Here is a 56,249-nt window from a genome sequence, read left to right on the forward strand (position 1 = left end):
CTTCACCCCCAAAGGCTCGTCCTGGATCAACCAGGTCGAGACCTGGTTCGGTATCATCACGCGCCAGTCGATCCGGCGTGGCACGTTCAGCTCCGTAAAAGTCCTTATCAAGCAGATCCAGGACTACATCGCCTACTGGAACGCCGACGCGGAGCCGTTCGTCTGGACCGCGACCGCCGACGAGATCCTCGCCAAGGTCAAACTCGTCCAGACCAACATCAAGAAGTTGGTCGACAACAATGGTAAATAAAGGAAGCGGAATCACGAGGCACTAGGACGATGCAAGGCCCGCGCCGCCGCCCGAGAACGGACTACCCCCGACGCGGGCATCCCAGATCTTCTCGTACAACCATCGAGTTCAAGGAAGGCTGGACCTATGGAAACACAGACATACCTCGAGCCAATGCCCTACGGCTGGCCAAAAGTAGCGGTGACTGTCGCCGACGTCGACGCCGCCCACGACGAGCTCATCCAACGGGCGTTCCCTGCCTTCGGACCGCCTAGCACCACGGGCAAATCGACGATAACTATCGGCCTTGATCCTCACGGAACGCCGATCCGGCTCCACCATTTATTCGGGGGACAGGGACGCGTCGCGGACCTCTTTGATGACGCCGAAGGAGTCGTGGCATGAGGTCGCCAGTCAGGCGTCGATTAGTGAGAGCGGCGGCGCTCGCGATGAGCGCTGGCGGTCTGGCCGCCTCACTGGTCGCCTGCGGTGAGCGACCGGGTGCGGAGGGGGCGGGTGGGGCGTGTTCGGCGACGGTGCCTGGCATCACGCCCACCGAGGTCAAGGCCGGGATGGTCTGGAGTGACACCGGGCCGGCGGCGGTAACCATGCGGTCCTTCCGGGCCGGTGCGGACGCCCGCTTCCATGCCGCCAACGAGGAGGATGGCGGCGTCTACGGGCGCAAGGTCGTCTACGCCTGGCGGGACGACCAGGGGGACCAGCAGCTCAACCTGAGCGCGGTCCAGGAGCTCCTCGACCAGGAGAAGATCTTCGGGCTCATCTACTCGCCGGGCGCCGGCACCCAGTCGGCCAAGCTCCTGCAGCAGCGCAACATCCCCGTCACGGGCCTGGGGAGCGACCCGGTCTGGCTGGGGATGAACAACATGTTCTCGTGGGTGTACCTCGGGGACGGTTCCAGCACGACCTGGGGTAAGTACGTCCACGACCAGGGCGGCACCCGCGCGGGCGTCTTCGCGATCGACGCGAACGCCACGAACGGGGACTTCACCCAGCAGATCGTGGCGAGCCTGAAGGCGAACGACGTCCAGGTCGTGAAGACCTTCTACATCGGTGAGATCACCAGCTGGCACACCGTCGCCCAGCAGATCAAGGCCAACAACATCGACGCCCTCGCGGGCGTCCTGCTCCCGGACGCGGCCGCGAAGCTGCTCCCCGAGCTCGCCAAGATCGGCGTCACCGTCGGTGGCAGCCTCAAGGTCGCCCTGATGCCTCTAGGCTACGACAGTAGCAATCTCACCCAGTTCGGCCCTGCGCTCGCCGGTGCCTCCATCTTCACCTCCATCCAGCCCTTCGAGCTGAACACCCCCGGCCAGCAGAAGTTCAAGCAGGCGATGAGCGACTACGCCCCAGAGATCCAGCCACCGACCCAGGACCTCGCCGTCGACGGCTGGATCTCCGCCGACCTGTTCATCCGCGGCCTCGAAGTCGCTGGAAAATGCCCGACCCGGGAGTCCTTCATCTCCGGACTGCGTGCCGTCAAGGACTACGACGGCGCCGGCATGACCCCCGACACCAGCATCGACCTGTCCACGAACTTCCGCCAGACCTCGACCTGCAACTACGCCATCAAGATCAGCCTCGACGGATCCAGGTTCCAGCCGACCAGTAACACGGCGATATGCGGCGACGTCATCAGCCCGGAGCAGATGGCTGCCCTGAACCAGCAGCCCTGACGGGCTCGCGACGATGCGTCTGACGCCATGCGAAATTCAGACGGTTGCGTCGTCGCTGCATGCGGGCGTCGAAGGTCCTCGCGAATATCGCAGTACGCGATCGGGACCTGATCGCTCACTGGTGGGTGGGGTGCACCCGACGTTTGATGATCGGCTCCGGGTAACTCGTGAGGTTTACGCCGGGTTCTGCGAGAGCCGGGGGTGTGACCGCCCCCGGCTACTCATCTGGGTCGTCCACGGCCCGTTCGGGTGATTGGTGACTCCGAGCAAGTGGACGTCGCGGGTACCGACCTCCAGAGCGAAGAAGCAGTACAGGCGCCGCAGGGTCACGGCCCGGTCGTCAGGTAGTGGGGCGCATTGCTGCTGGTAGCAGATCCTGGCCCGAGTACGTGAACGCGACCGCGTCTCTGGCAGCCGGGATCCGACTCCCGAGGCGGGCATCCTCGATAGTCAGAGCGTGCACGCCACCGATCGGAGCGGGTCGACCTGCAGGCATACCTGCGCTGGCGCAACACCCACGCCCGCCACCCCGGTGTCCTGGCCGCTCAACGACGCGAACGCGCCCGGGTCCGCAGCGAACACCACCAACGCTTCGGGCCACCCCCGACCACACGCCGCCTGACACCACCGGGTCGTCCATATCGCTCCACGTCGACCTGCCAGGGTAAGCGCGCGCCAGGCGCACGCTTACCCTGGCACCTCAAACCCAGCCGCACGCGCCGGGCGGCGACGATTTCCAGATCACGTCGTGAAAGTGGGTGAACCAGCCACCAGCGTCCATCCGCGAACTCGCGTAACAGCAAGATCATATCGGTGTTGCACCGACTACTCCGCCCACCAAAGATCCAACAAGTCGAACCGTCGAGCCAACGTTCGTCCATGTCTGTTCTCTTCAGCGCTCGCGGAGGAACCGGCTGGTCACACCGTCGAGGAAGATGGCCATGCCGTCGGTGAAGACGTCGTCCCCGGACGCGGCCATGAAGGTCGTCCCGGCCGCGCGAAGCGCCGCGAACTCGTCGGCGGGGAGGCTGTCGAGAAGCTGGCTGAATCCGGCGGTCCCTGCCGCTCCGATCGAGCTTCGGCCGGCGTTGCTGCGTTGGATGCTGGTGGCGCCCACCACGAAATCGATCATCGCGGTGGTCGCCGAGGTCGCTTGCTTGTCGGTGAGTCCGGCATCGAGGAACAGCGCGAGCGCGGAGTCGATAACGCGGAGCATGTTCGGTCCGAGGGCCGGCTTGCCTCGCGTCACTGACGAGGGCAGCGGCTGGTCGAGCATGACCCGCCGCATCTCGCGCATCAGCGCCTCGATGTCGGTGCGCCAGCCCCGGCCGGTGCGATCAAGCCGGACATCGCCCATGGTGTGGTCGACGATGAGCACGATCAGCTCATCGAGGCTGGCGATGTGCCGATAGAGGGATGCGCCGCCGGTACCGAGCCGGTCGGCGACGGCGCGCACTGTCAGAGCCTCGAGTCCGCGCTCCTGTACGACCTCCACCGCAGCGGCGACGATACGTTCGACCGACAAGCCGCCCGTGCGCGGCCTGCGCCTGCCGGTTGCCGCGGCGCGCTCCGCCCACCAGTAAGCCGACCCGGGCGCGGGCGGCGCCGTCTCGCGCTCATGCGCCGGGGTCTCGGAACCGTCGGTCTCCGCGGTCACTTGCCGTTCCACCAGCTCATAAAACACCACCTTGACAGTAGGCGAACGAGGTTCGCATACTGTGCCGACCGAGATGCGAACGACGTTCGCGTGGAAGGTAGGCGCATGCGGCCGCGACTCCTGAGCCGATTACCGGTCGTCGTGCGCGTCAGTGCGGTCCTCGCCGCCGGCCCGGGCATCTGGTCCGACATCAGCGGCGGATGTCTGCGCCCCGCGCGCAACCATCCCCACCAGGTGGCCGCCCGGTTGGGCCTCGACCTGACCGACGTGACCTGTGGCGGCGCCACGACAGCCAACCTGCTCTGCACACCGCAAGGTGACCATCCACCGCAGCCAGATGCCGACACCGCCGACACCCGGCTCATAACGATTGAGGCGGGCAGCGGCGACCTCGGCTACGGCGTCGCCACGCTGCTCAGCATGAACGCGGCCCGGACGGGCCAGCCACGCACAGGGCTGCCCAGTACCGGGCAGACAGCCCAGGCAGCGGCATCCCTGCGCGCCGATCGTGTCCGGGCTCCTCGGGACCGTCGGCCCCGCCGAACGCGCTGGTGCACCTTGTCGGCTACCCACGCCTGCGCCCGGACCCGCCAGCCTCCTGCGCCGGCAACGTCAACAGCATCCACGACAGCGAGCAGCTCGCCGCGGTGGGGACCGCGATCGAGGAGACCTTCAGCCTGGCGCCGAATGCCCGTTGCCGCTCGTCGATGTCGATACCTCAAGCGCCGGACACGACGTGTGCGCCGCCCCGGCGGTCCGCTGGGTGGACGGCTCCGACGCAAACCGGGCATCGGCCACCAGCCGAACACGAACGCCATGACAGCAGTCGCCGCGCTGGTGCTGGGCATTGGCTGGCCGCGACCGCGAGACAACGCGGCCGGCCAGGCAGGTCGTGAACCAGCACATTTCGGCAGCGGCGAGACAGGGATGGAGTGCGCAAAGGGCGGCGTCGAAACCCCACAAGACCGGTCTGGCTCACGGCGTACCCGGTGGCGGTAGGCGCCGAAAAGACGTCGCCCGCGAGATGGATTGCTTCTCCGGTGAGAAGGGGTGAGTCCTGTGATTAAAGCCTGAGGTAAACGTTCCTGGTGGAATCTTATCGATGTCTGCCGCGGTTCCGTTCCTTGTCGCTGTGGGGAGCGCTAGTTGTCGTGGTCGAATTGGAGAGTCGGGAGAGGTGTGGGGAATGGGTATGAAATGCGGATGGACGAGACGGGCCCCGCGAGGTCTGATAGTGGTTACGGCAACCGCCCTACTATTACTCGGGGCGGCCTCTACGGTCGCCGCGCAGGCTAGTGCCAGCGCCCCGGCTTCGGCGAGTCCCGTAGTGGCGAGCCCAACTGTCACCGGACCGGTGACAGGCGGAAACGGCGCCACGGTGCTGCGGGGAACGACGATCGACCTGGCGAGCGTGGGATACACGCAATCGGAATTCTTCCTGTCCGGGAACGCGACATCCTATGCGCCGACGGCAGCGCTCGGCTCCGACGGGCGCTGGCAGGTGGCGCCGGCGAGTGCAGCTCCATACACCACCCGGATCGTGGTGTATCGGCCAGCCAACCCGGCCCGATTTAACGGGTCCGTCATCGTGGAATGGCTGAACGTCACCGGCGGGTCGGACGTGGCTGTGGACTGGACCTACACTCACAACGAGCTGATCCGCGATGGCTTCGCCTGGGTCGGCGTCTCCGCCCAGGCTGTGGGAGTGGCCGCCAACAAGACCACGGACCCGGTTCGCTACGCAGCCTTGTCCCATCCTGGCGACAGCTACTCATACGACATCTTCTCTCAGGCTGGCCAGGCCATATTGGACTCCGCGCCCACGATCCTCGGCCAGCGTCGCCCTCGCGCCATGCTCGCCGAAGGGGAGTCGCAGTCCGCGTCCCGCCTCACCGCCTACGTCAATGCGATTCAACCCCTCGCGCATGTGTACAACGGTTTCCTTCTGCACAGCCGGGCAGGCGGCAGCGCGGCACTTTCGCAGGCACCCCAGCCCGACGTCCAGGCCCCTCAGGTCGTCCACCTCCGCCCGGACCTAGGCGTGCCGGTGCTTACCGTGCAGACGGAGACTGACCTGATGCTGCTCGGTTACCTGGCGGCCAGACAGCCTGACTCCCCGGGGATCCGACTCTGGGAGATGGCCGGCACGTCGCACGGCGACAACTACACCCTTACCGTCGGCCCTGGCGACAACGGCAGCGGAGCGGCCGGCTTGCAGCAGCTAAACTCCATGCTCAACCCACCAACCGGCACAACCGGCTTCACCTGCGACACACCGATCAACACCGGCCCGATGCACTACGTCATGGACGGCGCCCAGTACGCACTGAACCGCTGGGTAACCGCAGGAGTCGCTCCCGCCGTGGCGCCCCGCCTGCAGGTGACCACATCTGGTTCCGCACCCGCCTTCGTCCTCGACGCCAATGGCAACGTCAAGGGTGGCGTCCGCACGCCCGCCGTCGACGTGCCGGTCGCGACCCTGTCCGGGCTCGGCCAGCCCGGGGCGAGCTTCTGCCGCCTGTTCGGCACGACCGTCCCCTTCGACGCCGTGAAGCTGGAAGCCCTGTATCCCACCCACGTGCATTTCGTCGAGCGCTGGGCGGCCGCTACCGGATCTGCTGTTTTCGCGGGCTTTATCCGCCCGGCCGACGCGGCTGAGCTTGTCACAGCAGCCGCCAGATCCAGCATCGGCGGCTAACCTCGGCTATTCGTGTGCCCAGCAGACAGCGGGAGGTGACGCCGTGTGAGCGGCCGAGTCTTGTTGATCTAGCTGAACGGTGGGAACCGGGAACGGGAAAGTGCCTCTGGCCTGGGACGATTCGGGTGTCTGAAGCCCGGGCGTCTACAGATCAGAGGCACTTTCCAGGTGAGGTCTACGGGCTGGTCGAAAGGGCTGTCGGTCGAGGTCGGCGGCCGTGATGTTGTCTCGCACGTCGGGACTGTGGGTGAGTCGCCGAGGGGAGTCTCACCCCTCGGCGCTCGTAGATCCGGACGTGAGGTAGGGTAGGCTGCCGGCGAGGTACCAGTTGACCTGGCCCTTTTCCGACGGCCCCCCTCCGAACCAGCCGTGCCCGCTTTCCGTAGCAGCTGGCTCTCCAGTGCTTATCGCGGTCTGCGTGTGGGACGTCCGGCGTGGATGTCCTCGTGGCAGCTGCGGCAGACGACGAGGGTCTTGCGGTGGCGGGAGGCCATCCGCGTAACCCATTCGGGTTGCTGTTTCCGCCCCTTGGGGTTTGAGGTCTTTGAGCGCCTGATGTGGTGCACTTCGACCTGTTCCGTGGAGCCGCATAGTTCGCAGACCTCGGCCAGGAGCCGTTGAACAAGCTCCGACCGGTTTCCGTTCCAGATGCGTGGCGGATTGTCGTCGAGGGGCCGTGGCGTGGTGTCCCGTGCCAGGCTGATGCCGCCCCATTGCGCCACCAGCAGCGGTCGTCCGCCATCGAGGCCCACGGTGACCTGAAGGCCACGACGTGGACCGTGCTCGGTGTCGAGTACGGCTCGGTAACGGCGGTAGACCTTCGGGACCGTGATCCGGTACTTGCGGGCCAGGGTCTTGGTCAGCGACCGTTCCGTGACGTACCTCAGGTAGCCGAGCCGATGACGGTTGAACGCCAACAGGTAGTACTCCGCGACACCCCGGAACTCGGCCTGGAACTGTGCGACGATACTGAAATCAGTATTGACGGTACGATCGCTCGGCTGGGTGGGCGGGGCCGTTCCAGGGGTGTCGGGGCGCCCGCTTCGCCTTCAGCCCGGGGATCGTGGCCGGCCCTCGCTCCCGTTCGCCGGCCGACGCACCCGCGTGGGTGTGTTGGGCCTGACCGACTCTCGAAAGCGCCCGTTCGGGACGGTCACCGGCGCGTGCGGGCGAGGACGCGAGTGAGCCAGCGTTCACGTGCCGTGAAGGCGTCGGTGGCGAGCGCGGAGTCGGGTGCCATGTCCTCGAAGCCGTGGAAGCCACCGGGCCAGATGTGCAGTTCGGCGTCGCCACCGCTGGCCCAGATGGTGGAGGCGAAGGCGACGTCCTCGTCGCGGAAGAGGTCGACGGAGCCGACGTCGATGAAGGTCGGGGGGAGGCCGGACAGGTCGGTCGCGCGGCCGGGAGCGGCGTAGCTGGAGACGCCGTCGGCGCCGACGCGATCTCCGAGCAGCATGCGCCAGCCGGTCTGGTTGCTGGTCCGGCTCCATAGAAGGTCGCCCGTGAGGTGGGACGACGGGGTCTGCATGCGGTCATCGAGCATCGGGCTCAGCAGCAGGAGCCCGGCGAGGCCAGGCCCACCCTGGTCGCGGACGCGTAGGGCCGTCGCGGCGGCCAGGCCGCCACCTGCGCTGCTGCCAGCGAGGATCAACGCGCCTGGGTCGATCCCCAACTGGTCGGCCTGCTCGGCGGCCCAGAGCAACGCGGCGTAGCAGTCGTCGACGGGCGCGGGGTAGGGGTGCTCGGGAGCGAGTCGGTACTCGACGGAGACGACAGTCGCGCCGGCGGCCGTGGCGAGCCGGAGTGCGGGCAGCGCGCTGAAGCGGTCCCCGTAGGCCATCCCACCACCGTGTATCCAGAAGATTCCTGGGCCCACGCCGGCATGATCTGGGGGTGTGAAGACGGACAGAACGATTTGTGATTCGGGGCCGGTGATCGCGCGTTCCTGTTCGGTGAACGGGAACAGTTTGAGAAGATAGTCCCGGCCCGGGACGTTGAAGGCGCGAGAAATCGGAAGGGTCTCTTCGGTCAGCTCCGACGGGACCCCGCCGAAATAGCGGTCGAGGATGTCGCGCCATACGGCTGCGCAGTCGGCGTCCATGGGTGGCGCCGGGTAGCCTGCCGTGCTCATTCGAACCTCACAGTCCTGTACGTGGCGAGCGAGATGCCGGCCGTGGGGCTGGATCGGTTGGCCGCACGACGGCAGTACGTTCCGATGAGGGCGTCGGCGGCTACGGCCGGGATGAGGCGACGGCATTGCGTGCCGGCGGCGTCACGACCTCGGACGCCGGACGAGGGTCGGGGCCGGTGAGGTCGCGGCTGGTGTCCCGTTCGAGCAGGCGGTCGGCGAGCAGGGCTAGGTCGTAGGACTGGCGGGCCAGCCAGAACCGCAGGAAGCCGGTCAGCGAGTAGCGCAGGAAGATCCCGGAGCCGATGACGGCGGAGGTCACCCCGGCCAGGCCGAGGGTGATCGCATCCCGTTGGACCAGCGGATCCCGGGTGCCGTGCGAGAGCGCGTAGGCCGACACGGCCAGAACCGCCCCGGCCAGCATCAGCAGGAAGCCGAGGCGCAGCCACAGGCGAGGGCGCCCGGCGGCGGGGTCGGCGATCTTTCGACTGGCGGGTCCGAGGGTTCAGACGGCGATGGGTAGCTTCTCGTAGCCGCGCACGGTGCTGGTGTGAAGGCGCACGGCGTCGTCGTGGTTGACCTCCCAGGTCGGGAAGCGCTTGAGGGTTTCCTCGATCGCTATACGGCTTTCCAGGCGGGCGAGGCCGGCGCCGAGGCAGAAGTGGATGCCGTGGCCGAATGCGACGTGGCTGTCGAAGCCGCGGTGGATGTCGTAGGCGTCGGGGTCGGCGTATTTACGGTCGTCGCGGCCGGCGGAGGCGGTCAGCAGGAGGACCTTGGACTTGGCCGGGATCGTGATCCCGTGCAGTTCGACGTCGCGGGTGGTGACCCGGCCCTGGACGGGTGAGGGCGCCTCGTAGCGCAGGGTCTCCTCGACGGCGTTCCGGACGAGGGACGGGTCGGCGGCCAGCTCGGCCCGCTGGTCGGGGTGGGCGGCGAGGATGTCGGCGGCCCAGCCGAGGAGGCGGGCGACGGTCTCGGTGCCGGCGGCGGTGAGCAGGGTGGTGAAGTCGGTGGCTTCCCGCGTCGAGAGCCGGCGGGTGCCGCCGTCGGCGGCGCGGACCTCGGCCTGGACGAGGGCGGTCATCAGGTCGTCGCGAGGTGCGGCGCGGCGGGCCTCGATCTGCTCGGTGAAGTACTCGTGCAGCTTCCTGGTGGCGGCGAGGGCGATCTCGTTGGCCATCCCGGCGGTCTCGTCGTGGTAGAAGGTTCCGTCGATCATGTGACGGACCTCTTCGCGGTCCTGCGGGTCGACGCCGATGAGCCGGGAGATGATGAGGGAGGGCAGCTGCGCGGCGAAGTCCTGCACGTAGTCGAACCCGTCGCCGCCGACGTGCGGGTCGAGCAGCTGCGCGCAGGTCTCGCGGATGGCACCTTCCAGGCCGCCGACTCGGCGCGGGGTGAAGGCCCGGGAGACCAGTACCCGCAGGGTCGTGTGGGTCGGCGGATCCATGAAGATCATCTGCCCGGTGTCCCAGGGCTCCGGGGTCATCATCTCCAGCACCGTGCCGTAGCGGGAGCTGTAGGTGACGGGGTCGAGGTGGGCCTCGTCCACGTCGGCGAACCGCGACAACGCGTAGAAGTCGAACTTCTCGTTCCGGTAGACGGGCTTTTCGTCTCTCATCCGCCGCCACAGCGGGTGTGGATCGAGGTCGATCTGCTTGTCGTACGGATCCCAGTACAGATCCTCGGTCACGCTGGCCTTCCTTCGCTTGCCGCGCTCAAGGCACGGACGGGATGGAGATGATTCGGTAGGACGCCAGGGCGTGCGAGTGCGGCCCGAGCGCGGCTTCGGCCGTGGCGGACCGTGGCTCAGACGGGCTGACGCTCGGCGTAGCGCCGAGCCCATTCGCGCCGGGAGGTGACGGCGGTATCGACGTCGGCTGCCTGGGCCCGCAGGGCGCCGACCGTTGCTTTCTCCTTCGGGACTACGGCGAACGGGTCCCAGTTGAAGAAGCGGCTGGCGTTCTCCCAGGTGATCTTGTTGATATCGGCGTCGTCGGCGCCGACGTTGTTCAGCTCACCTAGGACGAATTCGGGGGCGTTGGGCCAGATCGAGTCGGCGTGCGGGTAGTCGCACTCCCAGGCGATGATGTCGATTCCGATCTCATGGCGGAGCCTTAGCGACGTGGGGTCGGTGACGTAGCAGGCCAGCGAGTGGTCGCGGAAGACCTCGGACGGCAGCTTGCCGCCGAAGTCGCGGCGCAGCCAGCGCTGGTTGGTGTAGTGCCGGTCGCAGCGGTCCAGGTAGAACGGGATCCAGCCGACCCCACCCTCGGAGTAGGCGAGCTTCAGGTCGGGATAGCTGCGCATCGCCGGGCCCCAGAGCAGGTCCTGCACCGCGATCGAGGAGATCTGGCAGGCCAGGATGATCAGGTTGTCGATCGGGGCGTCCGGGGCGCCCTTGATGGCGCCGAAGCCCGTGCCGATGTGCAGGCACATCACGACACCGGTCTCCGAGAGCGCTTCGAACACCGGGCCCCAGTAGATCAGGTCGTGGTAGCTGGGCAGCCCCTCGAGGTGGGGTAGCTCCGGCATGGTGACAGCTCGGGCGCCCTTGGCCGCGACGCGGTGGATCTCGTCGACCATCAGCTGCGGGTCCCAGGTCGGCAGCAGCGCGAGTGGGATGAACCGGCCTGGGTAGGTGCCGGCCCATTCGTCGATGTGCCAGTCGTTGTACGCCCGGATCATGATGACGGTGAGGTCGGTCTTGTGGTGGTTGAGGTGACCGGCGCTGAATCCGGCGAACGTCGGGAAGCACATCGAGGCGAGGATCCCGTTGCGGTCCATGTCCCGAACGCGCTCGTGGATGTCGTACACGCCCGGGCGCATCTCGGCGAAGCCGGCCGGGTCGCGGCCCCATTCCTCGGCCGGCCAGGAGACCACCGCGTTCAGCCCACTGACCCCGACCGTCTTTCCCTGATAGACCCACCGGTCCACACCGCCGGAGTCGGTGACCACGTGCGGCGCCTCGTCGGCCCACTTCGCCGGAACGGTGTTCCTGAACATGTCCGGCGGTTCGACCACGTGATCGTCGATACTGACCAGGACCATCTCGTCGACGTTCATGTCCCTCCTCGGCTTTTGTGAGATCATTTCCCGCGCGGCTGGCCGCATTGCCTCGGTCTCGCCTACCAGGCGAAACCGCTGGTCACATCTTCCGGAAGTCCCAGCTGGTGATTTTCTCTGGCACTAGGCGCAACCAGCCGTGGCGACCGTCGTAATGTTTCTCATCGCGGCCGGTGTACTTGCGGGCGTGCAGCAGCTCCACGGTCTCGAGCGCGGGCTCCGGGATACCCGTCCGAGGAATCTCGCCCACGCTCTCGAAGCGGCCGCGCAGTTCCACGCCGTGCAGTTCTCTGAACTCGTGGCCGCCGTCCACCAGAACGGCGGCCTGTGGGTCCCGCTCGATGTCGGTCCATCGCTGGCTCTTCACGAGCGAGCTGACCCACAGAGCCGTGCCGTCCCAGACGAACCACAGCGGCGTCAGGTGCGGACCTGTCGGGGAAGACGTCGCGACCCGGCACGTTCTTTCTGCCGTGAGAAAGGCATCGACCTCCTCCGGGCTCATCGCGATCTTCCTGCCCCGCCGCTGCTCCTTTGTCATGTTCCCCTCCGGAAAATCCGCCCATCCCGCCACACCCGCGGGCGGTACAGGACCGTGGCGCCCTTCGCCACAGGGCTCACCCACTCGACGTACCTGATCTCGATGGCATCGGCGCCTCGGTCCACTGGGAGCGCGAGAACCACAGGGACGAAGGCGCGCTCGGCGACCTCTGGCGCACCACGTCCGCCCGTCGCCGCAGTCACAGGCCTCCTTCCGCCTCGTCGCGGATGATGATCACCGATGGGCGTGCCCGACATCCACGACCTGGGCGGACCGGCGCGACCGACAGCCACCAGTCTGGGCCCCTCGACCCGACAGGGATGCGATCGACGATCGCGTTCCGCCGCTGGAGTATGCGACCACCGGTCGCATACTGTCAAGATGGTGCTCGAAGGCGCAGTTGCGTTGGTCGGCGCCGGGGTTGGATCTGCCTGTCAGGCATGATCGCGTGGTCCACCGTCGGCGTGACCGCCTCGCGCTTCCGGTTTCCACCAGAGGTGATCACGCTGGCCGTATGGTGGTATCTGCGCTGTGACCTGTCCTGGCGGGACGTCGAGGAACTGCTGGCCGAACGCGGCCTCGAAGTCGACCATGTCACGATCTTCAGATGGGTGCAGCGGTTCACTCCCCTGCTGATCGACACCGCCCGGCCGTGCCGCCACAGCCCTGGCGACAAGTGGTTCACGGATGAGACGTGCGTCAAGATCGCGGGCCGGTGGTGCCACCTGTACCGGGCGATCGACCAGTTCGGCCAGGTCATCGACGTGCTCGCCTCCGAGAAGCGGGACCTGGCAGCGGCGCGCCGCTTCCTCACCACGGCTCTGTCGCACGGCCGCCGGCCGACCGAGGTGACCACCGACCGGGCCGCGGCCTACCCACGGGTCCTCGACGAGCAGCTGCCCGCCGCCCACCACGTCGACGCCCGATACGCCAACAACCCGATCGAGGCCGATCATGGCCGATTGAAAGCGCGACTGCGGCCGATGCGCGGCCTCAAACAGCTGCGCGCCGCCCAGGTGATCGGAGCCGGGCACGCCTTGGTCCAAAACATCCGCCGCGGCCACTACGAACTCGGCGTCGACGCCCAGCCCCACCAGCGGCTCACGGCAGCCTTCACCGAACTCGCCCAGGCCGTCTGACCAGGCAAACCACCGGTCCTTGCCACGCCCCACGCCGGCTCAACGCAACACCGCCGTTCGCTGGCGCCCGCGGTTCGCGCTGTCATGGTTTTCCGCCCTGATGACCTGGAGGAGCCGACGCTCGACGACGTGCTGCCTGCCTTCACCTATTTCCAGGCCATGCCGATTCCCTATGTGGAGCCGGAGGACGTCGCGAATCTCGCGCTCTTCCTGGCCAGCGAGGAGGCCCGCTACATCACCGGGCAGCAGATCCGCGTGGACGCCGGTGCTCTGATCAAATTCCCCAACGGCCCCACCGGCTGACACGGCGGCTTCCAGCCGCCGCGCAGGAAGAGAGACCGGCAGGCCCGCGCCCCGTCGAGCGGCCTCGGGGGGCCGCTTGGCCGGCGCCAGCCCGCCGCTTCACAGGGCTGGTCAGCACCGGCGGCCTGGCGCTTCTCTCCAGGCCGCGGCAACGGAAAGCCGGAGCGCACGAGCGGGCACCATCCGAGCATGGTCTGTGCGCTCCGCTTCGACGCCCTCCCGGGGGCTCCACCTGTGCCCACGCGGGTATCGCAGCGCCGCACGGACATTCCGCAGGCACCGGTGCCCGGCGTCGGCAGCGTTGCCACGAGACGGTTCAGCCGCTCGTGTCAGGACGAGACGGTCACGTCTGACAGGTTGGGCGGGTGCGGCGGGAGGCGGCGTGGCGGGCGGCGCTGTTGGTTGGTCACGGTGAGCGCGGTGGGCGGTTGGGAAGCCGGCCGACGGGGCGAGATCAACCTCGACAGCGTTCCGCGCCGCCTCGCGCGCTTCCCGTCGACCTGCTCCACGCCGAGCTGTCGCTCCAGCCGACACCGGTTCCTCTCGACTTGATCGCCAAGATCGTCGACGAGGTCCTCGTTCCGCTGGCGTTCCGGCGAGCCCCGCCACACCGGGGAGTCTCGGGTCGGCTCCCTACCTCTCGTCCCCGGCCATCGAGCCCACGGCACGCCGGCCGCGGCGGCGTCCTGCCCCGTGTCCGGGCAACTTCAGGATTCGTCGCGGACTCCACGTCATCCAAGCGTCGGCCACGACCGGTTTCGGCACTCCGGACGAAGCGGCCGCGGTCACCGGTTGGTCGTCGCAACCCGCGACGACCAACCGGTGGCCGCCTCTGGTCCACCGCACCGCCATGACGGGCTCCGCGGAGCCCCTCGAACCTGTCGAGAACAGCCGGTCGGCGGCTAGACGACCGACCCGGCCGTCAGGCCGGCGCGCTCCATCGAGACCCGCAAGGTGCCCAGCAGCACCCGTACCTCGGTCATCGCCTGCGCCGCGGGAGCGCCTGGTCCAGGTACGGGGACCGGAGCGACCGCGAGACCGAGCGCCTGGGCAGCGTCGGGCAGACCAGCGCCGGCCCGGCCGGGCCCGAACTCGGGCAGCGGCCGGCAGCTGGCCGCCAGGACGTCGAACAGCCGCTGCACCCGGTCTGCCGGGCTCGCGAACTGCCGCCGGAAGTCCGCCCGGTGGGCCAAGACGAGCGCGGCGAGGCCGGTGACATGCGCGGCGGCCACCGACGTTCCGTCCAGGGATGCGTAGTCCCCGCCGGGCACGGACGACACAATCGCGACGCCGGGGGCGACGGCGTCGATGTCCGGCCCGACGCTGGCGAACTTCGCGGTGAAGTAGCCGTCCTGGGTGGGCTGGCCGAGAACCTGCCGGGCATGGTTGCTTTCGGCTGGGAAGGTGTCGACCCGGCCCATCGCGGACACCGTGAAAACCGTCGGCAGCGAACCCGGGAACCGGACCGGCTGGTCTGCGGCGTTGCCCGCGGCCACGATGCACGCGGCCCCGGCCTGCCTGGCCTCCTCGATCTTGCGGGATACGAAGATCGATCCAGCGTCGGCACCTAGGCTGATGTTCACGACGTCGACCTTCTGGGCGATGCAGTAGTCGAGCGCCTCGATGAGATCACTGAACCGACCGCCCGGGAAGATCTTGCAGACGTGGACCTCCGCGCCCGGCGCGATGCCGACGATGCCGCGTCCAGTGTCGGCCCCGGCGATGATGCCCGCGCAGTGCGAGCCGTGCCCGACTTCGTCGCTGCCCCACCCCTTGCCCTCCCGGTCGACCAGGTCGAGCCCGCTGGTGATCCGGCCGCTCAGGTCGGGGTGGCCGACGTCGACGCCCGAGTCGATGATGGCGATCCTCACGCCGTCGCCGCGGTAGGTCGGCGGGATGCGGTCAATCCCGAGGGCCCGCTGGCCCCAGCTGAACTGCTGCTGGGCCGGGAAGTCGGGCAGCAGCCGGCTCAGCGGCTCCAAGACGATCAGGTTGTCCCCGCTGGACGACAGCCGCGGACGGTCGATCGAGCGCTCCCAGTAGCCCGACGCCGGTCGGACGTAGACGTTCTGAACGGTGTCGGGAGTATCGGCGATCAGTGTCACCGAGACCTTGCCGTCCTGGCCAGTGATCCCCTGGACCAGGAGGTTCCGGCCCTGGACCAGCACGCTCGCGCCGGGTGCACTCTTGCCGTCCCGGCCCTGGACCTTGAACGACAGTTTCGTCTCCGCGCCGAGGGAGACGACTGTCCCCGGGTCAGGCAGGATGCGAGTCGCCGTCGCGGCGGTGTCGCAGAGGTTCAGCCTCCGGTCTGGTTCGATCAGCACTTCGGGGGCCTGACAGAGCGCAGCGGCCCGTTCCACAGGCATCTCGAAGATCGCGATCTTGGATGGCTGGGTGACACCGGTCGCGAACGTGCCGACGGGGAGGTTGGCGGATATTTTCAGCTCCCGGTGGAACGTGACGCCCGGCAGCGCCCCAATCCGCTCGAAGAGCACGTTGGGATCGGCCACGCTCACCGCCGCCGGCAGCAGTTCCTGGGGCGCCGCGCCAACGAGGTATCGGCCGTTGCGACGCCCGACTTCGTGCGGCGACCTCGGGGCCGATGCTTCTTCTTTCGGGTTTTTCTTCTCCATCTGTGCTGTCAGCGCTCCTACCGAGAGGCTCAGAAAGTCGGGGGAATCGTTGCGCGATGGCCCGATCTGTCGCGATTGCGGGCTCGTGCCGGTCACGCGGTAGTGAGGAGTGAATGGCGCGGGACGTGCGGCCGCCGCGGTCGATGATGGCCTCAAACCGAGCGGCCGCAGGACCGGACGGGAAATCGCGTCCTCGTCGTCAGGAAAGTCGTCCGGACAGTGGGAGACCCAAGGTTCTGAGCCGCCCGCTCGCTACGCGGCCGTTCGGACTTCACGTCACAGCGGCGGCAGCGCGGGGTTCATGGCTATCACCTGCTGGAGCGACATCGCGATCGAAGATGCGTGTGCCAGGGACTCCTGAGTACGCCGTGCCCGGTAGAGCTCCACGGCGACCACGGTCGGCGGGATGAACTGCGCGACCTGCGGGATGCTCGGCGTCACTCGCTCCAGCCAGGTGTGGATTCGCTGCAGGAACAGCTCGGCCTGGGCGCGGTACGTGTCCTGCGCGGGTACCGCCGGGCCGGCGAGCCCAGCGAACAGTGCGCCTGGCTGCTGTGACCACTGCCGGGACGACGACCCATTCGCCGTCGTGCCGAGATATGGCAGGCTGCTTACCGTTGACATAGACGGTTCCATTCGAAGTGGTCAGCGTCGGGTACTGAGTCGTGCCTTCTCGCGCCGGGGCGACGGCGGCCGCTGAACCTTCCGGCGACCGCCGTCGCGGTGAGGCAGCCGTCAGACGAGGGCCGACCACGCAGGCGGAACCACTCCCTGGAGGCGATTGACGGCATCGCCGCCGAGCGCCGCCTGGCGGTGCAGCTGCGACTGCTGGGCGGCGACCCGGGCGATGTCGCCCGCGATCGCGGCCTGCTGGAGCTGCTGCTGAGCAGCGCACCTGGCGATCTCGTTTGCCAGCGCGGCCTGCTGGAGCTGCGGCTGGTAGCCGAGCGTCGATCCGAGGTGACCGAACGGCTGCAGCTGCTGCGCGAGCTGCTGCTGCGTCGCGACACGGGCGATCTCGTTTGCCAGCGCGGCCTGCTGGAGCTGCGGCTGGTAGCCGAGCGTCGATCCGAGGTGACCGAACGGCTGCAGCTGCTGCGCGAGCTGCTGCTGCGTCGCGACACGGGCGATCTCGTTTGCCAGCGCGGCCTGCTGGAGCTGCGGCTGGTAGCCGAGCGTCGATCCGAGGTGACCGAACGGCTGCAGCTGCTGCGCGAGCTGCTGCTGCGTCGCGACACGGGCGATCTCGTTTGCCAGCGCGGCCTGCTGGAGCTGCGGCTGGTAGCCGAGCGTCGATCCGAGGTGACCGAACGGCTGCAGCTGCTGCGCGAGCTGCTGCTGCGTCGCGACACGGGCGATCTCGTTTGCCAGCGCGGCCTGCTGGAGCTGCTGCTGGGCGACAGCATGGTGTAGCCACGGCGGGGTCATCAGACCGGCAAGCGCGGCCTGCTGGAGCTGCGGCTGGTGGCCGAGCGTCGATCCGAGGTGACCGAACGGCTGCAGCTGCTGCGCGAGCTGCTGCTGCGTCGCGACATGGGCGATCTCGTTTGCCAGCGCGGCCTGCTGGAGCTGCTGCTGGGCAACGGCCTGCTGGACGGAGAACGGAACAAGAACCCCGGTTCCGACACCGAACGCGTTCGGTGCGACGCCCCCCGGTAGACCGCTAAAAATTCCCCCGGACGCGAGCTGCTGCGTACCGAACGGCATTATTCCAGCCCCGTACCCGCTGATCACGGGCGGTGCCACGGAAAGCGGCTGGTAAGGTGTTGACATGGTCGTTTCGGGCAGCATGGCGGAGACGGACACACCAGTCCTCCTGATTCAGCGATGAAGAACGAGACTCTCGACGGTGGCCTGCGAAAATCGCTCGGCGCGCTGGAACACTACGGTCAGGCGACGAGCTCCTCAACCGCGATGCGGTGAGTCCTGCCCGTGGCGGGCACGTATACCCTAGAATCGCTAGACCTTTTGGCCCGCAAACCGCGACATAACTGGCCAGCTTTGGACGCTGTTGGGCTGTACCTGCCGAAAACCACGTCCGGGTAGGTCAGGCGGCATGTTCATACTCGTGCAGAATGCCGGCGAGCCGGTCGCGTCGGTGGATGTCGAGGTGGCGAGCCGGTCCGGGTCTGTGATCGGTTCGGGCAGTGGCTGGAATGGTCGGGCGTTGGCGATGACAGCGAAGGTGATCCGTGACAGCGAAGGTGATCCGTAAGGGATCTTCAGCTTCTTCGGATCTTGAGGTAGTCGCGAATCGACCCGAGTGAGATTCGACCTCGAGCCCGCCGGCGCCGGCGGGGTCAAGCTGACCGTGGTGCACGACGGGTTCGCTCCCGGCAGCACCCTCGCGGAGATGGTCAGCGTCGGCTGGCCCAACGTCATCGCCAGCCTGAAGACACTCCTGGAGACCGGCGCCCCCTGCCCGCCTGACCGCCGGGCGCGCTCGTCACCGCCGGGCAGCACCGCCTCGAACCGCGTCCCGACGCACGACGCCAGCGGCTCGCGCCGCCAATCCCCGTCGGAGGCCGCCGCGCAGCTGATCCTGCAGCGCTACCTGCGGCGGGCGGTCAACGGGACCGGCACGATCGACCGTCACCAGCCCCGCCGGCCTGCGCAGGATCTTGCGTCGGCGGATCACGGACGGGTCCGCTGGTGAGCGAGGCGGGAATGGCCCCCGACGAGACCCGGGGCCATTCCCGTTCCGAAAGGGCGGCCGAGGGCTTGGCCGGCGGCGGGAACTCACGCCGAGCCTGCGGAAGACCTTGCGTATGTGGTAATCGACGGCACGCGCAGGAAGATCGACGCGGGAACCTACACGGGCGGGCCCTCGGTGAGCGGTCGCGAGCATACTTGCACTCGTGGGAACCGAGGTGGCCGCCTCCGTGGCTCGGCGACATCGCGACTGACGCCGTGGTCACGACGACGGGCGACCGTCCGGGGGACGAGCGCTGGGACTTCTTCATCTCCTACGCCAGCGCCGACCGCGACTGGGCGGAGTGGATCGCCTGGGAGCTGGAGGAGGCGGGCTACCAGGTCCTGGTGCAGGTCTGGGATTTCGTACCCGGGTCGCACTGGATGACCAGCATGGCCGAGGGCATCGAACGCTCCCGCCGGACCCTGGCCGTCCTCTCGCACTCGTATCTGAGCTCGATGTTCGGAAGGAAGGAGTGGGAGGCCGCCTACCGGGCCGACCCGAACGGCTTCAACCGCAAGCTGGTCCCGGTCCGCGTCGAGGACTGCCCTCGGCCCGCCCTGCTGGACGCCGTCGTCTCGTTCGACTTGTTCGGCCTGGAGCTCGACGCCGCCCGGAGCCAACTTCTCGACAACATCCGGGTCGCCCTGGCGGGCCGTGCGAAGCCCCTGGTCCCGCCACCGTTCCCGACGGCGAGGCCCACGCCGACGACCGCCGACTTCCCTTGGCCGGCTGTTCCTCGGGAAGCCGGCCATGGCTCGGCTCCGCCCTTCCCCCGCGGCGCGGGGGGCACGCCGCACGGCCTGTCGGGCCGCCAGAGTCCGTCGTTCAACAGGTCATCGGCGTGGCCCGACGGCTTTGGCCGCGCGGCTTCGGGAGCCGCCCTCGCCAGGACGGCGTCTGTCACGGCGGCGGACGCGGCCGTTGGTTCTCAGCCGGCCGGTGGGACTCAGCCCGCCGAGGATCGCGACGAGCCCCTGTCCTGGGCCAGCGCTATCCGGATGGCCCTGATCGCGGCCGCGCTCACGGGCTGCCTGCCCGCCGTCGCGGTCGTCGTCTTCCTGCTGTTCCCGCCCGACAGCCCGGCTCCGTTCCTGGGCCGCATGTGGGACGGAGGATTCCTCGGCCTGATCCTCGGCGCCGGCATTGGTAGCGGCACGTTCGCCCTCCGGTCCAGGTCCACGGATCCTGTCAGGTTCATCGTCGCGAGCCTTTTCCCTGTCATTCCCGCGGGCGTCGCGGCCGGCCTTGCGACCTCCTTCGCGGCGGGCGCCGGCTCGGGTGCCGGCGTGGGGGTCGGCGCGTTCCTGGGCGCCGCCATCGGCAGGGCGATCATGTTCTACGACGAGTACGACATCAATGAGACGTACGACGACAACCATCCGGTGCTGGCGCTCGGCCACGCCTCCGGGGTGAGCGGATTTGTCACCGCCACCTTTGCCGGCAGCGTGGCTGGTCTGGTCGGAGGCCTTGCCGAGGGGCTCACCGCGCACCTCGGGGCCGTGCAGGACGTCGTCTACGGCAGTGGTGTGGCGTTCGCCGTAGAGGAAGATCTTGTCGGTGCATTCGACGGGCGACCGGTGCGGTGCGGGTAGATCCACCGCCGACGGACCAGCCGGCGGTGCCAGGCCAGCAGCGTCGCCGGGGTCACCAGCCGGCACGACCGGGCCCCGCGGGGGAGCAGTCGGGCCGGCGCGGCCAGGACCGCGCGATCCGGCCAGGTGAACCGAGGCCGCCCGACCTGGCGACGCAGCACGTCGACCTCCTGGCGCAAGACCAGTAGTTCCGTCATCCTCGCCGCATCGCTGCGGGTGAGCAGGACGAGCCAGCCGAACACCCGCACCATGACCAGATACACCAGTCGCACGACCTTGAGCCACGATCATCCGCCACGGCGCCTGGCAGCGAAGTTGCAGATCAACGCCCCGAGACCGAGTTCTGGCACGGTACAGGGGTCGCGGCGAGGCTGGCGGAAGATTCCCTGGGGTCATTTCTCGGCGCCGCCGATCTTGCCGGGCAGGCCGAAGGAGTCGAACAGGTCCTGGTCCTGGAAGACGTTGTTGCGGCTGATACCTGACGCGGTGACGGTGAAGACCTGGAGGGTGTGCAGGTGGTATTCGCCGTCCTGGGCGCGTGTGTAGGCGGCCAGCGCGGGGTTGCCCGTTCGCCCGCGTCGGCACCATGCGCCAGCCCGTGCCCCGGAGGGTGAAGAGGCGTGCCATGAAGCGGATGTAGGGCTCGCGGCCGGCGTACCAGGTGAGGAACGGCGGCATCTCCAAGACTGCGTCATCGGTCAGCAGCTTCTCCAGAGCCGCCAGGTCAGCGCTCTCGAAGGCGACGGCATACCGCTCGACCTGGGCGCGGTCGCCGGGGTCGGCGGGCTCGTCGATCTGGTCCTCGCGCAGCCCCGCCTCGCCGAGCCGGGCCCTGGCCCGTTGCAGGGCGCTGTTGACTGCGGCGGTCGTCATCTCCAGCGTCGCGAACCAATCCCGCCAGTCGCCGAACGCAACTGTGAGTGTTATTTGCGGGCGACGCCGCAGTGGCTGTCGACGGGGGTGGGGTTGGTGCCGGGGTCGGGTCGCCACAGTGAGGTGGAGACGACGCCGGGTTCGACGAGTTCCAGGCCGTCGAGGAACCGGGCGAGCTGCTCGGGGGTGCGTGGGTGGTACGGGTCGCCGGCTTCGTTGCGGCGGCGGCCCGCCTCGCGCGCCGCCGCGGCGGTGTCGTCGGTGGGGATCGTGCCGTCGTTGACCACGAGGTAGCTGCCTGCGGGTACGGCGTGGAGGAGCCGGGTGACGATGCTGTGGGCTTCGTCGGTGTCGGCGACGTTGCCGAGGATGCCGAGCATCATCAGCGCGATCGGTTGGGTGAAGTCGAGGAGGCGGGTGGCGGCGGCCAGGATGGCGTCGGGCTGGCGGACGTCGGCGTCCATGAAGGCGGTCGCGCCTTCGGGGGTGCTGGTCAGCAGGGCCCGGGCGTGGACGAGAACGAGGGGATCGCGGTCCACGTAGACGATCCGTGCGTCTGGGGCGATGCGCTGGGCGACCTCGTGGGTGTTGTCGGCGGTCGGCAGGCCGGTACCGATGTCGAGGAACTGGCGGATGCCGGCCTCGCCGGCCAGGAACCGCACCACCCGGCCCAGGAACGCCCTCGACTCGCGGGCGATGTTGATGATCTCCGGGTAGAGTTCGCGGACCTGGTTCCCGATCGCCCGGTCGGCCGGGTAGTTGTCCTTCCCGCCGAGCCAGTAGTTCCACACCCGTGCCGAGTGCGGAACGGCGGTGTCGAGCACGGGCTGGTAGGTGCTGTCGGGGTCAGGCACAGCGCTCGTGGTCACTGTCATCTCCCTCGACATGTCCTTTCTGGTCACCCTAAACGACCCGTGCCGCTCCGTTCACAACGAACTGCCCCAATTCGGCTGCTGTGAGCAGGTGTCGCGGTGGGCGGACGTTTGCTCGCCGTCCAGTCGTTTCCTCTCACCGGGACCCGGGCGTGCCAGGCCGTGGGACCTCGACGCGGCCTGCCCTGTCGCGGGGGCCGCGGCGGGGGACGGCTCAAGGCCGTGGGAGGCCGTGGCGGTTGATGGGCGCCCGAACCGCCTGTGAGAAGACTCGTGATGCGCCTTGTCGTTGAAGCGGGGCCACCCGGTCGGGCCGGACAGCCGATCTCCCATGCCCGCCGGGCTCGATGGCCAGCCGTCGGCGTGGACGCCGACGGTGCGATGGACATGGAGTGGCGGGTAGGGGCTCGGCGATGTGAGTTCCTTCGGCGAGGCGACAACCCCTTCACGGCGGCACGAGCCTCAGGCCGTAGGCCACCTGTCTGGCTCGCTGCAACGGAACGTCGTCGACGCTGCGCGGTGGACGCGGGTCAGGACCGAGAAGGACCCGACCCGGCATGCGCGCTCGGACGCGGCTGATGTGCCCCATCGGGCGGGGGCACGGCGACCTGCGGGGACGAATCGGGGTGAAACGGTCCGGGCACGGAGGGTGCACGCAGGCGGGGCGCGCCGGCTCTAGAAGGGTGAGGGCCTCATCGCCGAGGCCCTTGTTGACCGACGAAGGGATGAACGACGTGGACCTGGTGACCGTTGGGTCAGGTTTCGTGGGCATGGTGCTCGCGCTGACCGGTGTGGGTAGGTTCACTGTCGGCGGACGAGGCGGCGATGCCAGGCCAGCAGCGTCGCCGGGGTCACCAGCTGACACGACCGGACCTCCCGGGGGGAGTAGCCGGGTCAGGCGGCCAGGAGGGCGCGGCCGGGCCAGGTGAACCGGGGTCGTCCGAGCTGGCGGCGCAGGATCGAGACCTCGTTGCGCAGCACCAGCAGTTCCGCCGTCCTCGCCGCGTCGCTGCGGGTGAGCAGGACGAGCCAGCCGAAGACCCGGACCATGACCAGATATACCAGCCGAACCACCATGAACAGAGATCATGAACCGCTGCGCCTGGCGGAGAAGTCGCAGGTCAAACCCCCGAAACCGAGTTCTGGCACGGTACAGGCAGAACCGACAGTGCGGACACGGCGACAGCTGTGCGGGTCGGATGCCGACCCGCACAGCTGTTCAGGTGTTTAAAGATCAACGCTGAGGCGCCCGAGACGCAGACGCCAGCGGCGTGCGTCAGACCGGGCGGACGTGCTCCGCCTGCGGGCCCTTCTGGCCCTGCGTGACGTCAAACTCCACGCGCTGGTTCTCGTCCAGGCTGCGGAAACCCGCGCTGTCGATCGCCGAGTAGTGAACGAAAACGTCCGGGCCGCCGCCGTCCTGCGCGATGAAACCGAAGCCCTTTTCGCCGTTGAACCACTTAACAGTGCCCTGAGCCATGTGCTTCTCCTTCGTGGGAGCTGAACCGGGACCGCCTGGCGCGGGCCGGGGTGCTGCGGTGCGGTTGCTCCCACTGCCGAACTGGCCGGAACACGACAAACGCCCGCTGTCAGAATCCGCGGGCGTCCATATGTTCGAGGAACCTACAACTGCAACGAAGCCAAGCCTATCACTCATCGCGCCGACCCGCCGTCTGCGGTCGGGAGGCGGATTGGTGGGCACCCCGTCGTCGCGGCTGGGCTTCGATCAGCCCGGCACAGTTCCATTGGCTGGAGGGCAAGGCTGGCCGGCCAGTCGGGCATGATCGTGTCATCGGCGAGCAGGACAAGCCGGCGCGTGCCCCTGGGGAGGCTCGTGTTGTCGATGCATCGCGACGGGAGTCGGTCAGGCACAGGGTTCGTGTCCCGGCCTGAGGTGGTGGACTTCGTGTACGCGGTCGCCATCGCCTACTGCCCGGAAGTGCCGCGGCCCGATATTGCGCCCCTGCTCGCGACCACGGTGCCCGCCGCGCCTGCACCGGCGACGACGATCACTCCGGGAACCTGGCTGGTCGGTAGCAACATCCAGCCGGGTACCTACGAGATCACGAACGCCAGCGCGGACGTCCTGGACTCCTGCTACTGGGCGCGGCTGTCCGGCACGTCCAGGGACTTCGGTGAGATCCTCGCGAACGGCAACGTCCAAGGCCACGGCGTCGTGACCATCAAGCCGACCGATGTCGCGTTCCAGACTCGCTGCACGTGGACCAAGCTCGGCTGAGCCCAGGCCGCGGCGACCAGACCGACGACAGCCCGGTCTGGTCGCCGCGTGACGCCGGCCCTCCCAGCGAAAAGGGACCCGTTGACAGAAATGGACCTGCGCGCCCAAGCCGACTACGACACCGGCGAAGTCCGCGTCAGCCGCCATCGCCATGACGATGGCGAGTGCATCGGCAACACCGGCGTCACCCGACTCGACAAGCCTGATCACGAGGCCGACCTCGGGGAGCTCGAACGGGCCGCCGACAGGTTGCTCACCGAGAACGGCTTGAAGCGCACCGGTCCGTGGCGTCGAGGCCGGCAGTGGAAGATCGCGACCACGGTCACCGAAGCAGAACCCGTGCCGACCGCCAGCTGAGCCGAAGACGACGAACGCCCCGCCTCATCGGTGAACCACCTGCTACCTGGGCTGTGGCGGCATGGCCGGGCGGCGTCGATCAACAGCGGAGTGAAGCGCTGCACCACCTGTAGACGCTGACGTGGTAGACGGTGATGCCACGTTCGGCCAGCAGCTCCTCGACGTCCCGGTAGGACAGGCCATATCGCAGATACCACCGCACCGCCAACGTGATCACCTCTGGCGGGAACCGGAACCCCGCGAACTCCGAGGCCACGACCACGGAACGGACACTCCGACGATGCACCAATCGATCATGCCTTAGCGGCTGGCCCGACCGCTGTGCCCCGCCAACGCGACAGGTCCTCGGTCACCGCCGACCGGCGTGCACTCCTGCTGGACCGCCGCGTGGTGGAGCCGAGTCCTGGTCGATCCATGGACGACACGCCGCCACGGGCGACCTCTGGCTCTCCGACGGCACCCGCCGCCCTCGCCGACACCGCCCTCGCCGACACCGTCATCACCGGGAACAATCTCGTCCGGCTTCACGCACGGCCGGCGCCCGCCCCCGACAGCGACGCGCAGTGGCACCGCCAGGCGATGCTGTTCGGCGCCGCTGGGCAGCAGGCGTTCGCCCGGATGCGCGTCGCGGTCGTCGGTCTCGGCGGAGCAGGAAACATCATCACGGAGTTCCTCGCGCACCTCGGAGTCGGCGAACTCGTTCTGATCGACGACGACCGAGTCGATGCCACCAACCTCCCGCGGCTCCTCGCCGCGCGCAACGCCCGGCGGGCGAACCTCGCGATCGGCATCCTGCACGAATACGAACATGCCGCCTGACAAGCCGGACGTGATTTTCGGCAGGTACAGGGTGTCGTCCGCTGTCTCGCGCAGCTGCTGGGCGGTCAGGCTGTCGTCGTTCGGGTCGAGGGTGTCGGCGGCGTCCAGGACGCGGGCCTGGATCTGCCGCTCCGCGGCCATGGTGGCGGCCAGCACGGCGCGGGTGCGAGGCGAGGGCATCGAGGGGTCCTCCTTGTCGTCGGCGGGGCCGGGGGGATGTCAGCCGCGGCGGCCGGTGGCTCGGCTTGACATCTTATGATTGGCCTATCAATAATGGGCCCATGACCACTGGGCGAGTCCATGAGCAGCGCCTCTCGATGGAGGAGCGCCGCGAGCAGGTGTTGGCGGCCGCGGTGGCTGAGTTCGCCGAGAACGGCTACCACGCGGCGCGTACCGCGGCGATCGCGGCTCGGGCTGGGATCTCTCAGCCCTACATCTACGCGTTGTTCGAGAACAAGAAGGTGTTGTTCCTTGCCTGCCAGGACCAGGTGCATGAGCGGATCCGGGGGGTCTTCGCCGCGGCGCTGCGCCCGGCGGAGTCGCCGGTTGAGTCTCTGCGCCTGCTGGGTCGGGCCTATCAGGTCCTGCTCGCCGACGAGGACCTGATGCGGTGCCGGATGCAGGGCTTCGCCGCGGCCGCCGACCCGGAGATCCGAGCGCATGTGCACCGCCGCTTCGTCGAGCTGTTCGACGCGGTGAAGGAGATGACGGGCGCCGACCAGGAGCAGGTCGCCCGGTTCTTCGCCACCGGGATGCTGCTGACCATTGGCGTCACGATCGACCTGCCGCGCTCCTACGCGTTCGCCCCGCCCGCCCACTGATCGTCTTTTTTTTCGGCATCAATTTATAGGTCAATCAATCAAGAGAGGTTCCCGGCATGACCACCATCCACGCTCCCTCCCGCACCCATCCCTCCCGTCCGAGCGCCCCGGCGACTCCCGCCTCCCTCGGCGCCCGGCCCGCGAGCGCGCCCGGCCCGTTCCGCCGCCGGTGGGCGACCCTCGCCGTACTCTGCCTGAGCCTGCTGGTGATCGTGGTCGACACCACGATCGTCAACGTGGCCCTCCCGACCCTGTCCCGCGACCTGCATCCCACCGCGAGCGGCCTCGCCTGGATCGTCGACGCCTACACCCTGGCCTTCGCCGCCCTGCTGCTACCCGCCGGCGCCCTCGGCGACCGCTACGGCCGACACCGCGCCCTCGCCGCCGGGCTGATCGTGTTCGGCGCCGGCTCGCTCGGCGCGGCGCTGACCACCACCACCGCACAGCTGATCGCGCTACGTGCCCTGATGGGCGCGGGCGCCGCGTTCGTCATGCCCGCCACGCTGTCGATCCTCACCAGCGTGTTCACCGACCCCGCCGAGCGCGTCAAGGCGATCGGGCTGTGGTCCGGAGTCAGCGGGCTCGGTGTCGCGATCGGCCCGACCGCCGGCGGCTGGCTTTTGGCCCACTTCTCCTGGGGGTCGATCTTCCTGGTCAACCTGCCCGTCGTCGCGGTCGCCCTGACCGCCGGGGCACTGCTGGTACCCGCCTCCCGCGCACCGCGCCCGGTCCGGCCCGACCTCGCCGGCGCGCTGCTGTCGATCGCCGGCCTGGGTACCCTGACCTACACCCTCATCCAAGCCCCCGCCGCCGGCTGGACCTCGACCACCACCCTGGCCCGCGCCGCCGCCACCGCGGCTCTGCTCGCCGCCTTCACCGGCTGGCAGCTGCACAGTGACCACCCGATGGTCGACGTCACCGTGTTCCGCAACCCCCGCTTCACCGCCGCATCCGCCGCGATCATGACAATGTTCTTCGCGCTCACCGGCGCGACGTTCCTACTCACCCAGATCTACCAGTTCGTTCTCGGCTACTCCCCGCTCGGCGCCGGCGTCCGCGCCCTGCCCTCCGCGCTCGCCCTGGCCATCGCCTCCCAGTTCGGCGCCCACCTCGCCACCCGGCTCGGGACCAGGGCCACCGTGGCCGGCGGCCTACTCGTCATGGCCGGCGGGCTCGCCTTCTTCGCCACCGCCACCACCGCGTCCACCTACCCGCACTACCTGATCGCCACCGTGGTGATGTCCACCGGCCTGGGCCTGGCGATGGCACCCGCCACCACATCCATCATGAACGCGCTGCCCCCCGCCAAGACCGGCGTGGGCTCGGCGATCAACGACACCACCCGCAACCTCGGCAGCGTGCTCGGCATCGCCATCCTCGGCAGCATCGCCACCACCGCCTACACCCATACCCTCACCCACCAGCTGCCCGCCGCCACCGCGCCCACCGCGGGACAGCCCATCGGCGCTGCCACCGCGATCGCCCACCACACCCCCGGCCCGGCCGGGCAAGCCATCGCCCACACCACCGCCAGCGCCTTCATCCACGGCACCAACCTCGCCCTCACCGCCGCCACCGCCACCCTGCTCGCCGCCGCCGCCATCGCCCTGCGCTACCTGCCCGCCCGGACGGCCGCGGCACCCCAGCTCCAGACCGAACCCGAGCCGGCGGCCTGACCCACACCCCGAAGACACACCCCCAACGCAGAGGCGAAAGCCTGTCGACAGGTGGAGCCGGCCGACCCCACACGGGCCGGCCGGCTCCACCTGTCGCCGGCATCCCGGTTGCCGACCTCCGAAGACGTCCACGCTGACGTCTGAACTCGTGTGCACATGAGCCTCGAAGCTGACGGCCAGGGCCAGATCCTCCGCGCTCGCACCGGTCTCACCCAAGGGCGTTCAGTCCTTCGAACACCTCCTCGAACTGTCCGCCGGCCTACAGGCCCGCGACGTCGACCTGGTCGCGCTCGACCAGGGCATCGACACCTCCACCGCCATCGGCGGCATGTTCTTCCAGATCCTGGGCGCGATCGTCGAGCACGCGCTGATGTCCGAGCGAACGATGAACGGGCTCGCGGCCGCACCGGCGGGCAGAAGCCCAAACTCGGCCCTCGTCAGGTGCAGCTGGCGCGGGAGATGTACGACGAGACCGGCCCCGACGGCCGGCGGTGCCCGGGGCGGGGCGGTACCGTCTGGGCGCGGATGGCCGGCTTCCCGTGCGCCGCGGCCAGTGCCCAGGAAGGACGGCCGTGACGGATCGGCAGCGGCTGGCGACGCCGGAGCCCGGGGCGGTCTGGTTCGCCGGAAGCCAGAGCTGGGGCGGGGTGGTGGCCGTGCCCAACACGATGGAGCTCTTCTGGGTACGCCCCATGCGCATCCCGCCGTTACGGCGGTTGCTGGCGCGCCGCGTTCTCGGCGCGGGCGGTCAGCGGGACTGGTGGTAGCGGACCATCGAGCCTGGGACGCCCGGCACGACGTCGAACGGGCTCAGAGCCAAGCTCATCATCCGATCGCCGACGTCCGACCAAACAAATCAAGCGTCACCTCGACTCGCAGGTCAAGGCCTGCAGCCGGTTTGAACCGGGAGCCCACCGGTCGGGCGAGGTCAGGTAGCGGTGGCTGGTTCGTCTTCGGGGAGCAGCCGGGGTATGAGGCGGCCTTCCGCGCCGTGCGACGGCTGCCTGGGCGAAAGCCTCAGCGAGTGGGTTGGACTGCGTCCCTGGTAAAGGAGCCTCGCCAGACCTCGAGGGATCCGTCGTCGAGGGCGGCGGTGTAGTTGATGACGCGGCTGTAGCCGTCGTCGAGGAGCATCGGCAGCGCGGGTCCGGTGGGTAGGCCGTTCGAGAAGGTCTTGGTAACCCAGGCCTGGGCCCAGGCCGTTTGGTTCGTCCACTCGGTGGTGGTGAAGCCGGCCCGTTCGATCGAGGCGTGGAGTGAGTCGGCGGTGACGAGGAAGCTGTCGGTGCCGTCGAGTGACCACGGCATCGGCCAGGGCGGGTCGGCCTGCCGCTGGCGCGGCTGGCAGACCTCCCAGACGGCCAGGCGTGCGCCGGGGGCGAGGCGGCGGGCGATGTGCGCGAACCAGGAGGTCTTGTCCTGGACGTTCATCTGGACGTGCATCGTGATCGCGGCCTGGAACGGCGGGTCGGGTTCGAACGTGGCGATGTCGCCGACCTGGAAGCGGACGAGGTCGGCTAGTCCGGCCTTGGCGGTCAGGTCGCGGGCGGCGTCGACGTAGGCCGGGGTGATGTCGACGCCGAGGACGTGGTTGCCGGTGCGGTGGGCGATCTGGCGCGCGGGTCCGCCGAGACCCGAGCCGATGTCGAGGACGCGGTCGCCCTCGGCGAGGGCGAGCCCGCTGATGAGGAGGTCGACCGCGTCGGCGCCGCCGATGTGGAACTGGTCGAGGTTGTCCAGCGCACCGTCGGCCGACGCGTCCAGGTCCGGATGTTCGGTCAGGAGCCGCTCGATCGTCTGGTCGACCGTCGTTTCTCCGTAGGTCATCGCACGAGGTCCCTTCCGTCGCTGGTGGTTGCCGTCAGATCGACTAGGTGGGGTCTGGGGCATCGGCAGGCGTGATCGCCGTCGCGCCGCGTTCGCGGGGACGACCAGCTCCACGGCCATACAGGATCACGGTTGAAGACTACGTCCAGATGATAGAATTTTTCCACCGTTATATATAGAAACTAAACCATCGACACCTGGGGTGAGCTCGTGCGGACTTACGGCCAGTACTGCTCGATCGCCCGCGCCCTCGACGTCGTGGGGGACCGCTGGACGCTCCTGATCGCCCGAGAGCTACTGCTGCAGGGCCGATGCCGGTTCACCGACCTGAAGAACGGGCTGCCCGGCATCGCGACCAACCTCCTGTCGACCCGTCTGAAGGAGCTCGAGGACGCCGGGCTGATCAGCCGCGAGGACGCACCGCCCCCCGTCGCCACCGTCCTGTACTCCCTGACCGAGAACGGCCTGGCGCTGGAACCGGTGTTGAAGGCGCTCGGACTCTGGGGACTGCGCCACATGACCGTCGAACGGCCCGGAGACGAGTTCCAGGCACGCTGGCTCGCCTACGCCCCCGCCTGGTTCACGACTGATACCGATCCCGACGCCCCGCCGGTGACCATCCAGCTCGTCGCATCAGACGAGCAGGCCGTCATCGAGGTCGGCCAAGGACAGGTCCGCAGCCGAGTCGGACGCGCTGACAACCCCGACCTGATCCTGGACGGCCCACCCCGTGCCATCCTGGGCCTGCTCGCCGGTGTGATCGACGTCGACCTGGCCACCAGCATCGGGCTGACCGTCCACGGCCGCCGCGACCTGCTCACCCGCCTCCAGCCCATCGACGAGCAACCAGCGCACACTCAACCCGAAGCCGTTGAGCATTGAAGGCCGACCGGGTGGGGAGCTCGAGGACGTAGCCCCTCAACCCGGCGGATCACGTCGTGCTACCCGGCGGCGGCGAGGGCGTGCTGCTGTCCCATCGGAACGACGCGGACTCCCGCCCGATCGGCGAGCCGCAGCCGGCCAGACCTTCTGGCCGGGCCCACGCGAATCAGGGATTCGTGAAGATGCCGCCGCCGGTCAGGTTCTGGACGTTCGAGCTGGAGTCGGTGGGCGGCACATAGTCGTAGTGCAGGCGGCCCGAGGCGTCGATGGTCAGGCGGACGGGCGGCGGAGCGCAGCCGTTGTTCCCCGGCAGCTCCTCCAGGTAGATCTCGGAGCCGTCGGCCGCGGCCGACAGGAGCTTCATCTTCCCGGAGCAGTGTAGGTGTAGCAGCGTGCCGATGACCGTTCCCTGCTCGCCGCCGGCGATCTCGAGGGCTACGCGCTGGGGCGCGGCGAGATCGCTGCGCGCGATGTCGCCAGCCCAGACGTCGATGAACGCCTTCGGGACCACCTGGATGGATTCCTCGCCGGTGAGGAACGGGGTGAACTCGGTGCCATTCCACCGCCAGACGAAGGTACGGCGGGTGATCAGCCCGGGCGTGTCCTGCGCAGGTGGGTAGTCGACCGCGGTGAAGAGCTCGTTGCCGGTGACGCGGACCTTCCGGTCGGCAAACCCGGTCGGAACCTGGCCGTCGACCGCGGGCGGGGTGAGGGTGGCGAGCAGCGTGCGGTCGTCGCGGTAGATTTGAACGAACGAGGTATCGACGGCGGGGCCGCCCGGGTCAAGGTGGCGGCAGTACAGAAGGACAGCCGCGTGTTCGGCGGTGGACCCGGCGACGAAACGGCCGGCGGAGGAACCGCCGAACACCAGCAGCATGCCCGCGCCAGGACCTTCGCTGGTCGCGCCGGATACCAGCCCGCCGCCGTGGCGGAGCGTCACTTGCGGTGCGCCACCGCCCGCGGCGCACTCCGCCGGTGGGTCGACGGTGGTGTTCGCCCAGTCCAGAGCGGCAAAGGCAGAGGTGGTGTCCGCCAGCGCCGGCCGGCTGTCGCGCTCAGCCCCGTCGGTGCGGAGGACGACCGGTAGCGAGACACCGACCGCGACCACGGCCATGGCGGCGAGGGCGCGGGTCTGCCGACGGCGGCGCTGGACGCGATGACGGACCGCTTCCGCCAGCCCAGGGTCGACGGACGGGTGTCCGAGCCCGGTCCGCAGGGTCGCGCGGATCTCGTCCTCGAGGTGGTTCGTGGTCACAGCGTGTTCCTCCTGCGCAGTGTGTTCGCTCTGGCCGGCTCGTCGCCGGGCAGGGTGTCGGCGATGTCGACCAGGTGGTGGCTGTCGCGGAGCCTGGCAAGACCGCGGAACGCCTGGCTACGGACGGAGCCAATCGAGCAGCCGAGCGTGGCCGCCACCTCGCCCTCTGGCAGGTCGTGGAGGTAGCGCAGCACGATGACGGCCCGCTGGCGGGGTGGCAGCGACAGGAGCGCACGGACCAGCCCGTCCCGCTGGGTGAGCCGGGTGGCGTGGTCGAGCAGGTCGGGGCCGGCGGGCTCGTGCTCGGCGAGCAGCGGCACCTCGTGGCCCCGGACCCTCAGCCGGCGCCAGCGGCTGGTCGCGGCGTTGGCGAGCGCCCGACGGACGTAGGCCTCCGGGTTTCCCGCCCGGACCCGGTTCCAGTGGCGATAGGTGCGTTCCAACGCGCCCTGCAGCAGATCCTCCGCCTCGCCCCGGTGACCGCCGACAAGCCACAGCGCGGTCAGCAGCAGCCGGTCCCCCGAAACGGCGACGAACCGTTCGAACGCCCACTCCGGGTCGTCACCGTCGTTCCTCTCCCGGTCGTCAAGCACCCTCGGCCGCCTCCTGTCGCTGCGCTCCCTGCCCCCGTCGCCCGCGTCAACGCGACGGAGCTGGCGAACTATGAGTGGAACAAAAAGGATGAAACGATCCGGGCGGCTCTACGTGATCAGACGGGGGAGGGTGATCGTTGGAGTGGCGGGCGTAGTCGCCGAGCACGGCGGTGGCGTGACACTCGCCGTAGAGGAGGATCCGGTCGGTGCACTCCTGGCGGACGGAGCGGATGAACCGCTCCGCCGAGCAGTTCGCCTGGAGTGTCCGCGGCGGCGTCCGCACGACCTGGATGTCTTCGGCGGCGAACACGTCGTCAAAGGCGCGGAGGTATTTCGCGTCTCGGCCGCGGATTGGGGTTAGTACGGCGCCTCCGACCCCAATTTCACCTGCCTCAACGAGTGATCCACCGCGCCGCGTGCAATGGCAGAAGCTGGTGGCCCGGCTGGTGGTGGGTGCGGGTTCCGAACCTTGATCGTGCGGCTAGGGCTTGCGGGCAAGGATCTGGATACCCGTCGACTCGTGCCCGTTCATGGTGGCAACCGTTATCTGGTGGGTGCGGACCGTTTCGAACCCGGCGAGCAGGGTGGAAAGCCACGCGCGGGAGTGATGGCGGCAGACCGCGCCGTCGCTCGTTTCGAACACACCGTAGCTGCCGCCATGGCGGTCGGCGTAGCGGCCGTAGCGACGGCGGTTGCGTTCGTCGTCCTGCAGCAGATAGTCGCTGATGTAAAGGACTCCGCCTGTCCTGAGCAGGCGGTGCAGCTCAGTGATCAACCGGTGTTGCGCGGCGTCGCCTGGAACGCAGGTCAGCACGGCGAAGAGCAGGACCGCGTCGAAGCCGGCGTCGGGGAAAGGCGCGAGCGGTGGCGCATCCAGGACGGCAAAGCGCGTGACGGGGTGCGTGCCGCGCGCTCGTTCGATCATTTCTGGCGAGGTGTCGGCGCCGGTGAGGTTGTCGAAGCCGTGCTGTTCGAGCTCCGCCAGGACGCGGCCGTAGCCGCATCCGTAGTCGAGGATCGCGGCGTGCCTGCTGATCCCGTCGAGCCAGCGCGGATCGAGCGGGTGGGTGAACGTCTTCGTGGCCGCGACGGCATCCCAGTAGGGAACCTGGCTGTCGAGGTCGGACATGGCGGGGTTGCTCCCTGGAGGTGTGGCCTCAGCCGATGGCGGTGAGCTCGGGTCCTGGTCCGGGGTCGCATTCCTGGTGATCCAGGGTCGGGCGTTCGCGGAAGGCGATGGGTGTGTCATAGCTGGGCGGCGGGTTGGGTGTACCGCCCGGTCAGGAGCTGGCCGGGCGGGGCCAGCGGCCGAACTGTTGGGCGGCGGCGTCGCCGAAGCCGGCTGGTTCTCCCGCCTCGGCGAACGTGCGGGCAATCTGGTGCATCTCCTCCTCCCAACGCCACCCCTTGTGGGCTGCCGCGTCGAGTGCGGCGGCGTGGCGGGTGCCGAGCTCGGGCTGGGAGCGGGCCCACTCCGCCGCTAGAGCTTCGTCGACCCCGTAGTGCTTCGCGGCGCCGCGGGCGCTGATCAGAAGAGCGGTGGTGATTTTGGTCCACGCCGCGTAGGTCATCTTCAGTGCCGACGCGGCCGTGTGATCGCCGTACAGCACAACGGCTTCGACGCGGGTGTCGCGGAAGAGCGCGGCCACCTCCTCGGCTCGGTCCCCGGACAGGAACAGGCGGGTGGTCCCGGGTCGCTCCGGTGGCGGCCCGATGATCCCGCCGTCGACGTAGGCGGTTCCGTGGGCGTGGACCACCGCCGCGACCTCGGAGGCGGTGCCCGGGCTGATCGCGTTGGCGTCCACGTACAACCCCGAGAAGCTGGCAACCGTCCGGGCGGTCTCCACCGCGGCGGCGGGCGGGCAGATGGACAGGACGACGTCGCGGTCGCGCAGGTCGACTGATGCGCGCATCCCGGCGGCGTCCGCGCGACGGCGCGTGCTCTCGCTTCGTCCGGTGCGCAGCCAGGTCACGTCGTGGCCGGAGTCGACGAGCGCCCGGCCCACCGCCGCGCCCATCTGCCCCGGGTGAAGAATCGCGATGCGGCTCATCAGAGCATCATCCGTCGTCGGTCACCGCCCGTGCGCCCGCCATCAGGCTGGCCCTCAGTTCGCGAGCGGTGCGGACGAGTGCGCGAAGCTCGCGCGATAGGCGCTGGGGGACACGCCGATTCGCCTGACGAAATGCTGGCGGAGTGACTCGGCCGAACCCAGGCCGCTGCGCCGGGCGACCTGGTCCATCGGCAGCGTCGTGGACTCCAGCAGAACCCGCGCCCGGTCGACCCGCTGGTGGGGAAGCCACTGCAGCGGGCTCAGGCCGGTCTCGGCCTGGAAGCGGCGGGTGAGGTTGCGAACGCTGGTGTGAGCGTGAGTCGCCAGGTCCCTGAGCGTGAGCTCATCCTCGATCGCCGACACCATCGGCTACGGCTCACCCTTCGCCTTCGCGGCAGCCTTCCGCCGCCACCACGGAAATCCGCCCGGAGCCTGGCGGCAACAGCAGCGGGCAACCGCACACACCCGTCCACTCGCCACGCACCCCGGCTCGTGAACAGCCCCGCAACCGAACAGCGGTTGCGCCAGCTCCTATGAGGGATCGGTCGAACACCCGATGCCCGTGCTCGCTGACCGGGCCAGCAGGGGGGACGAGGGACGCTGTGTCGGTAGTTCACCCGATGGCCCGCCCGGGGCGGCAGTCCTAGCGTCAATCCCATGTCACACGCCTCAAGGCCGACTCTCCCGCCAGCGGCCGGCACGGACATGCGTCGCGGGGTACTGCCCACCCTGACGGTCTCGTCTCGCTTCGGTGGTCCGGCCGGCACCGCCAACGGTGGCTATATGTGCGGTCGCCTCGCCGCATACCTCGACGGACCAGCGACGGTCACCCTCCGCCGACCTCCGCCGCTGGCCACGCCCTTGGCCGTCGACGCCGATACCGACGGTTCGGTGCGGGCTCGTCATGGCGGCGCACTCGTCGCCGAGGCCGAGCCCGCCCGGGACGGGGCGACGCTGTGCGTGCCCGACACCGTCTCCGCGGCCGAGGCCCGCGCGGCAGAGGGCCGCGCGCGGTACTTCCAAGACCCGCTGTACCCGGCGTGTTTCGTCTGCGGGATACGCCGCGGATCAGGCGACGGCCTGCGTATCTTCGCTGGGCGGCTGCCGGGTCGGGACGTGTGGGCGGCGCCGTGGGCACCGGATGCCTCGCTGGCGGACGGCAGCGGCAGAGTGCCCTCGGAGATCGTCTGGGCGGCACTGGACTGTCCCAGCGGGATCGCCGCCATCGACGCTGCCGATCTCGGCGACGATGCCGCCGTCCTGCTTGGCCGGATGACCGCCACCGTGGCGGCGCTGCCGGCGGTCGGCGACGAGTGCCGGGTGATCGCCTGGCCGCTCGGACGTGACGGCCGCAAGCTGATGGCCGGCTCGGCGCTGCTGGGGGCCGGTGGCGAGGTGCTCGCGGCGGCCAGGGCCGAGCGGCTTACCGTGCCACGCTCCGGGCGCGGGATGCCCGTGGAAGAGGCGTCATGACGGAGCGGCGAGGCGTGGGGCTCACGCCGATGGAGACTCGCTGGGATGTCATCGTCAAGGCCGCGGTGCTGGCCGAGCAGCTGGGGTACGAGACCTTCGCGGTACCCGAGGGATGGGGGCTGGACTCCACCCCGATCGTGACCGAGATCGCGGTGCGCACCAGCCGTATCCAGGTCGTGTCGGGTGTGCTGTCGGTGTGGGGGCGCACCCCGGGGACGCTGGCGATGACCGCCGCCACTCTGCAACAGGTCTGTGGAGGGCGGTACGGACTGGGCCTGGGTACCAGCACGAGAGCGCTGGTCGAGGGATTTCACGACACCCCGTTCGAGCATCCGGCCGCCAAGCTGCGCGACGTCGTCACCCAGGTCCGCGCGCTGCTCGCCGGCGAGCCAGCCCTCCTGCGCCGCCTCCCGGGCGCGCACCCGTTGCGACTAGGCCAGCCGCCCACCTCCGAGGTGCCCATCTGGGTCGCGGCGCTCGGCCCGCGCACGACCCAGGTGGCCGCCGAGCTCGGCGACGGCTGGATCCCCGCGCTGATGGCCCGGGATCGCCTCGCATCCTCGGCAGAACAGCTCAACCGCCTGCGCGAGACCATCGCTCCGCACCGGGCGCCCCTCACCGTCGCGGCCGGACCGATCACCGTCGCCGACGAGAACCCCGACACTGCCAGGGACATCGCCGCCGCGTGTACCGCCTGGTACCTCACCGCCATGGGCGGCGTCTATGCCCGGTCGGTGTCCGACCAGGGCTACGCCCCACAGGTCGACGCCATCATGGCCGCCAACCCGCGGCCAAGCCCCCGGCGCGGGACCGTGCCGCCCTCCGCCCAGCCCGTACTCGACCAGCTCGCCGCGTACGGAACCGTCGACCAGGTCACCGAGCAGCTCAAGGCGTGGGACCAGGCAGCCGACATCGTCACCGTCCTGCTGCCACCCGGCCTGCCCTGGCCCACCATCGAGGCAACCCTGGTGGCCGCGGCCCCACCAACAAGGCCGGACGCGGCCTTGCCTCCCGCAGGTTCCGCGCCTCCCGCAGGTTCCGCCCAGGCCTACCGATGAGGAGTCGTGATGGGCTTCTATGACGACCAGGTGCTGCCCCGACTTGTCGATCTTGTCCTCGGCAGACCGATGGAGGAGGCCAGGGCGCGCGTCGCGGCCGGGCTGTCCGGCGAGGTCCTGGAGATCGGTTTCGGGTCGGGACGCAACATCCCGCATCTTCCGGCGGGAGTCACTCGCCTGCTCGCGGTCGAGCCCGCCGCCGTCGGACGCAAGCTCGCGGCGCCTCGCATCGCCGCGGCGCCCTTCATGATCGAGTTCATCGGCGACGATGGCCAGGCGCTGCTCCTTCCGGACGCGTCGGTCGACCATGTCCTCATGACCTGGACGCTGTGCACCATCCCCGACGCCGAACTGGCGCTGCGCGAGATCCATCGAGTGCTGCGGCCCGGCGGCACACTGCACTTCACCGAGCACGGCCGCTCGCCCAAACCCACCGTCGCTCGCTGGCAGGACCGGCTCACACCCGCCTGGGGCAGGTTCGTCGGAGGCTGCCACCTCAACCGCCGGATCGACGATCTGGTCGAGAAGTCCGGACTGACCCTGGAGTCGGCCAGGACATATCAGATGGGCGGGACGGCCCTGATCGGCTTCGCCTACGAGGGCGTCGCGTCGAAACTGGCCTGATGCCGCGAGGGCGAAGGGAGGACAACTCGGAGAGGTGGCTGGACGTCCGCTTCCACCGCACCGGAGCCAAGCGCCTCTACCACCCCGTGGTCGGCGCGCTCGGCCTCACCTTCGAGGCCATGGAATTCCCCGCGCACCACGGAGGTATATCCTGGCGTCGAAATTTGTGTTGGCCACAGCGGTCGATGCCACACGACCGGCCGGCACGACTGCGGCCGCCCTGAGCAGGGCGGATAGCATTTCCGGCAAGCCCAACCTGCGCTACGGCCCCTGTCATGGCTCGGGCCAGCTCAACACAACTGCGCCTTCCGCCCCAACCCAGGCGCGAGATCATATACATTATTGGAACTGGGCGCGCGGCACGCTCGGCACGTGGCACAGCCGCCGGTTCACGCATCCAGGGTGACGCTGTGAATCGGGTGGGATGTTCCTCGGGCATGGGAATGGGGGCTGCGTGAGCGGGAACCGCATGCGGGTCGGGGTGTTCATCGGGCGGACGACCGGCGAACGCACGACCGCCAAGGAACTGCTCGACAACGCCAGGGACGCCGAGGCCCGGGGATTGTCCACCGGCTGGGTGCCGCATCTGCCATGGAGCCTGGACGCGTTGACCGCGCTGGCGCTGGCCGCCGGGGTCACCGAGGAGCTCGAGCTCGGCACAGCCGTGGTACCGACCTTTCCGCGCCACCCGATGTCGCTGGCCCAACACGCGCTCACGGTGCAGGCGGTCGCCGGCGGCCGACTCACGCTGGGTATCGGTCCGTCGCACCCGGTCGTGATCGAGTCTATGTACGGGCTCTCCTACGACCGGCCCGCCTCGCACACGGAGGAGTACGTCGAGGTGCTCCGGGCCTGCTTCGCGGGAACCGGCTACGTCAGGCACGAGGGTGACCGTTTTTCGGTGGCCGCGATGCTCGACGTCCCCGAGGGCTCACCGGTGCCGGTTCTCGTCGCGGCGCTGGGCCCTCGGATGCTCGAGATCGCCGGCCGGCTCGCCGACGGCACGATCACCTGGTGGGCTGACGAACGCGCGATCGGCGAACACGTAGTACCGAAGATCAATGCCGCCGCGGAGACGGCGGGCAGACCTGTTCCCCGAGTGGTCGCGGGTGTGCCGGTCGCCGTCGTGGACGACGTGGACGCGGCCCGGGAGCGGGCGGCCGAGCTGTTCTCCGCGTATTCCGGCATCCCCAGCTACGATCGCATCCTGTCGCGGGGCGAGACCGGCAACACCGTAGACGTGGCGGTCATCGGCGACGAGGCAACAGTGCGGGCACGTCTGCGGCGCTTCGCGGACGCTGGGGTGACTGACCTGTGTGCGTCCGTCCTGAGCATCGAGGGCGAGGCCAGCCGCCGGCACACTCTGGACGTACTCGCCACGCTCTGAGCAACTCTGGTCGGGTGGCCCGGGGGAATCGCACCCCGCGCTCCCACAGAGTCGGGCAGGCCGCCGGCGAAGTGCCCTGGTTGGGTCCTTTTCCGTCGGCCTGTGGGTGCCCGAGATCGGGTCCGGTCACGCTGCCTGCTGGTATTCGCGGATGAGGCCGTCGAGTCGATCCCGTCAGATGACCGCGGGCGTGGTCGCGGCGGCGGGCCGGCCGCGTCCGGTGGCTGCTGGCGCCTGCGTTCCCCATCCACCTCGGCCGACGACGGCGACAGAAACGCCTCCCGACCGGCATCACCCCGGCGCCTCCCGCAGGCTGGCCAACCATCCCGGCTGTGGTGGGCGGTAGCGGCGCCCGGGGTTCAAGCGTCTGCGCCAGGCGTGCGTGGCGATCAGACCTATGAGACGTGCGGGCAGGACCGAAAGTCCCTGTCGACGGCACCGCTCGTGGGCAATCCTGGGACCCGCCAACCTCCCGCGGCCACAGGAGGTGATCTCAGTGGTAACGGGACGGCGGAACAGGAGCGTGTGACGATGACGGCCCACCGCATTCATCGGCGGGACGGCGGCGGAATTCAGGCCTGCTGGCGCCGACGTCCGGCCGGCCGCGGTGCCATCGGCGGCGACTGGATCGACGCCTTCCGCCTCGACGACGGTCGGCTGGCGGTGACGATCGGCGACGCCGCGGGCCATGACGCCGTGACATGGCGGTAGCGGTCTCGGTTGACCAACGCATCGGGGCAGGCGAGGACCTGGCCGGCCTTCAATGACGTCCCTTGGTACTTGACACGCCCGGCGCCGCACGGCACCAGCAGCGTGAGGTGAGGCGGAGGCATGCGCAGATATGCGGAGAACAGACGGCCTGCTGAACTCGGTTTCGCTATGCTCCCGCCGTGGACGCAGTCACCCGGCCCGAGGTTCGGGTCGAACCGTCCGATGCACGACGACCAGCGTCGCCTTCCGTCGGCGACGACCTGATGTTTCCGACCGTTGGTCGCCTCGAGCTCGATGAGCTGCTTGCCCAGCTGGTCGAACGTGCCCAGGACGTCATGGCCACCCAGGGCCGGTTGCGCGGCCTGTTGCGCGCCAACCGGATGGTCACGACCGACCTGCGCCTACCAACGCTGCTACGACAGGTGGTCGAGGCTGCCTGCGAACTCCTCGACGCGCGATACGGGGCGCTGGGGGTGGTGGCGCCGGATCGAACTCTCGAGGAGTTCGTCCACGTCGGCATGGACTCCGCGGACGTGGCACACATCGGCCACCTACCGACTGGCCACGGTGTGCTGGGCGTTCTGATCGACGACCCGCGTCCCCGCCGAGTGGGCGACATCGCCCGCGACCCGAACGCCGTCGGTTTCCCGCCGGGGCACCCGCCGATGCACACCTTCCTCGGCGTGCCCATCACCGTGCGGGGCGAGGTCTTCGGCAACCTGTACCTGACCGAGAAACGCGACGGCCGGGCGTTCACCGCCGAGGACGAGGAACTCGCGCTCGCCCTGGCGGCCACCGCCGGCGTCGCGATCGACAACGCCCGGCTGTTCGACGAAGCGCAGCAGCGGCACCAGTGGATGAGTGCGTCGGCCGAGGTGACTCACGAGGTCATGGCGGACCCGTCCGACCCGATCGTGCTGGTTGTCGAGCGGGCTCGAACCACCGCGCGTGCCGACTACGCGGCCATGGTCGTCCGCGGCGGTGACCCCGTCTCCGCGATCGTGGAGGTCGCCGCCGGAGCAGATATCGGGGGGAACGCGATCCCCCTTGACAGCAGCCTGGCCGGGCGCGTCTTCGCCGAACAGCGCCCCGTGCTCACCGGCAATGCCGACGTGGACGCCTGCGATCTGGAACGAGTCTCTGACGTCGGGTCCCTCATCGCCGTGCCGCTGCGAGCCGGCACGGACGCCGACCGCCGCGTTCTGCTTCTGGGACACGCCCGCGGGCGTCGGGCGTTCACGGCCGCGGAGCTCGACATGGCATCGAGCTTCGCCGGCCACGTGGCGGTTGGCCTCGAGCTCGCCCGCGCCAAGTCCGAGCGAGAACGGCTCGTGGTGCTCGCCGACCGCGGCCGGATTGCCCGTGACCTTCATGACCACGTGATCCAGCGGATGTTCGCTGTCGCGTTGGGTGTCCAGGACGTGGCGCAGTACGAGAGCACCGCGAACGCCGACCGCCTGAACGGCTTCGTCGAGGACATCGACGCGACGATCAAGGATATTCGACGGTCGATCTTCGAGCTGCGGGGAAGCGCCCAGCTCGGGCGCGGCAGTCTGCGCGCCACGATCGAGAAGATCGCCAGGGACGCCGAAGCCGGGCTCGGCTTCGCGCCGACGGTGACCTGTGCCGGCCCTCTGGACACGGTCGTCGGTGAAACGCTGGTCACCCACGTGCTCGCGGTGATACGGGAAGCGGTGTCCAACGCGGCCCGCCACTCCCGCGCCACCACGCTGCGGATCAGCGTGCGCCTGGAGAACGACGAGGTCGTCGTCGACGCCGAGGACAATGGCGTGGGAATCGGGGAGACGGTCCGCCGCAGCGGCCTGGCCAACCTGCGAGAACGTGCCGAGTCACTCGACGGGACGTTCACGCTGGCGGTTCCCGTCGGGGGCGGCACCCACCTGCGCTGGACCGCTCCGATCTAGGCCGCCCCGGCTGCGCGCAGCCGGGGCGGTAGGACCTTCCGCGATCATCGAAGACCCCGCCGAAGTGCGCTCGCTGCGGTCGTTCGACGTGCGCCTCGCATGACGAAGGTCCCGAGGTCACCACTCCGATCGCCGGATATCGGCCCCAGTCGTGCCGCGTATCGTCCTCGGCGTGGAGAAGATTACGGTATTCATCCTCGACGACCACGAAATCGTGCGGGATGGTCTCCGGCGGACCCTGGAACGTCATGACGACATCGAAGTGGTGGGAGAGGCGGGGCTCGCGGCGGAAGCGCTGCGGCGTATACCCGCCCTGACGCCCACCGTGGCGATCCTCGACGGCCGGCTCCCCGACGGCAGCGGCATCGACGTCTGCCGCGAGATCCGGTCGACGCATCCGGACGTCGCCTGCCTGATCCTGACCTCCTACGACGATGACGAGGCCCTCTTCTCCGCCATCATGGCTGGCGCCGCGGGCTACGTGCTCAAGGAGATCCGCGGCACTGACCTGGTGGGCGCGATCCGGACGGTGGCGTCCGGCCAGTCGCTGCTGTCGCCGTCGGTCACGCAGCGGGTGCTCGCCCGGTTGCGCGAAGGACCGAAGCAGGACCCGGTCCTGGCGGAGCTCAGCCCCCGCGAACGCGAGATCCTGGGGCTCGTCGCCGAAGGACTCACCAACCGTCAGATCGGGACGCGCATCCACCTGTCCGAGAAGACCGTCAAGAACTACGTGTCGAGCATTCTGGACAAGCTCGGGCTGACCAGCCGCACCCAGGCCGCCGTCCTTGCGTACAAGCACCTTGGAGGGGAGAGCTCGGCCCCGTGATGGGCGCTGGTACCGGTTAGCGGGGCGGCTGGGGCCGGGCAGGCAGGTCGCCCGCGAACCGGCGACGAGGTCGGGGGCGGTGTTTCAGGCTTCGTGCTCGTCCTCGGGCCGGGCGGACGGGCCCGTCCGGACTGGCTGGCCTCGGTGCGGGCGGTCCTCATATCGCAGAAGTCTCGTCCTCAGCCGCGCCTGGAGAAGGTCGATCGCCTCACGTAGCGTCGTTCCCTCCGCCCGTGCCCGTACCGGTGTCCCATTGACGTCCAGACTCACCGCCGCTGATGCGGGGACGGTGCCAGGTCGTCCGCCCGCGTCGAGGCTGATCCGGGCATGCAGGATCGGCTCGTGGCATAGCTGTGCCAACGCGTTCACCTTTTCCACGGCGTAGTCACGTGCTGGCTGGGAAACAGGTCCGGTGATCTGGACCGTGATGGTTCCCGGACCGAGCCGCGAAGTACTGGTCATTGATTCCTCCAGGCTGTGCTGCGGCGCCGTCGGGTGAGTCGCCGGTCGCCAGGCGGGTCACATGTCGGTCGGACGTTCCGTTCGGGTACCTCCAAGCCCCAGTAGCGGTCCAAACTCGGCGTCCCAGTCGATCAGACCGGCTTCCACCTCGGGCGGAACGGCCTCGTAGGTGTGGCGCAGAAAGGCAGCGACCCGCTGAGATGGCAGTTCCAGATCCGCGTGGCCATCCGGGCCAGTCAGCGTGATCGTCATGACCCGTCGTTTATTACCGTGGACCGGCTGGACCCGCACGTCGCCCACCGAGGCTGGTCGAGGACCTCCTGCCATGAGCAGGGTGCGCGCGAACGTCCATGCGACGGTCTCGTCGGCCGGCATCCGAACGACGAGTGTTACCGCGATGGGGTCAGCAGGGTCAAAGCGTAGATGGCCCGTCAGGGGCAGCCGCTCTCCGTTGTCCATGACCAAGCCGATGCGCAAGTCGCAGCTGATTTTCTTCATCGGGGATGACCGGGAGTGCGGCATCTCGACCCTCCTAGTCCGTGTCGCGGGCCGTTCTTCGCTCGCGTGACCACTCTGCCTGCGTTATCCGGCACGATCCTGAGGCGGTCGGTCCGGTCTGGTGGGAGGAACGGACCTCTGGGACCACCCCGCATGACTCGATGGTCGCCGGTGTCAGGAGACTGCAGCCCCGCCAGGACGGGGACCAACGCACCGCGACGGCCAGCCTGACGGCCGATGTCCGCCGAGGCGCCCAAAGGGACAGTGGTACCGAGCGAGCGAACCGCGACCCGGAAGGTGCACCATGGACCGCGCTGACGCACCAACCCACCCCATGCGAATACTCGTCGGCATCGATGGATCACCTGGCTCGGAGGCGGCGCTGCGATGGGCGTGTCACGAGGCGACGCTCCGTCCGGCAGCAATTTCGGCGCTCGTCGCGTGGACGGCGGACGGACGCCCGCAACGCGTCTACCACCTCGCCCGTCGGGCACCACGTCGAACGCCCACCGCGGGCGGGCGGCCCGTTTGGCCGCTTCCACCGACACCAGTGGATCCTTCTCTCCGTGGAGAAGCAGAACCGGCTGCCGTATCCCGCCCATGGTCGCCTCGTAACGTGCGGGAGTGACCAGGGCCCGCAGGGTGCTGTGAAATGCGTGCAGGAAGTCAGACTCGGTACCTGGATAGGACAAGCGCCGTTCGGCCAGCTCGACGGAGCGCTCAACGAGGTCAGCCGGCACCCGCGTGGAGTCAACGCAGCACACCTTCAAGGTTGACTCGATGCCACGTGTGGCCCCTGCCCAGCGCCGCGATGCTGTGACGAGGGCTCTGCCAACGCCAGGGAGCGCGTAGCCAAGAATGCCCAGGCTCATCAATACCCCTGGATGTCCGCCCGGTCGCGCGGGCAGAGCCGGGTCGATCAGGACGAGGCCGGCCACGGCGTCCGGGTCGGCTGCGGTCGCCAGGACCGCGATCATCGCACCCATCGAGTTTCCTACCAGGATCGCGGGCGTGCCCACGACCTCTCGAAGAAACCTGCCGAGCAACTGCACGTTGGCCTCGACAGTCGTGCGTCGCCCCAGGGCCTGGGTCAGGCCGTGGCCGGCCAGGTCCACGGCCAGGACACGGCACGACAGGGTCAACCGGGGCGCGAGCGCGAACCAGTTGAGATGGGAACCGCCAAGACCATGCACGCAGACCAGCAGTGGCCCGCGCTGTGGGCCCCCGAAATCGACATAGTGCGTCGGTCCGTCCAGATCGACCCAGTGCGACGCGGCATCAACCCTGTCGGGGAAACGGGACGGCTGATGGCGGACGGGTGATATCCCAATCATCGACGCTTCCTTTTTCAGCCAGATGTCGGCCGCCGCGACTGGAAGATCAGCCGCGGCGGGCCGGGATGTGTGCCGAGAGTCAATGCGTCTCGACGGACTTCGCGCCGAGCAGGACCGCCCACCAAGGCCGGCGGCCACTGCCCGCGCGGTCGGTGACGAGCTGGCGGCCGCCTCGATATCCACAGGGCTGGTGATCGCTGGTCCTGCGGTCGTGCGGTAGACCGCGAGCCGCCTGGCTTGACGTGTCTTGGCAGGCGGAGCGTCGGCGCCGCGCGGGTCGGGAGCCCATGGAGGTCCTCGCCCGACGGGTGCGGATATCCACGGCACCGCCACGCATGCTGACCCAGCCACCGGGGCCCATCTGGATCCGTGCCCGGGGGCCGCCGCGCAGGCCGTCCAGGTGGTCGAACAGGTGGATCGCGATCACGGTTCCCGCTGCGGCGAGCTCGCCGATGACTAGCACCTTGGTCAGGTCGATCTGCGCCAGGAGTCGGCCGGTCCGCCCGTTCTGGCCGGACCGGTCCGACTCCTCGCGTTCGGTCATCAGGCCGATCGGGCGGTGGAGCGGCGCGCTGTTGGCGGCCGCGTCGCCTGGAGAGTGGGACCGGTCCGGCAGGGCCGGCGTCCCAGGCCTCTCGACGGTCCCGCGGGGCGGGCTTTCGGTGGGGCTCGTCCTGTCGCGGTGCGCCCAGTCTGTCGCGATGACGGTCGCGTTGCGGCGCATAGCGCGCCTCCCTACGCTGTGACCTGCTTCTGCATGTCGGCGCCGTGCGTGTCCATTCTTGGCCGGACGGCTCTGAGATGGATGGTCCGAGTCGTCACGCGAGACTGGACCAATGGGGTAGAAGACCGACCCTGAAGGCCGGGTGAAACGCCGAGGTGCGCTCTGCCACCCGGCCAACCGGCCCAGGCGTGCCGGCCCAATGCACCCTCGTGGACCGCCGCATGGCGCGGTCTCGTCGGTCCATTCCGGTGGAACAGTCAGGGAGGTCGATCACCGGCCAGTTCTGCTTCCGCCCGATCGCCCCAGATCGGTGTCGGAAAGTGGTGGGCCGTCACAGCGGGCACGGCGACGTGCCGCACCGGACGTGGAGCGTGAGGCGTGAGCAGCTCGGTACGCATTCTTGTCGGAGTTGACGGCTCTCCTGGCTCGGAGGCCGCGCTGAGGTGGGCGCTTCGAGAGGCGGCGCTGTGGTCCGCCGCGACGGACGGCGCCGGCCGGGGTGCTGCCCCGACGGTGACCGCCCTGCTGGCCTGGACCGCGGACGGGCTGCCGACGGGCGTGCTGCGCGCCGTGGCCCAGGGCAACCATGATGGGATGACCAAGGCGGCTACCGAGATGCTGGAGCGTTCGATCAGGCGGGTGGGCGAGCCGCCGGCGTCGGTCACGCTTCGGCGCACCGTTGTCCTGGACGACCCGGTCGCGGCTCTCACCGCGGCGGCCGCGGATGCCGACATGGTCGTCATCGGGGAGCGTGGCCATGGGCCGATCCACCGGATGACCGCGGGCTCGGTCAGCCAGGGGGTCGTCCACCACGCGCCGGGGCCCGTCGTCGTCGTCCGCCCGCCCAAGGAGGACGAGACCCCACGGGTCGACGACCGCCGGCCGGTCGTCGTCGGCGTCGACGGGTCGGACCCGTCGCTTACGGCGCTGCGCTGGGCCGCGCACGCCGCGGCCGTCCGTAAGGTGCCGCTGCGGGTGATCCACGCCTGGGGTGGCTATGACCCGATGTACGCCGAAGTGCTTGTCGGGGCGCAGGGATTGCTGGTCAAGCAGGCAGACGAGGTCCTCGCGCAGGCCGTCAAGCTGGGCCTGGCCGACGCCCCGCGCCTCACCGTCGAGTCGGTCGTCTCGCCCGAATCTGCGATCCGTGCCCTGTTGCGCGAGGCCCGCGAGGCGCAGCTCCTGGTCGTCGGCAGCCGGGGGCACGGCGGTTTCGCTCGGCTGTTGCTCGGTTCGGTCAGCAACCAGTGCGTGCTGCACGCGGACAGCGACGTCGCCGTCGTGCGCTCCGACCGGCTTCCCGCCCCAGTGGACGAATCGGCCGCGACGGCCGGCGCCGCCCTGTCCACCTAGAAGGCCGAAGTCTGCGGTCGTTGGTCTCTCGCTACGGTGCCGGCGAGCTCGATGGACCGGGCTAACGCGAGGCCGCCGAGATGATCCTTGAGATCTTCCTAAGCGGCGACAGGTGGGCCGCCATCATCGGAGGCCGGCTCGACGTCAGTCCTGTACGTGAGGCGTCTCCTGCCCCAGCCGGGGCGGGAGGCGCCTCGCCGCGTCTCCGGCTGATTTGTTCGGCCACGACGAGTGGCAGCCCGGCCGAGGCATGCCCTTCCGTCGGCTCGCCCGGAGCCTCTCTGGCCTTCCCGCGGCAGGTGGGCCGATCGGCCCTACAGACGGCACGTGCCGATAGTCCGAAGCGACTGCCCGGGTGGCCCGCGCAGCCCCTGATCCGGGCGCCGTGGCCGCGCGAGTCTAAGAGCCACACAAACCAGGGAGGTCGAAAGCACATGACAACCACCACCAACGCCAAGGTCGGGGCGCGGTCCGGCTCGGTCGTCTCGTCGCCTTTCTCGACGCTGTTCCGGCAGCGTGCCGGCGCCCGCGGCCTGGCGCTGGACATCGTGCTCGCGCTGACCAGGGTCAGTCTCGGATGGGTCTTCCTCTGGGCGTTCCTCGACAAGCTGTTCGGCCTCGGCCACGAGACCGCGTCGAAGGCGGCCTGGATTCATGGCGGCAGCCCCACCGAAGGCTTCCTGGCACACGGTGCGGTCGGCCCGTTCAAGTCGTTCTACAACGACATCGCCGGCGCCGCCTGGGCCGACTACCTCTTCATGATTGGCCTCGCCGCCATCGGCACCGCGCTGATCCTCGGGATCGGGATGCGCGCCGCCGCCGGTGCCGGCACGGTCCTGCTCGTCATGATGTGGACGGTCGTCCTGCCCCCCGAGAACAACGTCTTCATGGACGACCACCTCATCTACGCGCTCACCCTGATCCTGCTGGCCGCGCTGAACGCCGGCCGGTCCTTCGGCCTCGGCGGCGCCTGGGCCCGCACCCCGATCGTCCGCGACCGCCCATACCTGGTCTGAACGTCCGGCCGTCGGTGACCGAACCGGCACCCGGCATCCTGAACTCCTCCGCCAGTCCGGCATCCAGCGGCCGGGACGCGTCACGGGACGCGTCCCGGCCGCTTCACGTGCTGCGCGACAGGGGACTGTCCGGCAGGCGGCCCTGATGCATCCAACAACCGGTGTCGCCCCAGATGGCCAGCCGGCGGAGTCCGACGTTCTTCTCTGCGCGCATCACCTCCGCCGGTCAGCCGCCGCGCTCGAAGCATGTGACGCCCGGGTGTACGACCGGTTCGGCGACCCAATCGACGAGCTCGGCAAGGTATTCCTCCACGACAGATGAGCGCGGATACGCCCCCCGGGTCAGTCCAAAGGTCCCGAGGCGTGCACACGGTGGGCACATGGTGGCGATTTGGTGCCGATGGTTCGCTGAAATCATGGTCGAGAAGAGCGGGATGACCGCCACCCCTCTGCTACGCGCCGAAGGCGTACGCAAGATCTACCGGACCGGCGCCGTCGAGGTGGAGGCGCTGCGCGGCCTCGACCTCGAGGTCGAGGCCGGTGAGCTCGTCGCGGTCATGGGCCCGTCGGGATCCGGGAAGACGACGCTGCTTAACTGCCTGTCCGGGCTGGACGACATTGATGGCGGCCGGGTGATACTCGGCGGCGTCGACCTGTTCGCGATGCCGGACGCCAGGCGCACCGAGCACCGCGCCCGCACGATGGGTTTCGTCTTCCAGGCCTTCAACCTCATCCCGGTGTTTACCGCGGTCGAGAACGTGGAGCTTCCGCTGCTGCTCGTCGGCGTCGCTCCGGCGCAGGCCCGTAGGCGAGCCGCCGACATGCTGGAGCGGGTCGGGCTGGGTGCGCGCGGCGCGCACCGGCCGAACGAGCTGTCCGGCGGCGAGCAGCAGCGGGTGACGATCGCGCGGGCCCTGGTGGCCCGCCCGGCGATCGTCTGGGCCGACGAGCCGACCGGGAACCTGGACAGTGAGATGGCGGCGCAGGTCATGGACCTGCTGCGGACGCTCAACCGGGACGAGGGACAGACGATCATCCTGGTTACCCACGACCCGGGGATCGGCGCTGCCGCGGGCAGGCTGATCCGCATGCGCGACGGCGCGCTGATCAGCGACGAACGCCGCGCGCCCGCGAACGGGCCAGTGCCCTCGGCACCCTCCGCCTCCTCGATGGCGGCCTCGCCGCCAGCACCTTCGTCTCCTTCGGCGCCCGAGGCGCCGGATGCGCTGACGTCGGCCGTCTGAGCGCGCCCAGGGGATGAGGAGATCATGTATCCGGAACTAACTCGACCACTGCTGGTCCTGCTGGTCGCAGCAGCGGCCGCGCTGATCACGGTAGCTGCCGTCCGACCGTTCCTACGCAGGCTGGCGCTGCGCCAGGTGTCGCGCCGCCCGCTGGAGGCGGTGCTCGTCATAGCCGGCTCACTGCTCGGCACGGCGATCATCGTCGGTAGCTTCGCGGTCGGCGACACGATCGACCATTCGGTGCGGAACACGGCCTTCCGCACGCTGGGACCGGTCGACGAGGAGGTCTACTCCAACGACCTGACTCGCGGCGACGCGGCCACGCGGCGCCTGGCCGCGCTGCGCGTCGACCCGGACGTCGACGGCCTACTCACCGTGGTCGCGGACAAGGCGGCGGTCAGCCGCGGCACGGGCGCGGCGCGCGTCGCCGAGCCGCAGGCACAGGTCTTCGAAGCCGACTTCGCCGCCGCCGCGACGTTCGGCGACCGCGGCGCCGACGGCCGGGACGGCAGCCACCTGTCTGGCGCGAATCCCGCGCCAGGCTCTGCGGTCGTCAACACCGAGCTGGCGGACTCCCTCGGGCTGCGAGCGGGGGACACCGTCACCGCCTATCTGTACGGCCAGCCGACGCAGCTGCGGGTCGAGCGGGTGGTGCCGGCCCGGGGCCTGGCCGCGCTGGGGTTCGCCAACATCAACCGTGATCTGTTCGTCGCCCCCGGCACGCTGGCCGCCGCGGCGGCCCGGGCCGGCGGTGACAACTCACCGTCGACGATCACACTCGTGTCCAACCGGGGCGGCGTCGAGTCGGGCAGCACGCTCACCGACGCCGTCGAACAGAAGATCCGCACCGCGCTGGGGGGCCTGACGACGTCCGGCGCGCAGGTGACGACCCCGAAGAAGGACGCGCTCGCGACCGCCGAGGACGTGGCCGGCCAGCTCGGCTCGCTGTTCCTGTTCATCGGCAGCTTCAGCATCATCGCCGGCGTCCTGCTGCTGGTGAACGTGTTCGTCATGCTCACCGACGAGCGGCGCGGCCAGCTGGGCATGCTGCGCGCGATGGGCATGCGCCGACGGCGGCTGATCAGTGCCTTCCTCCTGGAGGGCAGCATCTACGGGGTCGTGGCGGCGGCGCTCGGCGTGGCCGCCGGCATCGGGGTCGGCTGGGCGGTGGTGCTGGTCGCGGCGCAGATCTTCGCCGCTTTCCAGGACGGCGGCAATGCCCTGGAGCTGACCTTCGCCATCACGCCGACCAGCCTGTTCAACGGCTTCGCCGCCGGCTTCCTGATCGCGTTCGCCACGATCGCGGCGACCAGCGCACGGGTCAGCCGCCTCAACATCATCGCCGCGATCCGGGACCTGCCAGACGGCGTGGGCCGCAAGCCGCGTCGATCGCTGCTGGTCGGTTCGGCGCTGCTCGCGGTGCTGTGCACCGCCGCCGCGGTCCCGGCGGTCGCCAGCAGCGAAGGCATGACGACCTACCTGTTCCCCGCACTCGCGGTGCTGTTCGCCGTGCCGCTGGCGCGCCGGTTCGCCGGCACCCGGGCGGTGTCGACTGTCGCCTCGGCGCTGGTACTGGCCTGGGGCCTGCTCGCGAACATCGCGCGTCCGGACGTGTACGACAACGGCTCGACCGCGACCTACGTCGTCCTCGGAGTCATGGTCACCGGGGCCGCGGTGGTGCTGCTGTCGGTGAACCAGGACATCGTCCTGCGCCCGCTGCGCCTGCTCACGGCCCGGGCGGGGGAGACGGGCTTGGCCGCCCGGCTCGCGGTGACCTATCCGACCTCCCGGAAGTTCCGCACCGGCGCCACACTGCTCATGTACTCCCTGATCATCTTTACCCTCGTGATCATCACCGAGATGGGTGCCATCATCGGCGCGGGCACCGACCAGGCGGTCGTCGAGGCATCCGCCGGCTATGCCATCCGCGCGGACGTCGCCCCGTCGACCCTGATCAATGATCCGCAGCTAACGCTGCGCTCGGGTGATCTGGCCGGCCAGATCACCGAGGTGACCCCGCTGACGATCGGCCGGGGTACCTCGGACGACCCGACCGGGCGTTCGGACACCCCGCTGCCAGTCGTACTGATCGGGCTGCCCGCGGCCGCCGCGACCAGCCACCCGCTCGCCCTTGACTCGTGGCTGCCGTCGCTGGGCGCCGACGAGAAGGCGGCGTGGCGGGGGATCGTCGCCGACAGCCGTTACGTCGTGCTCGACCCGTACTTCAACAGCACCACCGGCCCGAACACCGATCAGGTCAAACCGGGCGCCACCATCACCCTCACCGACCCGGCAACCGGCCGAGCCCAAAAGAAGATCATCGCGGCGAAGGTCGAGAACGCGCTGCCGTACTACTCCTTCCCGGCGCAGCCACCGGCCTACCCCGTGTTCGCCGGCGCCGACACCGTGCGGGCGATCTACGGCGACGGCGCCCAGGACACCAGCCTGCTCATCCGCGCGGCACCGGGCGTGAGCGACGAGCGGCTCGCCGCCACGCTGCAAGGCCGGTTCCTGGCCAACGGGCTGATCGCCAACCGGATCGAGCGCGACGTACGGCGCACCTTCGCCGCCAACGTGAGCTTCTTCCGTCTCATGCAGGGCTACCTCGCGCTGGGCCTGCTCGTCGGCATCATCGGCCTGGGCGTCGTCATGGTGCGCGCCGTACGGGAACGGCGGCGCACCATCGGCATCCTGCGGGCGCTCGGCGTGCGGTCCAGGACGGTGACGCTGGCCTTCCTCGGCGAGAGCGCATTCGTCGCGATCGAGGGGATCGTGCTCGGTGCCGGACTGTCCCTGCTCACCTCCTGGCTGATGTACACCAACAGCCCGGCATTCGGCGGCCTCGACGTCGCGTTCCCGGTCGACTGGGCGACCATCGGCCCGACCGTCGGCGCGACTCTCGTCGCGTCCCTGCTCGCCAGCGCCGGCCCAGCACGTCGGGCGGCCGCGATCCGCCCCGCCGTCGCCGTCCGCGTCGCCGACTGACAGGGCCAGCCATGCCAACCAACGAGACGTCGCATATCTGGTGCCGGCCGGCGGCATCGAGGTGGAGGTCGTCACGAGCGCGGACACCGACCGGCAACGCGCCGCCCGACGGGCCTGTCACACGGCCGGATCGCCTCGGCGCGGGGAGCCGAACGGCCGGTCCTGGAAGGACGAGCGAGACCTGCCCGACTCGTCCCCTCGGAAGAAACATGGGAGTTGGGCACTCCGGGCGTGGCGACCGCAAACGGCGCCAGGCCGATGGAGAGGCACCCGGCACGTCGCGGCGTGACGCGACGAGGATGGAGCGGGCACGATGCGCGCACTGGTCGTCTTCGAGTCGATGTTCGGCAACACCAAGGAGATCGCAGAGGCGGTCGCGGCCAGCCTCGGGGAGCGGATGGACGCCGAGCTGGTCGAGGTCGGCGCCGCGCCCACCACGCTGACCAGCGACGTCGACCTGCTGGTCGTCGGCGGCCCCACCCACGTCCTGGGCATGAGCCGGCCTAACAGCCGGCAGGACGCCGCCCGCCAGCTGGCCGCCGACGCCGAAGGCCCCGCCGTCGAGAACGGCGTGATCTCGCCGGGCATCGGGATCCGGGAGTGGCTGGCCAGCGTCGAGCTTGGCCGCCCGGCGCCGGCCGTGGCCGTCTTCGACACCAGGGCGCGCTCCCCGCTGGCCGGCTCCGCCGCGGCGAAGGCGGCGCGCCTGCTGCGACGGCGCGGCGCGAACGTCGTCGGCCGGCGCAGCTTCTACGTCACTGGCACTCGAGGGCCGCTGCGCGACGGCGAGCCCGACCAGGCCCGTCGTTGGGCAGCGGACCTCGCCGCCCGCCCGGCGACGGGCGGCGCGGCGGGGGAGACCGCCGGAGCGCCCATCGGCACGACTGGATGAGATCCCGATGAGCCAGAACGGACCACAACGCGCCAGCGACGAGCCTCACTGCGCAGCGGGACCATCGGCCGTCGCGGCCGCGTCGCTCCCGCGCGGATGCTGGACGCGTGGCTCCGCCGAGCGGTCAGCGTAGGGTGCCTACGCAATCCTCCGGCGTTCCACCGACGGATCCCGATCCGGTGCCGCCCGACGACTCTGGCCGGACCGCCGCCGAACCTGGTCCCGCGGCGGTGTCCGACCCGCGTGAGCCTCTCGCTCTGCTGCTGCGTGATCTGCGCGCCGGGCGGAGCGGTCTGTCGGAGCGGGAGGCGGCCCGGCGCCTGGTCAGCGCCGGGCCGAACGAGCTGTCCCGGCGGCGCGGGCGCACCTGGCCGCGTGAGATCGCCCGTCAGCTCGTTCATCCGCTGGCGCTGCTGCTGTGGCTCGCCGCCGTCCTCGCCGCGGTCTCCGGCTCGACGGCGCTGGCCGTCGCGATCGTCATCGTCGTGCTGCTCAACGCCGCCGTCGCGTTCATCCAGGAACAGCACGCCGAGAAGGCCGTCGAGGCGCTCGCCGCCTACCTGCCGCCGCTGGCGACCGTCGTGCGCGACGGCGCCGAACGGCGAGCGCCCGTCCGGGAGATCGTGCCCGGAGACGTGCTGCTGATTGGTGAAGGCGACCGGGTGCCGGCCGACGCGCGACTTCTCGACGGCTACGTCGAGGTCGACATGTCGATGCTGACCGGCGAGTCGGTGCCGGTCGCCCGCTCGGCGGCCGAGACACCTGACGCCGGCCCGTTGCTCGCGGCCGAGGACCTTGTCTTCTCTGGCACGTCCTGCACGGCCGGGTCCGCGCGGGTGCTGGTCGTCGCGACCGGGATGAACACCGAGATCGGCCGGCTCGCCGCGCTGTCGGAGCGGGTGCAGCGCGACGAGAGCCCGCTGGAGCGACAGGTTCGTCGGGTCGCGTGGCTGATCGCCGCGGTGGCGGTCGGGGTCGGGGTCGCCTTCCTGCCGATCGGGCTGGCCGCCGGGCTGCCGTTCGGCGAGGCGCTCACGTTCGCGATCGGGCTACTGGTCGCGAACGTGCCCGAGGGCCTGCTGCCGACGATCACCCTCGCGCTCGCGGTCGGCGTGCGGGTGCTGGCCCGGCGCGGCGCGGTCGTGCGCCGGCTGTCCGCCGTCGAGACCTTCGGCTCGACCACTGTCATCTGCACGGACAAGACCGGCACTCTCACCGAGAACCGGATGCGCCCGGTCCGGTTGTGGACCACAGCCGGTGACCTTGCCGTCGACGGCGTGAACTGGGCTGCTTCGACCGGCGGCGACGAGACTGCGGTGGACCGGTCGGCCCCCGTGCTCGCGGCGCTCCGGACGGCGCTGGCGAGCTGCTCGAACGCCCAGCTCGCTGGCGACACGTACCAGACGAGACAGGGGATCCCACCCGAGGAGCCCAGCGACGACAGTGTCCGGCCCGGGCTGCCCGAGCCGGACGCCGAACTCAGCGAGCCCGAGGAGAGCGAGGACCGGGGGGACCCCACCGAGATCGGGCTGCTGCAGGCGGCCGCATGGCTGAGGGCGGACACCGGGCGCGCCTCGCGGCTCGCGCGGCGACGCCTGGAGGCGCCGTTCGACCCAAGGCTGCGCCGGATGACCACGGTGGACGAGACCGCGCCGGGTCGGTTCGTCGCCTTCGTCAAGGGCGCCCCGGAAGCGGTCCTCGAGCGTTGCGAGACGCTCGCCACCCCGCTCTACGGCATCCTCTTCGAGGTCGCCTTCGCGGCCGCCGTCGTCTACCTGCCGTTCCTGCACCCCGTGCTCGACACCGTTGCCGTCAACCCTGTGAACCTGCTCCTCCTGCTGCCCATGCCCGTCCTCGTCTGGGGCGCCGACGAACTGTGGCGAGCCGACCACCGCCGCCGTGAACGGACCGCTGCCGCGTAGCCGTTCGGGACGGGCGTAACGCACCGCGCCCATGCCTACTCGACAAGACCTACCCGGGTGGGGATGCGCCGGTCCGGCCGCGGGCGGCGGATAGTAGCAATCGTCGCTCGGCCGCCGCGATCACTCGCCGGGCCGCGTCGACCGCGTCCGGGTTCACCGACACCGACGTGATGCCGAGCCGCACCAGGTGTTCGGCGAAGTCGGGCCGGCTGGAAGGCGCCTGGCCGCACAGTGACGAGGTGATCCCGGCCTCCCGGCAGGCTCCGATGATCCGTGCGATGGCGTCCAACACGGCCGGGTCGGACTCGTCGAACAGCTCCGCGCACGTCTCGGAGTCGCGGTCGACGCCGAGAACGAGCTGGGTCAGGTCGTTCGACCCGATCGACACCCCGTCGATGCCGAGCCGGGCGTAGGCGGGGATCCAGTAGGCCACCGACGGGACCTCGGCCATGATCCAGGCACGCAGCAGCCGTCCGCCGTCGAGTGGAGCGGCCGGAAGGGCGTTGAAGACGGCGAGCAGCAGGTTGACGTCCGCCAGCCAGGCCACCACGTCGACTAGGAGCCCGGACGCGGACGCCAAGGCGAGCAGCCAGGCGCCCAGCGCGAAGAGTCCGCCCAGCAGGAGGCTGACCAGGGGGCCGACGCCCGCGATCCGCAGCTCCGCCGCCGGGCTCGACGCTTCCGACTTCAGCCGGGCCACGCCCCCAGCAGCCACAGCACGATGTCATCCACGGCCACCCCGTTGCGCCGGGCCATCACGGCGTGCGCCACCTCGTGGGCGAGCAGGGAGATGAAGAAGGCAACCGCGGCGCCAAGGGCGCCACCCAGTACAGCACCAGGGCACGGCCCGGATACGCCTGTGGGAGGCGGTCTTGCGCGAGGCCGAACGTGATGATGCCGAAGATGAGCAGCACGCTCCAGTGGACCCCGACCCGGACCCCGGCGATCCGTCCCAACGCGATGGTCGCTCGCACAGCGTCGCTCCCTGCTCGAAAGACCAGCGGAGGCCTCTCCGCGCTCGGGGCGGACTCGTCCGGATCAGGGCGTCGGCGTCACGACCGGAGCTGACGGCCGGGCCGTGCACGGAGATCAATGGCGGCTGGACGCCGCGCGGTTTCGGCGGGAGCCGCCGGGGCGGGCAGGGCCTGCCAGCGGTCGGCGAGCCTGTCCTC

56 protein-coding genes and 5 pseudogenes (1 of these 61 running past the window's edge) are annotated in these 56,249 nt (G+C 69.6%); 32 read left to right on the forward strand and 29 right to left on the reverse strand.

All coding sequences use genetic code 11. The features are described 5' to 3' along the window. From QOZ89_RS38330 to QOZ89_RS38350, 4 genes and pseudogenes are all read left to right on the forward strand, one after another. Positions 1-250, forward strand: a 250-nt coding sequence (locus tag QOZ89_RS38330) for an IS3 family transposase (RefSeq protein WP_312628940.1), incomplete at its 5' end; no start/stop codon positions are given. Positions 251-376: 126 nt separating this feature from the next. Further along, positions 377-634 carry a hypothetical protein gene (locus QOZ89_RS38335; RefSeq protein WP_131803788.1) on the forward strand — a complete coding sequence of 86 codons (258 nt, stop codon included), beginning with the start codon at positions 377-379 and terminating at the stop codon, positions 632-634. Next, the gene (locus QOZ89_RS38340) at positions 631-1,923 is read left to right on the forward strand and encodes an ABC transporter substrate-binding protein (protein WP_071047096.1); all 1,293 of its coding nucleotides are present in this window, start codon (positions 631-633) and stop codon (positions 1,921-1,923) included. Before QOZ89_RS38335 ends, QOZ89_RS38340 begins: the two co-directional genes overlap by 4 nt. Before the next feature lie 370 nt (positions 1,924-2,293). Continuing rightward, positions 2,294-2,404: pseudogene (locus QOZ89_RS38350) on the forward strand (IS5/IS1182 family transposase); the annotation flags it as partial. A 411-nt stretch (positions 2,405-2,815) separates the two neighbouring features. Here the strand turns inward: QOZ89_RS38350 and QOZ89_RS38355 are convergent. Beyond that, positions 2,816-3,580, reverse strand: coding sequence for a TetR/AcrR family transcriptional regulator (locus tag QOZ89_RS38355; protein ID WP_312628944.1), 765 nt, complete (start codon positions 3,578-3,580; stop codon positions 2,816-2,818). A 1,192-nt stretch (positions 3,581-4,772) separates the two neighbouring features. On the opposite strand from QOZ89_RS38355, the gene QOZ89_RS38360 reads away from it, so the two are divergent. Further along, positions 4,773-6,278: an alpha/beta hydrolase domain-containing protein gene (locus QOZ89_RS38360; protein ID WP_312629013.1), complete on the forward strand. Its 1,506-nt coding sequence runs from the start codon at positions 4,773-4,775 to the stop codon at positions 6,276-6,278. A gap of 404 nt (positions 6,279-6,682) precedes the next feature. On the opposite strand, the gene QOZ89_RS38365 is transcribed toward QOZ89_RS38360, so the two are convergent. From QOZ89_RS38365 to QOZ89_RS38390, 6 genes are all read right to left on the reverse strand, one after another. Further along, positions 6,683-7,246 carry an HNH endonuclease gene (locus QOZ89_RS38365; protein WP_312629015.1) on the reverse strand — a complete coding sequence of 188 codons (564 nt, stop codon included), beginning with the start codon at positions 7,244-7,246 and terminating at the stop codon, positions 6,683-6,685. Between the two features lie 185 nt (positions 7,247-7,431). After that, entirely contained in the window at positions 7,432-8,409 is a 978-nt protein-coding gene (locus QOZ89_RS38370; protein ID WP_071047091.1) for an alpha/beta hydrolase, read from the reverse strand. A 100-nt stretch (positions 8,410-8,509) separates the two neighbouring features. Then, a complete protein-coding gene (locus QOZ89_RS38375; RefSeq protein WP_241841521.1) occupies positions 8,510-8,806 on the reverse strand; it encodes a hypothetical protein in 297 nt (98 codons plus the stop codon). Positions 8,807-8,911: 105 nt separating this feature from the next. Continuing rightward, positions 8,912-10,102: a cytochrome P450 gene (locus QOZ89_RS38380; protein ID WP_312628947.1), complete on the reverse strand. Its 1,191-nt coding sequence runs from the start codon at positions 10,100-10,102 to the stop codon at positions 8,912-8,914. Positions 10,103-10,218: 116 nt separating this feature from the next. Next, complete coding sequence (locus QOZ89_RS38385) at positions 10,219-11,475, reverse strand: amidohydrolase family protein (protein WP_312628949.1); 1,257 nt, start codon at positions 11,473-11,475, stop codon at positions 10,219-10,221. Positions 11,476-11,557: 82 nt separating this feature from the next. Beyond that, the gene (locus tag QOZ89_RS38390; RefSeq protein ID WP_071047086.1) at positions 11,558-11,977 is read right to left on the reverse strand and encodes a pyridoxamine 5'-phosphate oxidase family protein; all 420 of its coding nucleotides are present in this window, start codon (positions 11,975-11,977) and stop codon (positions 11,558-11,560) included. 476 nt (positions 11,978-12,453) lie between these two features. Here QOZ89_RS38390 and QOZ89_RS38395 point away from each other — a divergent pair, with 476 nt between their 5' ends. Together QOZ89_RS38395 and QOZ89_RS38400 are read left to right on the forward strand one after the other, a co-directional pair. Next, positions 12,454-13,152 carry an IS6 family transposase gene (locus QOZ89_RS38395; protein ID WP_312628950.1) on the forward strand — a complete coding sequence of 233 codons (699 nt, stop codon included), beginning with the start codon at positions 12,454-12,456 and terminating at the stop codon, positions 13,150-13,152. An 84-nt stretch (positions 13,153-13,236) separates the two neighbouring features. Continuing rightward, a complete protein-coding gene (locus QOZ89_RS38400; protein ID WP_491723693.1) occupies positions 13,237-13,455 on the forward strand; it encodes an SDR family oxidoreductase in 219 nt (72 codons plus the stop codon). Between the two features lie 902 nt (positions 13,456-14,357). Here the strand turns inward: QOZ89_RS38400 and QOZ89_RS38405 are convergent. The 3 genes from QOZ89_RS38405 to QOZ89_RS38415 form a co-directional block, all read right to left on the reverse strand. After that, complete coding sequence (locus QOZ89_RS38405; RefSeq protein WP_157910435.1) at positions 14,358-15,968, reverse strand: S8 family peptidase; 1,611 nt, start codon at positions 15,966-15,968, stop codon at positions 14,358-14,360. A 399-nt stretch (positions 15,969-16,367) separates the two neighbouring features. After that, entirely contained in the window at positions 16,368-16,715 is a 348-nt protein-coding gene (locus QOZ89_RS38410) for a hypothetical protein (RefSeq protein ID WP_071047077.1), read from the reverse strand. Positions 16,716-16,826: 111 nt separating this feature from the next. Then, positions 16,827-17,897: a hypothetical protein gene (locus QOZ89_RS38415; RefSeq protein ID WP_312628954.1), complete on the reverse strand. Its 1,071-nt coding sequence runs from the start codon at positions 17,895-17,897 to the stop codon at positions 16,827-16,829. Between the two features lie 457 nt (positions 17,898-18,354). On the opposite strand from QOZ89_RS38415, the gene QOZ89_RS38420 reads away from it, so the two are divergent. Beyond that, positions 18,355-18,747 (forward strand): SRPBCC domain-containing protein, encoded by a 393-nt coding sequence (locus tag QOZ89_RS38420; protein ID WP_071047075.1) that lies wholly within the window; start codon positions 18,355-18,357, stop codon positions 18,745-18,747. Positions 18,748-19,001: 254 nt separating this feature from the next. Beyond that, positions 19,002-20,378 carry a toll/interleukin-1 receptor domain-containing protein gene (locus tag QOZ89_RS38425; RefSeq protein WP_241841520.1) on the forward strand — a complete coding sequence of 459 codons (1,377 nt, stop codon included), beginning with the start codon at positions 19,002-19,004 and terminating at the stop codon, positions 20,376-20,378. A gap of 392 nt (positions 20,379-20,770) precedes the next feature. On the opposite strand, the gene QOZ89_RS38435 is transcribed toward QOZ89_RS38425, so the two are convergent. From QOZ89_RS38435 to QOZ89_RS38450, 5 genes and pseudogenes are all read right to left on the reverse strand, one after another. Next, entirely contained in the window at positions 20,771-21,073 is a 303-nt protein-coding gene (locus QOZ89_RS38435) for a sigma-70 family RNA polymerase sigma factor family protein (RefSeq protein WP_241841518.1), read from the reverse strand. Beyond that, positions 20,976-21,251: pseudogene (locus QOZ89_RS47870) on the reverse strand (nuclear transport factor 2 family protein); the annotation flags it as partial. The pseudogene QOZ89_RS47870 and the gene QOZ89_RS38435, both read right to left, overlap by 98 nt. Positions 21,252-21,301: 50 nt before the next feature. Continuing rightward, the gene (locus QOZ89_RS38440; RefSeq protein ID WP_071047063.1) at positions 21,302-22,126 is read right to left on the reverse strand and encodes an SAM-dependent methyltransferase; all 825 of its coding nucleotides are present in this window, start codon (positions 22,124-22,126) and stop codon (positions 21,302-21,304) included. Positions 22,127-23,017: 891 nt separating this feature from the next. Further along, entirely contained in the window at positions 23,018-23,200 is a 183-nt protein-coding gene (locus QOZ89_RS38445) for a hypothetical protein (RefSeq protein ID WP_241841517.1), read from the reverse strand. 199 nt (positions 23,201-23,399) lie between these two features. Next, positions 23,400-23,603: a cold-shock protein gene (locus tag QOZ89_RS38450; protein WP_007507818.1), complete on the reverse strand. Its 204-nt coding sequence runs from the start codon at positions 23,601-23,603 to the stop codon at positions 23,400-23,402. 399 nt (positions 23,604-24,002) lie between these two features. Between QOZ89_RS38450 and QOZ89_RS38455 the strand changes: the two genes are divergently transcribed. Both QOZ89_RS38455 and QOZ89_RS38460 read left to right on the forward strand, forming a co-directional pair. Further along, positions 24,003-24,362, forward strand: coding sequence for an Rv1352/Rv1906c domain-containing protein (locus QOZ89_RS38455; protein ID WP_131803784.1), 360 nt, complete (start codon positions 24,003-24,005; stop codon positions 24,360-24,362). Between the two features lie 90 nt (positions 24,363-24,452). Next, positions 24,453-24,719 (forward strand): hypothetical protein, encoded by a 267-nt coding sequence (locus tag QOZ89_RS38460; protein ID WP_312629019.1) that lies wholly within the window; start codon positions 24,453-24,455, stop codon positions 24,717-24,719. A 23-nt stretch (positions 24,720-24,742) separates the two neighbouring features. On the opposite strand, the pseudogene QOZ89_RS38465 reads toward QOZ89_RS38460, so the two are convergent. Next, positions 24,743-24,981 (reverse strand): annotated as a pseudogene (locus tag QOZ89_RS38465) (IS6 family transposase); the annotation flags it as partial. A gap of 152 nt (positions 24,982-25,133) precedes the next feature. On the opposite strand from QOZ89_RS38465, the gene QOZ89_RS38470 reads away from it, so the two are divergent. From QOZ89_RS38470 to QOZ89_RS38485, 5 genes and pseudogenes are all read left to right on the forward strand, one after another. Continuing rightward, positions 25,134-25,538 carry a ThiF family adenylyltransferase gene (locus QOZ89_RS38470; RefSeq protein ID WP_312628975.1) on the forward strand — a complete coding sequence of 135 codons (405 nt, stop codon included), beginning with the start codon at positions 25,134-25,136 and terminating at the stop codon, positions 25,536-25,538. Positions 25,539-25,819: 281 nt separating this feature from the next. Then, positions 25,820-26,359, forward strand: a complete 540-nt coding sequence (locus tag QOZ89_RS38475) for a TetR/AcrR family transcriptional regulator (RefSeq protein ID WP_083418191.1) — start codon at positions 25,820-25,822, stop codon at positions 26,357-26,359. Between the two features lie 56 nt (positions 26,360-26,415). After that, positions 26,416-28,035 (forward strand): MFS transporter, encoded by a 1,620-nt coding sequence (locus QOZ89_RS38480; RefSeq protein ID WP_312628979.1) that lies wholly within the window; start codon positions 26,416-26,418, stop codon positions 28,033-28,035. A gap of 280 nt (positions 28,036-28,315) precedes the next feature. Then, a pseudogene (locus QOZ89_RS47875) lies at positions 28,316-28,381 on the forward strand (hypothetical protein); the annotation flags it as partial. Positions 28,382-28,607: 226 nt separating this feature from the next. Further along, complete coding sequence (locus tag QOZ89_RS38485) at positions 28,608-28,802, forward strand: hypothetical protein (RefSeq protein ID WP_071047057.1); 195 nt, start codon at positions 28,608-28,610, stop codon at positions 28,800-28,802. A gap of 250 nt (positions 28,803-29,052) precedes the next feature. On the opposite strand, the gene QOZ89_RS38490 is transcribed toward QOZ89_RS38485, so the two are convergent. Further along, positions 29,053-29,862, reverse strand: coding sequence for an SAM-dependent methyltransferase (locus QOZ89_RS38490; RefSeq protein ID WP_071047056.1), 810 nt, complete (start codon positions 29,860-29,862; stop codon positions 29,053-29,055). Positions 29,863-30,072: 210 nt separating this feature from the next. On the opposite strand from QOZ89_RS38490, the gene QOZ89_RS38495 reads away from it, so the two are divergent. Next, entirely contained in the window at positions 30,073-30,744 is a 672-nt protein-coding gene (locus QOZ89_RS38495; protein WP_312628983.1) for a winged helix-turn-helix transcriptional regulator, read from the forward strand. A gap of 166 nt (positions 30,745-30,910) precedes the next feature. Here the strand turns inward: QOZ89_RS38495 and QOZ89_RS38500 are convergent, their stop codons facing one another. The 5 genes from QOZ89_RS38500 to QOZ89_RS38520 all read right to left on the reverse strand — a co-directional run bounded on the left by QOZ89_RS38500 (position 30,911) and on the right by QOZ89_RS38520 (position 35,009). Continuing rightward, complete coding sequence (locus QOZ89_RS38500; protein WP_071047053.1) at positions 30,911-31,999, reverse strand: hypothetical protein; 1,089 nt, start codon at positions 31,997-31,999, stop codon at positions 30,911-30,913. Next, on the reverse strand, positions 31,996-32,592 hold the full coding sequence (locus tag QOZ89_RS38505; protein ID WP_071047052.1) for a SigE family RNA polymerase sigma factor: 597 nt from the start codon (positions 32,590-32,592) through the stop codon (positions 31,996-31,998). Before QOZ89_RS38505 ends, QOZ89_RS38500 begins: the two co-directional genes overlap by 4 nt. 481 nt (positions 32,593-33,073) lie before the next feature. Then, entirely contained in the window at positions 33,074-33,721 is a 648-nt protein-coding gene (locus tag QOZ89_RS38510) for a class I SAM-dependent methyltransferase (RefSeq protein ID WP_071047050.1), read from the reverse strand. Between the two features lie 151 nt (positions 33,722-33,872). Further along, a complete protein-coding gene (locus QOZ89_RS38515; RefSeq protein ID WP_312628985.1) occupies positions 33,873-34,643 on the reverse strand; it encodes an NAD(P)-dependent oxidoreductase in 771 nt (256 codons plus the stop codon). A gap of 54 nt (positions 34,644-34,697) precedes the next feature. Continuing rightward, a complete protein-coding gene (locus QOZ89_RS38520) occupies positions 34,698-35,009 on the reverse strand; it encodes a helix-turn-helix domain-containing protein (RefSeq protein WP_071047047.1) in 312 nt (103 codons plus the stop codon). Between the two features lie 417 nt (positions 35,010-35,426). Here QOZ89_RS38520 and QOZ89_RS38525 point away from each other — a divergent pair, with 417 nt between their 5' ends. The 7 genes from QOZ89_RS38525 to QOZ89_RS38555 all read left to right on the forward strand — a co-directional run bounded on the left by QOZ89_RS38525 (position 35,427) and on the right by QOZ89_RS38555 (position 42,647). Next, positions 35,427-36,116 (forward strand): hypothetical protein, encoded by a 690-nt coding sequence (locus QOZ89_RS38525; RefSeq protein WP_312628987.1) that lies wholly within the window; start codon positions 35,427-35,429, stop codon positions 36,114-36,116. Continuing rightward, positions 36,113-37,174: an LLM class flavin-dependent oxidoreductase gene (locus tag QOZ89_RS38530; protein ID WP_071047045.1), complete on the forward strand. Its 1,062-nt coding sequence runs from the start codon at positions 36,113-36,115 to the stop codon at positions 37,172-37,174. The genes QOZ89_RS38525 and QOZ89_RS38530 overlap by 4 nt, the downstream gene beginning before the upstream one ends. A gap of 9 nt (positions 37,175-37,183) precedes the next feature. Next, positions 37,184-37,798, forward strand: a complete 615-nt coding sequence (locus tag QOZ89_RS38535) for a class I SAM-dependent methyltransferase (RefSeq protein ID WP_071047043.1) — start codon at positions 37,184-37,186, stop codon at positions 37,796-37,798. Between the two features lie 454 nt (positions 37,799-38,252). Continuing rightward, positions 38,253-39,185, forward strand: a complete 933-nt coding sequence (locus QOZ89_RS38540; protein ID WP_241841516.1) for a TIGR03564 family F420-dependent LLM class oxidoreductase — start codon at positions 38,253-38,255, stop codon at positions 39,183-39,185. A 531-nt stretch (positions 39,186-39,716) separates the two neighbouring features. Beyond that, positions 39,717-39,896: a hypothetical protein gene (locus tag QOZ89_RS38545; protein WP_071047042.1), complete on the forward strand. Its 180-nt coding sequence runs from the start codon at positions 39,717-39,719 to the stop codon at positions 39,894-39,896. A 263-nt stretch (positions 39,897-40,159) separates the two neighbouring features. Then, positions 40,160-41,821, forward strand: a complete 1,662-nt coding sequence (locus tag QOZ89_RS38550; protein WP_071047041.1) for a sensor histidine kinase — start codon at positions 40,160-40,162, stop codon at positions 41,819-41,821. 172 nt (positions 41,822-41,993) lie between these two features. Further along, positions 41,994-42,647 (forward strand): response regulator, encoded by a 654-nt coding sequence (locus tag QOZ89_RS38555; protein ID WP_198543086.1) that lies wholly within the window; start codon positions 41,994-41,996, stop codon positions 42,645-42,647. 84 nt (positions 42,648-42,731) lie between these two features. Here the strand turns inward: QOZ89_RS38555 and QOZ89_RS38560 are convergent, their stop codons facing one another. Both QOZ89_RS38560 and QOZ89_RS38565 read right to left on the reverse strand, forming a co-directional pair. Continuing rightward, entirely contained in the window at positions 42,732-43,109 is a 378-nt protein-coding gene (locus QOZ89_RS38560; protein ID WP_083418188.1) for an HPF/RaiA family ribosome-associated protein, read from the reverse strand. Between the two features lie 57 nt (positions 43,110-43,166). Further along, complete coding sequence (locus QOZ89_RS38565; protein ID WP_071047039.1) at positions 43,167-43,607, reverse strand: SsgA family sporulation/cell division regulator; 441 nt, start codon at positions 43,605-43,607, stop codon at positions 43,167-43,169. A 334-nt stretch (positions 43,608-43,941) separates the two neighbouring features. Between QOZ89_RS38565 and QOZ89_RS38570 the strand changes: the two genes are divergently transcribed. Then, positions 43,942-44,235 carry a universal stress protein gene (locus QOZ89_RS38570; protein WP_274536494.1) on the forward strand — a complete coding sequence of 98 codons (294 nt, stop codon included), beginning with the start codon at positions 43,942-43,944 and terminating at the stop codon, positions 44,233-44,235. On the opposite strand, the pseudogene QOZ89_RS47880 reads toward QOZ89_RS38570, so the two are convergent. Continuing rightward, positions 44,150-44,941 (reverse strand): annotated as a pseudogene (locus QOZ89_RS47880) (alpha/beta fold hydrolase); the annotation flags it as partial. The gene QOZ89_RS38570 and the pseudogene QOZ89_RS47880 sit on opposite strands and share 86 nt — an antisense overlap. Positions 44,942-45,020: 79 nt before the next feature. Beyond that, positions 45,021-45,665, reverse strand: a complete 645-nt coding sequence (locus QOZ89_RS38580; RefSeq protein ID WP_071047036.1) for a hypothetical protein — start codon at positions 45,663-45,665, stop codon at positions 45,021-45,023. 378 nt (positions 45,666-46,043) lie between these two features. Between QOZ89_RS38580 and QOZ89_RS38585 the strand changes: the two genes are divergently transcribed. The 7 genes from QOZ89_RS38585 to QOZ89_RS38615 all read left to right on the forward strand — a co-directional run bounded on the left by QOZ89_RS38585 (position 46,044) and on the right by QOZ89_RS38615 (position 55,077). Then, complete coding sequence (locus QOZ89_RS38585; protein ID WP_071047034.1) at positions 46,044-47,018, forward strand: universal stress protein; 975 nt, start codon at positions 46,044-46,046, stop codon at positions 47,016-47,018. Between the two features lie 434 nt (positions 47,019-47,452). Then, positions 47,453-48,034: a DoxX family membrane protein gene (locus QOZ89_RS38590; RefSeq protein ID WP_071047032.1), complete on the forward strand. Its 582-nt coding sequence runs from the start codon at positions 47,453-47,455 to the stop codon at positions 48,032-48,034. A 145-nt stretch (positions 48,035-48,179) separates the two neighbouring features. After that, entirely contained in the window at positions 48,180-48,356 is a 177-nt protein-coding gene (locus QOZ89_RS38595) for a hypothetical protein (RefSeq protein ID WP_312628994.1), read from the forward strand. A 112-nt stretch (positions 48,357-48,468) separates the two neighbouring features. Continuing rightward, positions 48,469-49,278: an ABC transporter ATP-binding protein gene (locus QOZ89_RS38600; protein WP_241841515.1), complete on the forward strand. Its 810-nt coding sequence runs from the start codon at positions 48,469-48,471 to the stop codon at positions 49,276-49,278. A 24-nt stretch (positions 49,279-49,302) separates the two neighbouring features. Then, positions 49,303-52,263: an ABC transporter permease gene (locus QOZ89_RS38605; protein WP_071047030.1), complete on the forward strand. Its 2,961-nt coding sequence runs from the start codon at positions 49,303-49,305 to the stop codon at positions 52,261-52,263. Positions 52,264-52,576: 313 nt separating this feature from the next. Beyond that, entirely contained in the window at positions 52,577-53,155 is a 579-nt protein-coding gene (locus QOZ89_RS38610; RefSeq protein ID WP_071047029.1) for a flavodoxin family protein, read from the forward strand. 179 nt (positions 53,156-53,334) lie between these two features. After that, on the forward strand, positions 53,335-55,077 hold the full coding sequence (locus QOZ89_RS38615; RefSeq protein ID WP_071047028.1) for an HAD-IC family P-type ATPase: 1,743 nt from the start codon (positions 53,335-53,337) through the stop codon (positions 55,075-55,077). Between the two features lie 49 nt (positions 55,078-55,126). Here QOZ89_RS38615 and QOZ89_RS48445 read toward each other — a convergent pair whose 3' ends face one another. The 3 genes from QOZ89_RS48445 to QOZ89_RS38630 all read right to left on the reverse strand — a co-directional run. After that, entirely contained in the window at positions 55,127-55,792 is a 666-nt protein-coding gene (locus QOZ89_RS48445) for a putative PEP-binding protein (RefSeq protein ID WP_198543083.1), read from the reverse strand. 40 nt (positions 55,793-55,832) lie between these two features. Beyond that, the gene (locus QOZ89_RS48450; protein ID WP_198543082.1) at positions 55,833-56,051 is read right to left on the reverse strand and encodes a zinc metalloprotease; all 219 of its coding nucleotides are present in this window, start codon (positions 56,049-56,051) and stop codon (positions 55,833-55,835) included. A gap of 78 nt (positions 56,052-56,129) precedes the next feature. Next, a protein-coding gene (locus QOZ89_RS38630; RefSeq protein WP_198543081.1) for a fructose 1,6-bisphosphatase crosses the window boundary here: on the reverse strand, positions 56,130-56,249 show its final stretch. The gene runs 435 nt beyond the window's last position; the window shows 120 of its 555 coding nt (coding positions 436-555); its start codon lies beyond the right edge, outside the window; the stop codon is at positions 56,130-56,132.

It is taken from the genome of Pseudofrankia coriaricola (assembly GCF_032027725.1).
Classification (GTDB): domain Bacteria; phylum Actinomycetota; class Actinomycetes; order Frankiales; family Frankiaceae; genus Pseudofrankia.

Bases quoted from the DNA above. Each gene is read 5' to 3' on its own strand.
- QOZ89_RS38580 (WP_071047036.1), bottom strand. From the start codon at position 45,665: ATGCGCCGCAACGCGACCGTCATCGCGACAGACTGGGCGCACCGCGAC.
- QOZ89_RS38340 (WP_071047096.1), top strand. From the start codon at position 631: ATGAGGTCGCCAGTCAGGCGTCGATTAGTGAGAGCGGCGGCGCTCGCG.
- QOZ89_RS38475 (WP_083418191.1), top strand. From the start codon at position 25,820: ATGACCACTGGGCGAGTCCATGAGCAGCGCCTCTCGATGGAGGAGCGC.
- QOZ89_RS38400 (WP_491723693.1), top strand. From the start codon at position 13,237: ATGGTTTTCCGCCCTGATGACCTGGAGGAGCCGACGCTCGACGACGTG.
- QOZ89_RS38360 (WP_312629013.1), top strand. From the start codon at position 4,773: ATGAAATGCGGATGGACGAGACGGGCCCCGCGAGGTCTGATAGTGGTT.
- QOZ89_RS38605 (WP_071047030.1), top strand. From the start codon at position 49,303: ATGTATCCGGAACTAACTCGACCACTGCTGGTCCTGCTGGTCGCAGCA.
- QOZ89_RS38470 (WP_312628975.1), top strand. From the start codon at position 25,134: ATGGACGACACGCCGCCACGGGCGACCTCTGGCTCTCCGACGGCACCC.
- QOZ89_RS38525 (WP_312628987.1), top strand. From the start codon at position 35,427: ATGTGCGGTCGCCTCGCCGCATACCTCGACGGACCAGCGACGGTCACC.
- QOZ89_RS38595 (WP_312628994.1), top strand. From the start codon at position 48,180: ATGCATCCAACAACCGGTGTCGCCCCAGATGGCCAGCCGGCGGAGTCC.
- QOZ89_RS38395 (WP_312628950.1), top strand. From the start codon at position 12,454: ATGATCGCGTGGTCCACCGTCGGCGTGACCGCCTCGCGCTTCCGGTTT.
- QOZ89_RS38390 (WP_071047086.1), bottom strand. From the start codon at position 11,977: ATGAGCCCGGAGGAGGTCGATGCCTTTCTCACGGCAGAAAGAACGTGC.
- QOZ89_RS38515 (WP_312628985.1), bottom strand. From the start codon at position 34,643: ATGAGCCGCATCGCGATTCTTCACCCGGGGCAGATGGGCGCGGCGGTG.
- QOZ89_RS38410 (WP_071047077.1), bottom strand. From the start codon at position 16,715: ATGTCAACGGTAAGCAGCCTGCCATATCTCGGCACGACGGCGAATGGG.
- QOZ89_RS38490 (WP_071047056.1), bottom strand. From the start codon at position 29,862: ATGACCTACGGAGAAACGACGGTCGACCAGACGATCGAGCGGCTCCTG.
- QOZ89_RS38385 (WP_312628949.1), bottom strand. From the start codon at position 11,475: ATGAACGTCGACGAGATGGTCCTGGTCAGTATCGACGATCACGTGGTC.
- QOZ89_RS38610 (WP_071047029.1), top strand. From the start codon at position 52,577: ATGCGCGCACTGGTCGTCTTCGAGTCGATGTTCGGCAACACCAAGGAG.
- QOZ89_RS38370 (WP_071047091.1), bottom strand. From the start codon at position 8,409: ATGAGCACGGCAGGCTACCCGGCGCCACCCATGGACGCCGACTGCGCA.
- QOZ89_RS38560 (WP_083418188.1), bottom strand. From the start codon at position 43,109: ATGACCAGTACTTCGCGGCTCGGTCCGGGAACCATCACGGTCCAGATC.
- QOZ89_RS38570 (WP_274536494.1), top strand. From the start codon at position 43,942: ATGCGAATACTCGTCGGCATCGATGGATCACCTGGCTCGGAGGCGGCG.
- QOZ89_RS38530 (WP_071047045.1), top strand. From the start codon at position 36,113: ATGACGGAGCGGCGAGGCGTGGGGCTCACGCCGATGGAGACTCGCTGG.
- QOZ89_RS38590 (WP_071047032.1), top strand. From the start codon at position 47,453: ATGACAACCACCACCAACGCCAAGGTCGGGGCGCGGTCCGGCTCGGTC.
- QOZ89_RS38445 (WP_241841517.1), bottom strand. From the start codon at position 23,200: ATGGTGGTTCGGCTGGTATATCTGGTCATGGTCCGGGTCTTCGGCTGG.
- QOZ89_RS38435 (WP_241841518.1), bottom strand. From the start codon at position 21,073: ATGACGCAGTCTTGGAGATGCCGCCGTTCCTCACCTGGTACGCCGGCC.
- QOZ89_RS38480 (WP_312628979.1), top strand. From the start codon at position 26,416: ATGACCACCATCCACGCTCCCTCCCGCACCCATCCCTCCCGTCCGAGC.
- QOZ89_RS38450 (WP_007507818.1), bottom strand. From the start codon at position 23,603: ATGGCTCAGGGCACTGTTAAGTGGTTCAACGGCGAAAAGGGCTTCGGT.
- QOZ89_RS38600 (WP_241841515.1), top strand. From the start codon at position 48,469: ATGACCGCCACCCCTCTGCTACGCGCCGAAGGCGTACGCAAGATCTAC.
- QOZ89_RS38545 (WP_071047042.1), top strand. From the start codon at position 39,717: ATGACGGCCCACCGCATTCATCGGCGGGACGGCGGCGGAATTCAGGCC.
- QOZ89_RS38520 (WP_071047047.1), bottom strand. From the start codon at position 35,009: ATGGTGTCGGCGATCGAGGATGAGCTCACGCTCAGGGACCTGGCGACT.
- QOZ89_RS38535 (WP_071047043.1), top strand. From the start codon at position 37,184: ATGGGCTTCTATGACGACCAGGTGCTGCCCCGACTTGTCGATCTTGTC.
- QOZ89_RS38510 (WP_071047050.1), bottom strand. From the start codon at position 33,721: ATGTCCGACCTCGACAGCCAGGTTCCCTACTGGGATGCCGTCGCGGCC.
- QOZ89_RS38460 (WP_312629019.1), top strand. From the start codon at position 24,453: ATGGACCTGCGCGCCCAAGCCGACTACGACACCGGCGAAGTCCGCGTC.
- QOZ89_RS38335 (WP_131803788.1), top strand. From the start codon at position 377: ATGGAAACACAGACATACCTCGAGCCAATGCCCTACGGCTGGCCAAAA.
- QOZ89_RS38440 (WP_071047063.1), bottom strand. From the start codon at position 22,126: ATGACAGTGACCACGAGCGCTGTGCCTGACCCCGACAGCACCTACCAG.
- QOZ89_RS38565 (WP_071047039.1), bottom strand. From the start codon at position 43,607: ATGAAGAAAATCAGCTGCGACTTGCGCATCGGCTTGGTCATGGACAAC.
- QOZ89_RS38550 (WP_071047041.1), top strand. From the start codon at position 40,160: ATGTTTCCGACCGTTGGTCGCCTCGAGCTCGATGAGCTGCTTGCCCAG.